This window comes from Spirosoma spitsbergense DSM 19989 (assembly GCF_000374085.1).
Classification (GTDB): Bacteria; Bacteroidota; Bacteroidia; order Cytophagales; family Spirosomataceae; genus Spirosoma; species Spirosoma spitsbergense.
The window spans coordinates 1-41,290 of sequence record NZ_KB893586.1; the positions used below are offsets into that span (position 1 = coordinate 1).

At 53.3% G+C, this 41,290-nt stretch carries 31 protein-coding genes and 1 pseudogene; 20 read left to right on the plus strand and 12 right to left on the minus strand.

The genetic code is table 11. From position 1 onward, the window contains the following. Positions 1-210: pseudogene (locus B157_RS0127650) on the minus strand (hypothetical protein); the annotation flags it as partial. Between the two features lie 163 nt (positions 211-373). Between B157_RS0127650 and B157_RS0127655 the strand changes: the two are divergent. The 10 genes from B157_RS0127655 (at position 374) to B157_RS40635 (ending at position 9,374) form a co-directional block, all read left to right on the plus strand. Further along, the gene (locus B157_RS0127655) at positions 374-889 is read left to right on the plus strand and encodes a hypothetical protein (protein WP_020606560.1); all 516 of its coding nucleotides are present in this window, start codon (positions 374-376) and stop codon (positions 887-889) included. Positions 890-1,466: 577 nt separating this feature from the next. After that, a complete protein-coding gene (locus B157_RS0127660; RefSeq protein WP_020606561.1) occupies positions 1,467-2,315 on the plus strand; it encodes an SMP-30/gluconolactonase/LRE family protein in 849 nt (282 codons plus the stop codon). Between the two features lie 144 nt (positions 2,316-2,459). Next, positions 2,460-3,710: a PQQ-dependent sugar dehydrogenase gene (locus B157_RS0127665; protein ID WP_020606562.1), complete on the plus strand. Its 1,251-nt coding sequence runs from the start codon at positions 2,460-2,462 to the stop codon at positions 3,708-3,710. Positions 3,711-4,172: 462 nt separating this feature from the next. Beyond that, positions 4,173-5,180 (plus strand): sensor histidine kinase, encoded by a 1,008-nt coding sequence (locus B157_RS0127670; RefSeq protein WP_020606563.1) that lies wholly within the window; start codon positions 4,173-4,175, stop codon positions 5,178-5,180. Continuing rightward, positions 5,177-5,944 carry a LytR/AlgR family response regulator transcription factor gene (locus B157_RS0127675; RefSeq protein ID WP_020606564.1) on the plus strand — a complete coding sequence of 256 codons (768 nt, stop codon included), beginning with the start codon at positions 5,177-5,179 and terminating at the stop codon, positions 5,942-5,944. Before B157_RS0127670 ends, B157_RS0127675 begins: the two co-directional genes overlap by 4 nt. Before the next feature lie 125 nt (positions 5,945-6,069). Then, on the plus strand, positions 6,070-6,783 hold the full coding sequence (locus B157_RS0127680; protein ID WP_020606565.1) for a hypothetical protein: 714 nt from the start codon (positions 6,070-6,072) through the stop codon (positions 6,781-6,783). Positions 6,784-6,787: 4 nt separating this feature from the next. Next, positions 6,788-7,384 (plus strand): hypothetical protein, encoded by a 597-nt coding sequence (locus tag B157_RS0127685; RefSeq protein ID WP_020606566.1) that lies wholly within the window; start codon positions 6,788-6,790, stop codon positions 7,382-7,384. 5 nt (positions 7,385-7,389) lie between these two features. Then, positions 7,390-8,673: a hypothetical protein gene (locus tag B157_RS0127690; RefSeq protein WP_020606567.1), complete on the plus strand. Its 1,284-nt coding sequence runs from the start codon at positions 7,390-7,392 to the stop codon at positions 8,671-8,673. A gap of 85 nt (positions 8,674-8,758) precedes the next feature. After that, positions 8,759-9,109, plus strand: a complete 351-nt coding sequence (locus tag B157_RS40630) for a DUF2147 domain-containing protein (protein WP_084761876.1) — start codon at positions 8,759-8,761, stop codon at positions 9,107-9,109. Positions 9,110-9,242: 133 nt separating this feature from the next. Continuing rightward, a complete protein-coding gene (locus tag B157_RS40635; RefSeq protein WP_084761877.1) occupies positions 9,243-9,374 on the plus strand; it encodes a helix-turn-helix domain-containing protein in 132 nt (43 codons plus the stop codon). A 460-nt stretch (positions 9,375-9,834) separates the two neighbouring features. Here the strand turns inward: B157_RS40635 and ppk1 are convergent, their stop codons facing one another. Continuing rightward, positions 9,835-11,928 (minus strand): polyphosphate kinase 1, encoded by a 2,094-nt coding sequence (gene ppk1, locus B157_RS0127700; protein WP_020606569.1) that lies wholly within the window; start codon positions 11,926-11,928, stop codon positions 9,835-9,837. A gap of 113 nt (positions 11,929-12,041) precedes the next feature. After that, positions 12,042-12,275: a recombinase family protein gene (locus tag B157_RS36115; RefSeq protein ID WP_020606570.1), complete on the minus strand. Its 234-nt coding sequence runs from the start codon at positions 12,273-12,275 to the stop codon at positions 12,042-12,044. Between the two features lie 189 nt (positions 12,276-12,464). Between B157_RS36115 and B157_RS39915 the strand changes: the two genes are divergently transcribed. Both B157_RS39915 and B157_RS0127715 read left to right on the plus strand, forming a co-directional pair. Next, positions 12,465-12,929, plus strand: coding sequence for a helix-turn-helix domain-containing protein (locus B157_RS39915; RefSeq protein ID WP_020606571.1), 465 nt, complete (start codon positions 12,465-12,467; stop codon positions 12,927-12,929). After that, a complete protein-coding gene (locus B157_RS0127715; protein WP_020606572.1) occupies positions 12,926-13,495 on the plus strand; it encodes a PIN domain-containing protein in 570 nt (189 codons plus the stop codon). The genes B157_RS39915 and B157_RS0127715 overlap by 4 nt, the downstream gene beginning before the upstream one ends. Positions 13,496-13,551: 56 nt before the next feature. On the opposite strand, the gene B157_RS0127720 is transcribed toward B157_RS0127715, so the two are convergent. From B157_RS0127720 to B157_RS0127730, 3 genes are all read right to left on the minus strand, one after another. Next, the gene (locus B157_RS0127720) at positions 13,552-14,388 is read right to left on the minus strand and encodes an RNA polymerase sigma factor (protein ID WP_041952302.1); all 837 of its coding nucleotides are present in this window, start codon (positions 14,386-14,388) and stop codon (positions 13,552-13,554) included. Between the two features lie 73 nt (positions 14,389-14,461). Then, a complete protein-coding gene (locus B157_RS0127725; protein ID WP_020606574.1) occupies positions 14,462-15,433 on the minus strand; it encodes a quinone oxidoreductase family protein in 972 nt (323 codons plus the stop codon). Between the two features lie 305 nt (positions 15,434-15,738). After that, positions 15,739-16,719: an IS110 family RNA-guided transposase gene (locus B157_RS0127730; RefSeq protein ID WP_020606575.1), complete on the minus strand. Its 981-nt coding sequence runs from the start codon at positions 16,717-16,719 to the stop codon at positions 15,739-15,741. Between the two features lie 745 nt (positions 16,720-17,464). Between B157_RS0127730 and B157_RS36995 the strand changes: the two genes are divergently transcribed. Further along, entirely contained in the window at positions 17,465-23,368 is a 5,904-nt protein-coding gene (locus B157_RS36995; RefSeq protein WP_020606577.1) for a beta strand repeat-containing protein, read from the plus strand. A 469-nt stretch (positions 23,369-23,837) separates the two neighbouring features. On the opposite strand, the gene B157_RS0127745 is transcribed toward B157_RS36995, so the two are convergent. Then, a complete protein-coding gene (locus B157_RS0127745) occupies positions 23,838-24,932 on the minus strand; it encodes an IS110 family RNA-guided transposase (protein WP_020606578.1) in 1,095 nt (364 codons plus the stop codon). A 306-nt stretch (positions 24,933-25,238) separates the two neighbouring features. Between B157_RS0127745 and B157_RS40640 the strand changes: the two genes are divergently transcribed. The 4 genes from B157_RS40640 to B157_RS0127760 all read left to right on the plus strand — a co-directional run bounded on the left by B157_RS40640 (position 25,239) and on the right by B157_RS0127760 (position 26,342). Continuing rightward, positions 25,239-25,436 carry a transposase gene (locus B157_RS40640; protein ID WP_425423216.1) on the plus strand — a complete coding sequence of 66 codons (198 nt, stop codon included), beginning with the start codon at positions 25,239-25,241 and terminating at the stop codon, positions 25,434-25,436. Beyond that, positions 25,420-25,614: a hypothetical protein gene (locus B157_RS38600; protein ID WP_020606579.1), complete on the plus strand. Its 195-nt coding sequence runs from the start codon at positions 25,420-25,422 to the stop codon at positions 25,612-25,614. Before B157_RS40640 ends, B157_RS38600 begins: the two co-directional genes overlap by 17 nt. Before the next feature lies 1 nt (position 25,615). Further along, positions 25,616-25,981, plus strand: coding sequence for a transposase (locus B157_RS36125; protein WP_052647026.1), 366 nt, complete (start codon positions 25,616-25,618; stop codon positions 25,979-25,981). Positions 25,982-26,147: 166 nt separating this feature from the next. Continuing rightward, the gene (locus tag B157_RS0127760; RefSeq protein WP_020606581.1) at positions 26,148-26,342 is read left to right on the plus strand and encodes a hypothetical protein; all 195 of its coding nucleotides are present in this window, start codon (positions 26,148-26,150) and stop codon (positions 26,340-26,342) included. A gap of 881 nt (positions 26,343-27,223) precedes the next feature. On the opposite strand, the gene B157_RS40645 is transcribed toward B157_RS0127760, so the two are convergent. The 3 genes from B157_RS40645 to B157_RS0127775 form a co-directional block, all read right to left on the minus strand. Beyond that, positions 27,224-27,583 carry an HNH endonuclease gene (locus B157_RS40645; RefSeq protein WP_211225024.1) on the minus strand — a complete coding sequence of 120 codons (360 nt, stop codon included), beginning with the start codon at positions 27,581-27,583 and terminating at the stop codon, positions 27,224-27,226. A gap of 32 nt (positions 27,584-27,615) precedes the next feature. Continuing rightward, a complete protein-coding gene (locus B157_RS0127770) occupies positions 27,616-28,542 on the minus strand; it encodes a YsnF/AvaK domain-containing protein (protein ID WP_020606583.1) in 927 nt (308 codons plus the stop codon). Positions 28,543-28,606: 64 nt separating this feature from the next. After that, positions 28,607-29,101, minus strand: a complete 495-nt coding sequence (locus tag B157_RS0127775; RefSeq protein ID WP_245565306.1) for a YsnF/AvaK domain-containing protein — start codon at positions 29,099-29,101, stop codon at positions 28,607-28,609. 409 nt (positions 29,102-29,510) lie between these two features. On the opposite strand from B157_RS0127775, the gene B157_RS38605 reads away from it, so the two are divergent. Together B157_RS38605 and B157_RS37780 are read left to right on the plus strand one after the other, a co-directional pair. Continuing rightward, positions 29,511-29,660: a hypothetical protein gene (locus tag B157_RS38605; protein ID WP_020606586.1), complete on the plus strand. Its 150-nt coding sequence runs from the start codon at positions 29,511-29,513 to the stop codon at positions 29,658-29,660. Positions 29,661-30,051: 391 nt separating this feature from the next. Further along, positions 30,052-30,294 carry a hypothetical protein gene (locus B157_RS37780; protein WP_084761882.1) on the plus strand — a complete coding sequence of 81 codons (243 nt, stop codon included), beginning with the start codon at positions 30,052-30,054 and terminating at the stop codon, positions 30,292-30,294. 562 nt (positions 30,295-30,856) lie between these two features. Here the strand turns inward: B157_RS37780 and B157_RS39920 are convergent. Together B157_RS39920 and B157_RS0127805 are read right to left on the minus strand one after the other, a co-directional pair. After that, positions 30,857-36,034 carry a putative Ig domain-containing protein gene (locus tag B157_RS39920; protein WP_020606588.1) on the minus strand — a complete coding sequence of 1,726 codons (5,178 nt, stop codon included), beginning with the start codon at positions 36,032-36,034 and terminating at the stop codon, positions 30,857-30,859. Between the two features lie 128 nt (positions 36,035-36,162). Further along, positions 36,163-40,287 (minus strand): hybrid sensor histidine kinase/response regulator transcription factor, encoded by a 4,125-nt coding sequence (locus B157_RS0127805; protein WP_041952301.1) that lies wholly within the window; start codon positions 40,285-40,287, stop codon positions 36,163-36,165. Between the two features lie 723 nt (positions 40,288-41,010). Here B157_RS0127805 and B157_RS36145 point away from each other — a divergent pair. After that, positions 41,011-41,290, plus strand: a 280-nt coding sequence (locus tag B157_RS36145; RefSeq protein ID WP_020606591.1) for a fasciclin domain-containing protein, incomplete at its 3' end; no start/stop codon positions are given.

The window sequence follows — 41,290 nt, forward strand, 5'->3', positions numbered from 1 at the left end:
CCCATCGGCTTGAGCAACCTGGTGAACGAAGGGCTTGACCACTTGCCACAAGTGACGTGAGTCGTAGTCTTGCTGGTGCAAACTGCGGGTAATGGCATCATGGGAGAGTTTCCCATCCACCAGTGCCGATAGTCGGGTGGCTGTTGGCTGGTTCTGATTGACCAGCAAATAGTCCGAGTAGAGGTCAAAAATAGGGGATATAAACTCCATGAGCGCTTTTTGTGGTGTTTTTGAGTAAATTTAGAAAGAGGTTGCTACAGATAGATCAACCATGCGTAACATCAGGCAATAAGTAAGGTAGCTGGTTCTCCACAACCAGCGTTGGTGAAAGGCTTATAATCCATTCAAACCACTATCAACACATTATCTTGTCATGAACTTACGCAAACTATTCCTGGCGGCAGCCTGCCTGACTATGCTCACGGTTGCCAAAGCTACTCCTCCTGCCCGGCCCATGGATGGTTCGGTCATTAAAGTCGTCATCACGGGTGGGCCCAATGCCGGAACCTATAACCTAACCTCCGATAAAACGACCTGCACCCGAAATGCTACGGGTATAAACTCATTTGGTAACCAGTATTCGACCCGTGAGGCAACCGGTTTGACAAGTGTACAACTCATTATCAGTGACGCCCAAAAAGCAGGTTCAGGCGGCACCTCCGACTGTTATGCATCTGTCCGGTTTGGCAAGATAATCGGTGGAACAAAGTACGAGTTCGGGAAACTACCCGCTTCACTGGGGGGTGAAGATGCCGGAGGAAAAGGTATGGCCAGCTTGGCTGGTTCGGGGAACAGTACCACTTCAACTATTGAGGGGACAACAAAAGCGGGCATAAAATTGCAGATAACTATTCAGTGCAAATCGGTCCTCGATCTGGAAAAGAAATAACACTGACCCGTCCTAAAATCACCCGATTGTGCAGGCACCATTGAATACCAAGGACAAGTCAGTTTTCAAGTCAAAGGTTAGATTATTTCTCTAAGTTGTGACAAACGTTCATTTTGCCAACCCCTTTCAATACCCGAAGGTGCGATTGATACATCGTAGTAAAGTGTTTTAGGCCAACATCAATCCCAACTTTCAATACCCGAAGGTGCGATTGATACGATCGTTGCCCTGCCGAGTCGTTCCGGGTTGCAATACGCCTTTCAATACCCGAAGGTGCGATTGATACCCTGATTTCTTCGACACACAAACGCAATGAGGGTAGTTTTAAAAAAAGGTAAATAAATCGTCACGACTCAAAAATTTGTGTCTCACCAGACGGACGTTTACGTGAACTAAAGTACATTAAAATGCAAATATTAAGACGTTGATTGTATTAAAAAACTGTCAACAACTATCAGTAGCATACGACTACGATGAAAATAAACGAATTTGCCACTCCCTAAGGGGCGCGGGCTATGCAGCACGACGCACAACAGGGTCCCTCATTCCCCAACGCATCCTAAACCCGTTTCAGCTCATGAAAAAAACAGTTTTCATTACTCTCCTCGGCCTGTTCGTTGGTGCCATTACGGCCATGCAGGCGCAATCCGTCATGCTAAAGCCCCTTTGGGAAACCGATACGACGCTGCGCACCCCCGAATCCGTCTTGTTCGATCCGGGTCAAAAACTCCTCTACGTCGCCTGTATCAACGGAAACCCCACGACGGCAAACAAAGGCAGTTACATCACCAAACTGGGACTGGATGGTCAAGTGATCCAGTTAAAATTTACCGATAACCTCAATTCGACCAAAGGCATGGGTATCCTGGGCAACAAACTGTACGTTACCGAGATGGCGCAGGTGGCCGAGATTGACCTGGCTACGGGTAAAATTCTCCATCGCTATCCGGTCGACGGGGCGAAGTTCCTCAATGATATTGCCATCGACATCAAAAAAGGTATCGTGTACGTTTCCGATTCGGACGACAATAAGATCTGGGCGCTAACCAACGGAAAAGCCAGTCTGGTGCTGGGCGATGCACCACTGAAAGGCACCAACGGGCTGCTGTTTGACAATGACCAGCTATTGATCGGCAACGGTGACGGCTCGCTACTTCGTATGGACCCTGCAACCAGGAAGCTGACAACGGTCGCCAGCGGCATGGGGGGTATCGACGGGATTGTGGCCCTGGGAAACAAGCAATATCTGGTAACCGAGTGGGGCGGGAAAATATGGCACGTGCGCGCCGATGGGACAACTGAACTGAAAATGGATACCTCGAAAGAGAAAATCAACTCGGCCGACATTGGCTACAATCCAGCCACCAAAACGCTTTTTGTCCCTACTTTTTTCCACAACACCGTAAAAGCTTACTCACTCAATTAAGCGCTGTTCTGGTACATACCATCCCCCGATTGGGGAACACCGCCGTCATCCCGTTCTGAGTAGCATGGGTTATAAACCATACCCTCCCACAGCGAGTTGTCCTTTTTCAATCCTTGTTGGTTGACTCCATTGCTTTCCGATACAATGATGAACGTCCTGTTTTACCCGGCGCTGCTGTGCATCCTGTTATGGGCCAGCCAAAGCCTGGCCCAGACTTCGGCGCTGAATGGTACCGCGTCCGATACTGCCACCCACTTACCACCGGTTGAGACTCAGCCACCGGTCGCGGTTGGTCAGCGGCCGGCGTTTGCCGAACAAACCCGTGCACCGGGGGTTAAGACCCGCACGCCCATTCAGGTTCGCATCATTGCCCGCCGGTTGCGGGCGCCCTGGGGATTGGCTTTCCTGCCCGATGGGCGTATGCTGGTCACCGAGAAACCGGGTACTATGCGTATTGTTACGAAGCAGGGCACCGTCGGCAATCCCCTGTTGGGGGTGCCGGCCGTTCGCTTCGAGGGCGACGGGGGCCTGTATGACCTCAAACTCGACCCCAACTTTGCCCAGAGTCGCCTGGTATTCTGGACCTTCGTTGAACCTGTGGCGGGAGGTAGTCTAACTTCGGTAGCCCGGGGTAAGTTGTCGGCCGATGAAACCCGACTGGACGAGGTTCGGGTGATCTACCAGGCCACCCCGGCCTATAAGGGGCCGAATCACAACGGCTCCCGACTGCTGTTTGATCCGCAGGGCTACCTGTTCGCCAGTTTTGGCGACCGGTTCGATGATAGCATCCGGATACAGGCACAGGCCTTAAATTCGTCGCTTGGCAAGATCGTCCGCATCACCCGCGAGGGCAAGGCCGCTCCCGGCAATCCCTTCGCCAAGACCCCCAATGCCCGCCCGGAGATCTGGTCGCTGGGGCACCGCAATCCCCAGGGCCTGGCCTTCAACCCCCAGACCGGCGATCTGTGGCAGAGCGACATCGGTCCTCAGGCGGGTGATGAAATCAATCTGATCCGTCCGGGTGCCAACTACGGCTGGCCGCTGGCCTCCTATGGGCTGGAATACAGCAACGCACCGGTCAATGGCGGCAAAACAACGATGGATGGTACCGAACAGCCTATCTACTACTGGGACCCGACCATTGCGCCCAGTGGCATGCTATTCTACACGGGGAAGCTTATTCCGGAGTGGACGAATAATCTGTTTGTTCCGGCACTGCGGGGTATGCACATCGCCCGGCTAATTACAAAAGATAACCGGGTTGTGGGCGAGGAACGGTTATTGACCGATCAGCAACGCCGGATGCGTCAGGTCATCCAGGGTCCAGACGGTGCACTCTACGCCATCACCGACGACCGGGAGGACGGTGTAATTCTGCGCATCGCTCCGCAGTAAAGGGACTGTCACTGAGCCATAAGAGCTGTCTTTCTGAAGATGATGAGGGAAGGCGTATGCGACTGGATATAATTGACAGGTATTAAAATTTACAAGTTGCTTCCCAAAGCAATCTGAGGTTTGAATGAACGATTTGACTGACGGCTAATCTTGACGCAAGACTCTCATTATTAAAATTTTCTCCAGTTCGCAAAACAGTAATAGCCCCTTTTATTGAACGAAAACGATCGATTGGGATAAGGCTGGCGAGTGTGCCGAAATAAATAGGTTTTTCCCGTTAGTAAAATTCCACAAAGCATTCACTGATATCCATACGAGGGTATTTTAAGCAATTTTTCAGGTACATAGTGCCTGCCCTCAATGTCCTTGGAAAATCACTTGATTTGTTTGAGCAGATATTGTCGCAGACCCTCACAGATGAAACAACTAAATTTGACAAATACTAAGGGTAGTCGGCATCTCATGCAAAATCGGGTAAATTGGCTGGGTATCGTATGCGCCCTGCTACTGCCCGCGCTGAGTATTCTCAACCGCGACAACGCCACCTTCACGACGTTAGTGGGTAAACTGGCCCAGGTGTGGGGCATATCTTCAGTGTTTTTACTATTAGTCTGGTTTCTCAATCTACGGTTGAGTGCCGCCTTACGCCCCCAAACTCAACTGACGACTTCCATGCGAACTGGCATCATTATCGGCTGCGATATGGGGCTGATTGGGTTGTTTATAGTGTTAAAAACTTCCAGTTGGCTACCTGCTGCGTTCAATGATGATACGATGGCTAATTCACAGCTTTTTATCCGGCTTAGTATTGCAAGTCTGCTTATTATCATGATTCAGTACTCATTTCTAAGCACCATACAACAGGAAGTATTGAACCGACAGAATGAACAACTGCGCAGTGAAAACTTAGTGGCCGAACTCGAAGGCCTGAAACAGCAGATCAACCCACATTTTCTCTTCAATTCGCTGGGAACGCTCCGGGCCATGATCCACGAGAAAGACGAAAACGCCGAGCAGTTCGTGCTTAGTTTATCGGCGGTGTACCGGCAGTTTCTGAGCAAACGCCACGAAACAACGACCACGCTGCCCGAAGAACTGGAGTTTCTGGAAAGCTACCTGTTCATGCTGCGCTTCCGGTACGAAGATCGGCTACGGCTAACCATTGACGTACAGAGTCAGACCACACCCGATCGCCTGCCGATATTTTGTCTCCAACTGTTGGTCGAGAATTGCATCAAGCACAATATTCTTTCCGCAGCCAAACCGCTCTCCGTACGTATTTATCTGGATGGTCCGGCGTCGATCACCGTCGAGAACAACAAGCAACTGAAGCGGTCCGGCATCGACTCAACAGGTATCGGGTTGGATAATCTCTGTAAACGCTACAAATTGCTGGGCGTTCCCGATGCTGTCACCATCCGCGAAACAGACACCACGTTTGCCATATCCGTAGCCCTGCTCGAACCATGACTATTCTGATCGTTGAAGATGAACCCAAGTCGGCCCGGATGCTCCAGGAACTCATCGAGTCGGTGCGCGATGGTGCGCGGGTGCTGGGTATTTGCAGCAGTATCGAGGAAACCGTGCAGTTTCTGACGCGGGCCCAGTCGCCCGACCTGATTTTTATGGACATCGAACTGGCCGACGGCAACAGCTTCGACATCTTCAATCAGGTGACCATTACGGCTCCCGTCATTTTTTGCACCGCCTACGACAACTACGTGCTTGATGCGTTTAAAGCCAACGGCATCGACTACCTCCTGAAACCCGTTGAGAAGCAGCACGTTCAGACCGCCTTTGCCAAATTGGACACTATTCGAAAAGCACTGGCTCCCAACGTGTTGGCAGTTGAGCAGTTCCTGATGAACCTGCAGGATACGATCAGAAATGCCTACAACACGTCGTTTCTGGTGCGTATCCGCGAAAAAATGCTGCCGATTGCCGTAGCCGACATTGCCGCCGTGGAGTTCGAGCATGAGGTGTCCTGTCTCCACACCCTCAAGAATGAGAAGTATCCGCTGTTTAAAACGATGGACGAAATCGAAGCGGTTTTAAACCCGGCGCAGTTTTTTCGGATCAACCGCCAGATGATCGTCCACCGCCGGGCCATCGTGTTCATCGAGCCGCATTTCAACCGGAAAGTAACGCTGACCCTTAGCTGTAAGCTCAGTGCGCGCCCCATCGTCAGCCGCCTGAAAGTAACCTCCTTTCTGAACTGGGTCGAAAAGCAGTAAGCCCGTTCGGCTCACCGCTCATTTTGCTCAGTTCACCGCTCATTTTGTTCAGTTCGGATTGATTTATAGCCCCGCCAGCAGGTGGTCGTTCTTTATTTGCCTGACCAAAATCGAACGCCACTGTTATGCCTGCTCCGCCAATTGGGCTGACTGCCTTAGTTTTACTCTTAACCAACGCGTTAACGCTGGCCCAGTCACCGACTACCCAACCCGCCATTTACGGAGTTGACCGCGTTCGGGGGGCTCGGTACTGCGAGATTCTGGTCGTGACCGGCCCGCTCACCAAACTCACGGCCTCGGTTTATAACACCCTAGGGCTGAACAGTTGCCCGGCTTCCCAATGGAACGCCCTCGATCCCGATAAACTCAAAAAAGATTTCTCGGCCCGCTCTGTTGTGATGAACGGCCCGCGCGTGTTTATGATGGATAAAATCGGGCAGACGACCCGCGAGACCAAGACCGTCAGTTTCGACGGATTACAAATGAAAAAGCGGGCCGAAGTGCCGGTATCGCTGAAAACGGCGCGGGAAGGCAAAGCCAAACCCTACGCCGAGACAACTGTCAACCGGGCCACGCAGTATGTGTTCAACAAGGGCAGCCGGGTGTATGAACTCATTAGCCCGCAGCATAGCTACATCATGCAGTCGTACGCCCAGATAATAGACCCAAAGCTGACGGAAAAAGACCTCATGACGCTGCAAACCCGGCTGAAACTACCCAAAGGCTGGCGCTATCAAATGCGGGTACTGGCGGCTGATCTTGTTCTGCGCACCGTCGAAGGCGGAAAGGCTTACGTAACCCAGGACGATTTTCAGAATACCTACCAGCGAGTCAACTAACACCATGACGAACAAGACGCTCATACTGGTTTGGCTACTACTGACCACCAGTCTGCCAACCTATTCCCAGGCAAATCTTCCCAAAACTTCTGTTTCTCTGCAGACTGACCTGCTGGCGTACACGACTAAAGGTGGCTACAGTGTTTGGGGGGTGGTGCGCCACGGACAGAATCAATTTGCGCTGGCCTTTGTCAACTACCCGAACCGCGACAAATCGTATTATGACGAATCGGGCCTGAAAGAAAACGACCAATTTGTCCGGGTAGGGTTGGCGAGATACTGGAATAAGAAAAAGCTAAAATTCCTCTTTTACGGCGTTCATCTGGAATATCACTGGCGCGAACTACGCGAAGACGGCTCATCTGAACAATTGACGGACACTTATCTGGCCTTCGCTCCGGTCATTGGCTATCACTGGTTTCCATTCAAAAAAAGTGGCCTGAGCCGACTTTCGCTCATGGCCTGGGCCGGCCCTCGGATTCGCCCCAATTTCTACAAGCAGGATCGGGTTTTTGAACAAACGGGAAGCGTCTACCCAACGTCATCGTTTGTGGATGGCTCGTTTGGCTTCAACATAGGATATCAACTTTTCAGCCGGTAAGTCTCATGAACATCCAACGTCCTTTAGCACTTTTGATAGGCCTGTTGCTGCTGATCTCCTGCGAACAACTCATAGAGTACCCGCTCTATAACGGGAATTTGGCCGGCGCCGACTATTGGTCAGACCAACCCCAAATTCTGTCGGCGGGGTTAGGCTTCACCGATATTATTGGTGTTGATGAACTGACGGAGGAAAACGTTCAGCTGGTTGGTGGCTCCTGGTACAGCACCTTAACCTGCCAAAACGGCAAGGCACCCGAGGCTAGTGAGCGGACAGCGGTTCGAGATAAAGGAGTTAACATGGCCTACAAAGGCACCACGTTCTTCGATAAAGCGAATAAAGTAGCTGCTGACGCGCTTCCGATTGTGTTTAGCTGGCCGGTTTTGACCGAAACGGTTGACATCACCGATTTTCAGCTAACCCTCAATACGGGCGAAATTGTGACCCCTACCGCTGCTGGCATGTTACCTAACTACGAATATGGTGAACGTAATTGTGTCGTTCTTTTTGGCGATTTCGGAAATCGGTTCAGGAGTAACGAGGCAGGGGCGCGATTTCCCGTCCGGCTGACAATTATTGCCGATGACAAACCATTACTGCTCAAAGGTAAGAACAACGCGGTTGTGAGTGCCGTCGGGTTAACCTGGACAACTAATCAAAACCCGTACGATGAAGGCCCCAAACTGGTTGGCGCAAAACTCAACTTTGTTGGTAAGAAACCGATCGGCGAAGGAGTGGGCGGGGGAATATGGAATAACACGGATTTTATGCCAAATGATGAATTTACCCTCTACGGTGGGGGTAATTTCCGATTGCGAATGCTGACCAGCGGGGGCTTCTCGCCCGATGGAATCACCGGCATAAAACCCAACCAATACGAAAAGTTTTTCAGAATCCACGTCAGAGGTCCTGGTGGCACGACCGTTATGCTCACAAAAGCCGGGGTTGAGTACACGGTGCTGGGTGGTAAACTAAAAGTGCTGGGTCTGTCGGATCTGGGTAAAAAAGAAAATCTTAAAGATGGTGTTTACTACGACGATTGCTACATCGAAGACCGCGACAATTATATCGACGTCATTTTGACGGGCGACGAAGCGGCGGCCCGAAACATTACCTTCTTAGAACTTCCTGGGTTAGCCAGTAACTATGGCGCGCTCTATAACCCTGGTGGCCCCGGCCCCACTCCCTATCCTGGCGTTCGCTACACCGCCCCCGGTCCCGCTGATTTAGAACCCGTAATTATTGCGCTGGATGACCCCATGCGGGTCAATCGGGACGCTTCCCGATAAGTTCTCTTTTAACAACCATATACAACTACGCAACTGACAAAATTTTTTCTCTTGGGCGGGCTGACGCTGTTCGCCCGCTAGCGACATTGTTTGCAAATGGTCCGGTGAAGACAATAAAGCCCGTTTCGAGACAATCAAAACGGGCGATACCTACTCGGCCAAGATTATCTTCCTGGTCGAACCAAACGACGACACGGACAACTCTAAAACCGACAAAAACAAACCTGACAAGAGTTTGCGGAATCGCCCGGCTTTGGGCTTTATGTTGCTGTCGGGTCTAGCTTATGCAGGCAAAATGTGGGAGAACGGAAAGATTTACAGCTCAGAGCGTGGAGAAACGCTCCCCTGTAGCATTGAGCTGGCCGATAAGAATACCCTGAAGTTGAAAGCATCGAAAGGAATAATATCCCCTACCCAGACCAAGAAACGGTTATAGTGGCCGTATGTTGGGGAGTCGCCCACATTTGTACGAAATGTTCCATCTGTTTGGCGCGCTGGCTAAGTTCAAGCGTAATTTGATCCAAGAGCGGACGATGACAGGTCTGTCGGCTGCTTGAGCACAGGGCAGGTTGGGGGGACGGCCCGAACTCTTGAATGCCGACAAGCAAGAGTTGGCTGTTCAGCTCTACGAGGCTAAAATGACATCGGTCAAGAAGATTTGTGAGATGTTGGCTATTAGCAAGTCAATGCTGTTGTCTTAACCCCTTGAATGTAAAAGGACTAAACTGTTTTGACAAGTTTGTTCAGCCATTCAGGGGGTTAAGACATTCCTAAAAGGGTTGTGCAACAGTCACAGACGATTTTCTGAACGATTTCCAGGGTTGTTGTCAGTAACACAACCCATTCATTGATAGCGAAATAACCAGTTCATTAGCTAACATTCATTACCCTTTTGTTGGACAAATACGGCTAGTTAAGTAAGCGGGGAGTCTGTCCGGATATAAACAAGTTAGATGCGTACAGAAAACGCGATGCAACCTACACCAGAAACTTGACGAAGAGTTATCGAGCTATTTTTGCTTGAAGGAAATCGAGCAGTATTGTAGGCCTACAACCCCTTAGTTTCTCGTGTTGTTTCAGGGAGACACACGGGCAATAGGTCACCACTAAATTTTTTTGGTGGTGACCTATTGCCTCTTTCAGGCCAGAGTCCGCCCGTGATCAGCCGTGCGCCTTGAGCCAGTCGTAGGTAGCCTGCTGAGCACGAATAGGAGAATGATAAACCGGGTCAACAACTTGATTATGTCCCTGCTCATCAACGTGACGGGCTTTAACCGAGTCGTTAAGCTGGAAGTCGAGTAATGTCGCCAACTCATGCTTTAACCCCAAGGCATAAATGGGGAAACCCACCTCTACCCGGTGATACAGATTCCGGTTCATCCAGTCGGCCGACGCCAGGTAAACCTCCGGCTTACCCCCATTATGAAAAATAGCTATCCGGCTATGCTCCAAAAACTGGTCCACTAACCGGATTACTTCGATGCCTTCACTAATCCCTGCTACACCTGGCACCAGACAACAGATGCCCCGGATCAGTAATTTGACTTCTACGCCCGCTTGGTTCGCTTCGTAAAGTTTGTCGATCATCACTGGATCTTCCAACCCATTAAGTTTTAGTAATAACCGGGCCTTCTTCCCCTGCTTAGCCAGGGTAATCTCCCGGTCAATCAAGCTCACATATCGTTGTTGGAGGTTAAACGGAGCTACCAGCAGGTGCTTCAGATGACGGACTACTTTTTGGTTTTTTAAATATCCGAACACCTTCCCCAACTCCTTGACCATACCCGAATGACAGGTAAATAAACCAAAATCGGTATAGACACTGGCCGTTGCTTCATTGAAGTTGCCCGTACTCAGGTACCCAAAATGCAACGGTTTACCCCTTTTTCCGCGCTTATCCTCAGCACTGAGCCGCCTCACCAGCGCAATTTTAGCGTGGACTTTCACGCCCGGCAGACTGTAAATAATTCGCACCCCAGCCCCTTCCATCTCCTCGGCCCAACGCAGGTTGTTGGCCTCGTCAAAGCGGGCCTTAACCTCCACGAACACCGTCACCCGCTTGCCATTACGGGCTGCACTAATCAGCGCATTGGCAATCAGTGAGTCGGCCGCGATCCGGTACAACGCCACCTGAATATCGTAGACCAGCGGATCGATGGCCGCTTCATTAAAAAACCGCAGTACGTAGCTATACGACTGATAGGGAAAGTGTAGCAACCGGTCCTGCTGACGGATGGCATCGAAGAGGGATTCGTAAGGGTCTAACGCTACGGCGGGCAGGGGGACCAGCGTCGGCACGGCTAAGCCGGGCAGTTTGGTCAGGGGTAGTTTCATCAGATCGCTCAGGCTGTGGTAACGCCCGCCCGCCATCAGATCGTGGTTGCTCAATCGAAATACGTGAACCAACTGTTCCACCAAATCAGGCGGCATAGTTGGGTCGTAGAGAAACCGGATCGGTGGAGCCGTCTTCCGCTCGGCAAGCTGCATCCTGATTTTTTTGACTAAGTTGCCACGGTACTCATCCTGAATGGTCGTGTCTTCGGCCCGGTTAAGCTTGAAGCTCAGGCATTGTTCTACCTCGTAGCCGGGGAAGACGATCGACAGGTTGGACCGGATAATATCGTCCAGAAAAGCAAAATGAGTGACGCCCTCGATGGGCGAGAGTTCGACGAACCGATCCAGCTTATCCCGGGGAATATTCAGGTAAGCAATCAAACTGTCATCACTGGAGGCCGGGGCTTTGGGGCGAAGTGTCAGGGCGAAGTACAGGGCCTGACTGTTCAGCAGCGGCAGTTTGTCGCGGCGATTCATCCGGCGGCTGGTACCGACAAAAACGGGTTGTAGATAGGAGAGAATAGTGCTACGGAAGTACTGGGCCGCTTCCTGCCGGTGAGCATCTGAGAACGGCTCGCTCCTGTACAGCACCACCTGACTACGCCGAAGGGCCGGGCAGATGTCGTTCGTGAAGAGCGTATCGAAGCGCTGTTGCTGACGGGCGACAGCGTCGGCAATTTCAGCCAGTACTATCTGGGGGTCAACCGGCAGGTGTTTGGTGCGCTGCTTGGCCTTGAGGGCAGCTAAACGGCGCAATATTCCCACCCGCACCCGGAAGAATTCGTCCAGGTTAGCTGAATAGATAGCCAGAAACTTGACCCGGCTGGCCAGCGGCACCTGCGGGTCGTGTGCTTCGTCTAAGACGCGTTCGTTGAACGAAAGCCAGCTTAGGTCGCGGTCGGCGTAGGGTAGCCCTGCCATAAGTCGTGTCGGTTCATGGGCGAATCAACGAACCGTCCGTTGCGCCTTCATCCTAAAGCGATATAGGTAAGGGGATGTTATGGAATGGCCTTCAACTATAGATTATCAAATTGTTATGACTCCTCTGGCTCACCAAACGGGGTAAGGACAGTTTCACCACGGCGTCGTCCCAGCCGGGAGAACTCGGTCACCAGCACTTTGCGGATAGTCTTACTGCGGCATAGATCCAGCAAATTATCGAGTTTGGGTCGGTCTACATTGCTACGCTTGGTTGCACTGCCCGTTTCATGAATAATACGGATAATTTCATAGCCCTGGCGTTCGGCATAAGCCGTCAGATCAGACACCTGCCGCCGGGGGGCCGGTCCCAGCTAATCCTGTTCCTTAGTGGACACACGGACGAAGAGAGCTACGGGTACCACGGCGATGAAGATTACTTAAGAAAGGTAGGTAAAAGTCCGCTAACCTGAGAAACTAAGAAACTTTGTTTCGTTTATTTCGTTTAACATATACAAAGTCTACTTGTCTTACTCAATATGGAAGCAATTACTGAACGACCTTCTCTGCACGACCAGCAGATAGCCCGTGATTCTCTTGCCCTTGTGGGCGAAGCCTTGAACCGAAAGCGATCAGAAGAGGTCAGCATTCAACTACAGCCGGGCATAGCTGCACAGGGTTTCGCTTCGGTCGTTATTCCCACTAAAGCCCTGCATCTGCTGGCAGTCATTCTCTCCAGTATGGCGCAGGGCAAAGCCGTGTCACTAATTCCGTCCGACTCAGAGATTAGTACGCAACAAGCTGCTGATCTACTTGGCGTGTCCCGCCCACACCTTGTCAAACTACTGGAAAAGGGTACAATTCCGTTCAAGAAAGTTGGTAGCCATCGGAGGGTTTTGCCGGAGGACTTATTGATTTATAAAGAGCGACAAGAACAAATCCGGCACGAGCAACTACAGTTTCTGGCTGAGCAGGCTCAGGACCTCAACCTGGGCTACGAATGATATACTCGACTAGCCCGGTTGCCTTGCTTGATGCCTGTATTCTCTATCCTGCTCCGCTTCGGGACCTGCTTTTTCATATTGCTGTTAGGGGGCTGTACCGGCCCAAGTGGACGGACAAGATTCAGGAGGAATGGACGCGAAACCTCTTGCTTAATCGACCAGACTTACTGGCAGCCCAACTCGAAAAGACAACGGATGCCATGAACCGGGCTTTCCCCGATGCGATGATCCGCAATTTCGAGTCGCTGATTACTTCTCTTACTTTACCTGACGCCGACGACCGGCACGTACTTGCCGCAGCGATTCGTGGCCAGGCTGATGTGCTGGTAACAGCCAACTTAAAGGATTTTCCTCTGGCCATCGTGGGGCTATTTGACATCGAAGTTCAGCATCCTGATCAGTTCATAAGCTCGTTTTTGGCTACTCACCCAGATGAGGTACTGCTTGCCTTCAAAAGTCAGGTGGGCAACCTGAGAAGGCCAGCTAAGACGGCTGCTGAGGTGCTTGAGATTCTCCGCCGAAATGGATTAACCACAACTGTCGATACGCTTCGGGGGCTGCTGTAGGGCATTTCAATGCGCAATTCTTGTCTTGAAACTTTCGGAATGCCGTGCACAAATAATCACTTCATTTGTGATGAAATCTCGCCCATCGCCATTCGGTTGCACTCTAAAAGCAGTTCCTGGAGGCCCGCACCTTCCGAACGAAGCGGGTCAATGGCTTTGACCAGTGTTGTGCGGAGGTGATACAGTTCTTGCCGGTCAAATTTTTTGGACCCCTTCACCAGGTCTAGCTTCATTAGAGCTTCCTGCTGATTTTCTTTGGGATTAAACCAGCCGTTCAGTTCTGAGCATTGATGACATACGCCCCGCTTGCTCACCAGCGCACAGCGATCATCGAAAATGGTGACCATCGTTTTGCGGGCATCCTGCAACAGATACTTGACCACGCCTTCCCTCTTACCCAGTATCTGCCCGATTTCGACTACTGAAAAATCGTACACATCTTTCAGCATCAGCGCAATCTGGTTTTCGATGGACAGGTTTTTGGCAATGCACGTAAAACAGGTGTCTATGTGTTCCCTCATATCATAACGGGTATCGGTCGAGGTTTCCCAAACGTGCATAATTCGGTTAAAAACCGATTCGTTATTGCCTACCAACTCCTTGGCCAGCTCCGAAACATCCGGTGTCCAGCGTTTTTGCCGGTTGAGTTGGTTATATGAAAGATTGGTCGCAATCTGGAATACCCACGTTTTCAACGATGACTCGCCATTGAAGGTCCCGAGTTTATCGTAGGCACGGATAAAGGTGTCGTGGGTCAAATCCTCGGCATCGTTGCGGCTGGCCGTCAACCGATACAGATACGATTTCAACGGCGATTGAAACGCACTGAATAGGCGCTGAAACGCGTTAATATCGCCACTCAGCGCATTTTTCAATTCTTCTTCCTGTTCCATTTTAGGATGGGTCTGGGTGGCTTTCGACACTTCCACTAACTTACTGGTTGCTATTGACTGTCGCGAAAACTACTCAAGGATTCAACACAACTTTGCCGGTCGTTTGCCGGGCTTCAATCTGACGGTGCGCTTCGGCGGCATCCGCCAACGCGAACCGGCTGGTGATGTCAATTTTTAGCTTGCCCTGAGCAATCAGCCCAATTACCGTTCCGAGGGCTTCCTGCCAGCGCTGCGGTTGGGTAGTGATGTGGAAAGCCAGATTAAACCCCAACTGATTGATGTTCTCATCCACGAAATATTCCGGGTTCACCTGACCCACTTCGCCACTGGCGCAGCCGTAAATAAAGAGCGTTCCGCCTTTTGTCAGACACTTGATGCTTTCGGTGTAAACCGAACCGCCTACCGTTTCAAAGACCCAATCCACCCCGTTGCCGTTGTTGACCTGCTCACGCCAGTTGGGCCGAGAATAGTTTACTGTCTCGTCGGCCCCCAGCGATTTGGCTACGGTCAGTTTAACGTCCAAACTACTGGCCGCAATTACCCGCGCTCCGTGCATTTTGGCCAACTGCACCAACAGCGACCCCACACCCCCGGCGGCGGCATTGATTAGAACCGTTTTGTCCTTGAGGTCTTTAGCTACCTGCGAAATTAGCAGTTGAGCCGTAGACCCCTGCACAAAAATAGCCGTAGCGGTATTGGCGTCGATACCCGGCGGCAAGGGTATGCAATACGCAGCCGGGGCCAACGCGTATTCAGCGTAGCCACCCCCACCAGGCAGAATAGCCAGGACGGTAGCACCCGGTAGGTAGGGTTCGTTTACGCCGTCGCCAACGGCCACGACTTGCCCAACGGCTTCGGTACCCGGCACAAACGGCAACGGGGTAAGCTGAAAATACATATTCCGCCGACGCTGGGTATCCGAGTAGTTGACCCCGATGGCCTGTACCTTAATAACAACCTCACCCGGATTGGGCTGCGGTATTGGGGCTTCTACCAACGTCAATACGTCGGGCGATCCGTACTGGTCGAATTGTACCTGTTTCATAGTCGTGCTGTAGGCTTTTGTTTGATGCTACAGCTTTGACAATCAGGCTGGTTGAAACGGATAAAAAGCGGGAAAGTTTTTAGTTGAAGAGCGGCAGACGCATTCGTTTTTTCACTAAGCCTACTGGGGTAGCTAACACAGTTGGACGGTCAGCTGCTGCCGGTAGATGTGCCACCCGACGTCAAACTATAACTGCCGTTTGAGACCGTGATTTTACGCCCCTTGGATAAAGAACCCGTGGTAGGTTGGGGCCAAAAATAGGACGAAATGTATGTATTGCCGCTTGCATAAACCATGAACTGTATTCAAATGCAAGGGGCTGAGCGAAATTTTGGTTGATAATTATCATTAAAGTCCTCGCCAAACCGAACCAAGGCGAACGCCTGGCGGAGCAACTTGTTGGCAACGGCAATCAACGCTAACTTGGACGGTTTACCGGCGGCCTTCAAGCGTTGATAAAACTCTCGACAAGCGGTATTGCATCGAATGGCAGACCAGCTAGCGACATAAAGCATGCTTCTAAGGTGAGAATCACCGGTGCGACAAATACCCCGGTGGGTGTTCATCTTACCCGATTGAAAGGTAGTTGGGGCTAGGCCAATAAATTTGGCCACTGCCTTGGCCGATTGAAAATCCTGGAAGCCGTTTGTGGTTTCAATCAACGCTGTAGCCACCTTGTGAGATATACCTTTGATCGATAGTAAACGCTGGTATTGCTCGTGATATTCGGCTTCGCAAAGTTGACAGATTTCCTGCTGTAAGTGGGTGATTACCCCTTCAAACGAGTTAATCATCGTTTGTAAACTTTGTTCAGTAGAGGAATCTTTGACGGGTAAAACTGCAAATGAATGTTGTAAATTTAGTAACGTTCTTCGTTGTTTATGATACTGGCGAAGCAGAGCTCTTTTTTGACGAAGACGCAACAGACTATCCGTAGCCATCTGATAAAGAGCTGGTTGAATAAGCCGACCGTATTCTGCTAGCAGCACCGCGTCCCGTGGATCGGTCTTGGTTACTGACATCCGCATCTTCGCGAAGTTATGGCTTTGTTTAGGGTTGATGACCGAAACGTCAATGCTTGCCTGACAAAGCATATAGGTTACTAAAACCGAGTAAGAGCCTGTCGCTTCCAAAATACAGTGGGCCTGAGCAGGCAACTGTTTAACCAGGCTGCGGATCCCCTCAGGGGTGTTGGCAAAAGCAGTGTTTGTCCAACCCCCATTGGGTAGTGGAAAGGCTACGGCTAAACTTGTTTTGGCAACATCAATTCCGACATAGTTTTTCATTCAAGTAAGCGTTTAGTGAAACAACAGGGAAAATGGAGCAGTGAATTTTTGGACCCTGGCATAGTATACACGGTTTTGCACCAATTGAACTGTCGAGGCTTAAAAATTCACCCGTGTAGATCAGAACATGGGTTACAGGGTTGGCTATAGAAATCTCGGATTTGCCTACACGGGGTGCTCAACTAGCAGGCTAATTTCTGCCATTTTGAGTTCTTATTACAGTACAGCTCAAACGTACTATAGAAATCCGTGCGGCTGGAAACGCGTCTGGAAGTCCAGGAAGATTTACCCTTATTGTCTTGTTCGGACATCAAACTGATGTTAGCAAAGACGCTTCTCAACAAACTCCACCAAAGCGAGAGCTTATGGCAGGCTATTGAGCAACGCCATCGGATACGAGCCAATAATGCCCACCTCCACACTTATCAAACTTAATCTGACAAAGTAGAATTAGTGACATTATCTTTGCCTAATGCAGAGGGCTATCTTACAGACACGCAATGTACACGTTCGCACCCTGCCAGTTGAACGCGTTAAATGTTTGCCGGGGCATCCAAACGTAAGGGTGGTATTCGGCTTGCAAAAAGTTAACCCCGAAAGTCCTAAGGAAATCCTAAAGGGTGGGGATGAGGTGGGAGTGGGAATCACCAATCTGGTTAGGGAAATACGATTTCTAACCCAAATACCGGAAGCCACCGGCTTCCATTGACCAATCCAAATCACTACCTATCAATCGATTAATGGTATGAAAAACAAGTACCTGCTTCATCTTCTTCTTTTATCGCTGCTGCTAACCGGGCAGGCTGCCCTGGCCCAGACCACCAATACCTGGACCGGCACAACCTCCAACGGCTGGAACACGGCTACAAACTGGAGCCTGAGCCGCGTTCCCCTCACCAGCGACGATGTAGTGATTGTGCCTGAGACCAACCAACCCCTACTGAGCACGACGGCGGTAGCCAACTCGGTGGAGGTGCGAAGCGGGGCCTCGCTGAGCATTAGCAGCGGGGGCAGCCTGACTATCAACGGCAGTAAATCGGTGTCGTTCAATACAACGGGTTTTTACAACGGGGGGGTGGTCGATAACCGGGGGGCGTTGGTGCTGGGTAATGTGTCTTCTGTGGGTACTGATGGACTGTATAATGCGGGTTCGTTTAGCAACACGGCCGGCGGGCGCATCAGCATTGACCGGGCCAGTTCCATTGGCTTGTTCAATCGCCAAAGCAACATCAGAACCACCTTTGTCAACTCGGGCACGATCACCATCGGGGCCCTTGCCAGCGGAGGGGGGAGTACATATGGGCTGGTTAACCTTGCGAGTTCATTTACTAACACGGCGGGCGGGCAGATCAGCATTGACCGGGTCGGGGCCTGGGGCCTGGAGAATAACCAGGGCACCTTTGATAACTCGGGCACGCTCACCATCGGGGCCCTTGCCAGCGTGGGTAGTGATGGGCTGTATAATGAGGGTTTTTTTAGCAACACGGCCGGCGGGCGCATCAGCATTGACCGGGCCCGTGACGCGGGCTTGTACAATGGCAGCTTTGACCGCTTTGATAACTCGGGCACGCTCACCATCGGGGCCGTGGCCAGCGTGGGGCGTTATGGGATAGAAAATGAAGAAGGGGAATTTACTAATACGGCCGGCGGGCGCATCAGCATTGACCGGGCCACTACCGCGGGCTTGTACAATTACTCAGGCGGCACCTTTGCCAACTCGGCCACGCTCACCATCGGGGCCGTTGCCAGTGTGGGTAATAATGGGCTGTCGAATGTGGGTTCGTTTAGCAATACGATGGGGGGCAGCATCAGCATTGACCAGGCCAGTTCCAGGGGCTTGTCCAATGATTTAGGCGGCAGCTTTCTTAACTCGGCCACGCTCACCATCGGGGCCGTTGCCAGTGTGGGTAATAATGGGCTGTCGAATGTGGGTTCGTTTAGCAATACGATGGGGGGCAGCATCAGCATTGACCAGGCCAGTTCCAGGGGCTTGTCCAATGATTTAGGCGGCAGCTTTCTTAACTCGGCCACGCTCACCATCGGGGCCGTTGCCAGCGTGGGTAGTGATGGGCTGTCGAATGTGGGTTCGTTTAGCAACACGATGGGGGGCAGCATCAGTATTGACCGGGCCAGTTCCAAGGGCTTGTCCAATGATTTAGGCGGCAGCTTTCTTAACTCGGCCACGCTCACCATCGGGGCCGTTGCCAGCGTGGGTAGTGATGGGCTGTCGAATGTGGGTTCGTTTAGCAACACGGCGGGCGGCAGCCTCAGCATTGACCGGGCCAACTCCATTAGCTTGTTCAATCAACAAACCAGCACCTTTGTCAACTCGGGCACGCTCACCATCGGGGCCGTTGCCGGTGGGAGTACGTATGGGCTGGTTAGTCTTTTCAGTTCATTTACTAACACGGCCGGCGGGCAGATCAGCATTGACCGGTTCGGTCAATGGGGCCTGGAGAATAACGGAGGCCGCTTTCTTAACTCGGGCACGCTCACCATCGGGGGCGTTGCCAGCGTGGGGAGAAATGGGCTGTTTTTTGATGGGGGTTCATTTACTAACACGGCCAGCGGGCGCATCAGCATTGACCGGGCTACTCGCGCGGGCTTGTACATTAGACCATCAGGCGGCAGTTTTGACAACTCGGGCACGCTCACCATTGGGGCCGTTGCCAGCGTAGGGCTTTATGGGCTGGAGAATGAAGGGGGTTCGTTTAACAACACGGCGGGGAGTAGCCTTAGCATTGACCGGGCCACTACCGCGGGCTTGTACAATTACTCAGGCGGCCGCTTTGTCAACTCGGCCACGCTCACCATCGGGGCCAGCGTGACGGGCACCGCCATTGACAACCGGGCCGGTGCAACAATAAACAATCAGGGGTGCCCGGCCCTGTTGCAGAGCCTGGGCAATGGGGTCATTACCAACGCCGGCTCGTTCTCTAACACGGGTACGCTCATCGAGAACGCTTCGGGCAACAGCGGCATTTCCTACAACGGGGGGCTGGTGCAGAACCTGAACGGGGGCACCTTCAGCATCGGTTCGGGCAACCCGCCCCTGAGTCTGTCGGCTACCAATGCTACCACCTGCAACCCCGCCAACGGCTCGCTTACACTGGGGGGGCTGCAACCCACTACGGCCTATACCCTCAGCTATACCCTGGGCGGAAACACCACCACCCTCACCCCCACCAGCAATGCCAGTGGTCAACTCACGGTGGATGGTCTGGGCGGTGGGGCGTATGCTTTAGCCCTGAGTGGGGCCTGTGTAGCCCAGACGCTGCCCTTCTCGGCCACGCTCACTGCACCCCCGGCTGTCAGCCTGACCACGCAGCCCGCAGCGGCCTCGGTTGTTTGTGCGGGGAGCGCGGTGAGCGTGTCAGTGGGTGCCAGCGGGTCGGGTACGTTAACCTACCAGTGGTATAAAGACGGGTTGCCCATCACCAGTCAGACGGCCGTTACGCTCAACCTGCCCAACACCACAACGGCCAACAGTGGTAGCTACTTGGTGGTGGTAACGGATGGCTGTAACAGCGTTACCAGTACCGCTTTTAGCCTGACGGTCAACGCGTCGAATAGTCAGGGGTGCAATTGTGGTTCATTCGTACTGGTGAGCAACCCGGGGGTCAACACGGCGACAATTAACATGTCCTTCAGCGAGACCTTTACCGCTTCGGGTGGAGTGAGCCCATATAGTTTCAGTGTGGCCAGCGGCAGTCTGCCCACGGGCCTGAATTTATCGTTAGGGGGTGTGCTGAGTGGCACGCCGACCCAGACGGGTAGTTTCCCCCTCACCGTGCAGGCCACGGACGCGAATGGTTGCACGGGCGTGGGGGGCACCTATACCCTGACGGTGAATGCGCCAGTGGTCAACGAACCATCTATCACGGGTTTCAGCACCCTGGATAACACCATCTGCGGGGGGAGCCCCGTCACCTTCACCGCCACCATCGGCAGTGTAACGGGTGAGTACAGCTACACCCTCACCAACGGGGCGGGTACGTCCATTGCCGCTACCAGCAGCAACCCTACGCTGAGTCAGGCCCTGACGGCCAGTGGCACGGGGGGTCAGACCTTTACGTTGACGGTGAGCGATAACGGCCTCAGCAGCACGGCCACCACTATCGTGACCGTGAACGCCCTGCCGGTGGCGGGTCTGACCAACAACGGCCCGCTGACTCCCAACCAGACCAGCGTGACACTGACGGCTACGCCGGTGGGCCAGATCGGGGAGACCTTTTCCTACGTGTTCAGTGCGGGGGCCACCCCAATCGGCACCACCAACCAGGCCACCGTGAATGCGTCGGGCACCTACTCGGTCACGGTGACCACGACCGACGGTTGCCCGGGCGTGGCCAGCACAAGCGTGAGTCAGGACAACACGGCACCCGTCGCTACCACCAACCCTAACCAGACGGCCACGGTCGGCGTCGCCTTCACCTATACAGTCAACGCCTTCACCGATCCCGATGGGAATGCGCTGACGTATTCGGTGACGGGACTGCCCGCCAACGGACTGAGCTTCAATGCCGCTACGCGGGTGATCTCGGGTACGCCTTCGGCATCGGGGGTCGTGGGCGTGAGTGTAACGGCCAATGACGGCAAGGGGGGAACGGCTGCCTCGAGCTTTACCATCACCATCAATTCCGCGGCACCGGTCAACCAGGCGCCGGTAGTGGCCAACGCTATCGCACCCCAGTCAGCTACGGTGGGCGTGGGCTTCAACGTCACCATACCGGCCAACACTTTCTCTGACCCTAATGGCGATGCGTTGATCTTATCGGTGAGCGATTTGCCCCCCGGTTTAGTGTTTGTCGGCAGCACCATTTCGGGTACGCCATCGATGTCAGGGGTAAGCCCCGTGACCGTCATCGCTACCGATCCGGGCAGTCTCTCGGTCGCCACTACGTTCCAACTGACTATCAACCCGGCCAGCGTAGTAGTGCCGCCCAGCGGTCCGTTCAGCATCACGGGCGTCACGACGGTGAGTTGTGCGACGGTAAGCGCGGGCCTGCGCACCTTGACGTTCAATCCCCAATATGCGGGCGTGAATGGTCAACCCATCAGCTTCTCGGTAGTCAACGAGTTGTTGCCCACGACTAATCCGGGTCCTTACTCACTGAATCTGTACACCGATAATCCGGTCATCACCCTGAGTGCCACCCAGAGCGGAGCCAACACCCGGTTTGCCTATAACTGGCTGTCGGCTTGCAGCTCCTCGACGGGCAACACCCCGCCCACGGTGGCCAATCCGGTGCCGCCCCAGTCGGCCACCGTGGGCATTGGTTACACACTGTCACTGGCGGGTGTGTTCACCGATGCCGAGACGCCCAACAGCCTGGTGCTGTCGGTGAGTGGTCTTCCTGCCGGGTTTAACTTTGTGGCCCCCTCGACCATTTCGGGTACGCCCTCGATGAGCGGGGTAAGCACCGTGACGGTGACGGCGACCGATCCGGGCAGCATGAGTGCCAGCACCAGTTTCACTCTCATGGTGAATCCGGAGGCCGGAACGCCCCCCCCACCAACGGGTACCTTCAGCATCACCAGCGTGACGACCATCAGCTGCCAGGTACTGTCGGCCGGTCAGCGCCGGCTGAGCTTCAATCCCCAGTACGCGGGGGTCAATGGCGCTCCGATCAGCTTCCAGGTGGTCAACGAACTGGCTCCCACGACCAATCCGGGCCCTTACAGTCTGGACCTCTACACCGACAATCCGGTGGTGACCCTGCAGGCGGTGCAGAGCGGCATCAGCAGCAGCTTTGCCTACAACTGGCTGTCGGTGTGCAGCAGCACGACGGCTAACACCCCGCCCACGGTGGCTAACCCGGTTGGTCCCCAGTCGGCCACGGTGGGTGTTGGGTACACGCTTTCGCTAGCCAACGTGTTCACCGATGCCGAGACGCCCAATCAGTTGACCCTCTCGGTGAGTAATCTGCCAGCGGGTCTTAGTTTCACGGCTCCTTCGACCCTATCAGGAACGCCTTCCACGAGTGGGGTAAGCAAAGTCACTGTCACGGCGACTGATCCGGGGAGCATGAGTGCCAGCACCAGTTTCACCCTCACGGTCAGTCCGGCTGCCGGAACGCCCCCACCACCAACAGCTACGTTCAGCATCACGGGTGTGACAACAGTGAGTTGTGAGGTCATCTCGGCGGGTGAGCGGAGACTGACGTTCAGTCCCCGGTATGCGGGTCTGGATGGCAGTCCGGTGAGTTTCTCGGTGGTCAATGAGCTGCTGCCGACGACCAATCCGGGTCCCTACAGTCTGGACCTGTACACGGACAATCCGGTCATCAACTTACGGGCGGTTCAGAGCGGGGTAAGCACCAGTTTCAGCTATGGCTGGCTGGCGGCCTGCCAGACGGGTACTCCGCGAGTGGGTGCTAGTCCGGAAGTGCCGCTAACGGTCACCGTATTGGGTAACCCGGTGGTGGGTGAACTGGTGACCGTGGAAGTGCGGGGTGCCAAGGGGCAGGTTCTGTCGCTGTCCATTACGGATGCGCGGGGTCACCCGGTGATTGAGCAGTGGGTGGGTCGGGCCGGGGTCGTGGAGCGTCAGACGCTCCGCCTGGGCCAGACCCCGGCGGGCGTGTTGTTGCTGCGGGTGAGCACATCCACCCAAAGCCAGACTGTTAAGCTGCTCAAAGCGGAGTAACCCTATTCTCCGAAAGACTGGTTCACAGAAGAAGCCGCGTTCCTACAGAGGAGCGCGGCTTCTTCTGTGATTCGGAGGGTTTCGCGAACGATTTTGATTAACGGCCGATACCGCATAATTGATTGATTGGTAGAAGATTACGAGTCTAATAAATAGAAATAGCTGGCTTTTAATTGGACGACAACCGTCGGTTGAAGTGGGAGGGTAGTGTGCGGAAATAAACATAGTTGTCATATAAGAAAAACGCTCCGCAACACACCCAGTAGTTTCATAATGGAATTTCGACCTTTTCTCGTGTTTAAGAAGCTGTTTGAGTTAGTGTTTTTGGAAACGAGAAAGCTGCCAATCGGGGTTTAAGTTGTGTGAAGCAACCTTATTCCTCCGACCTGACGGCCTCTCAATGGCAAGGTATCGCTGGTACTGTCGTGAAAACCAAATTTTGGGTTAGGATTTTTTTTATATCTTTGACTCATCCAAAGGACAACTCCGCCACGGTGGATTGATCCTGTGTAGTCCCGCTAGCCGGGACTATTTTTTTGCACATACTTGATTGATTCATAGAGTATGAAGGATCGTAATCAGCTTGATGACGCCACAAAGCATAGGTTAACAATAGTAGCTTCTTTTGGACAGCCACATAAGCCTTCATCTTCGTGTTGGTCTTCCGGTAAACTCGTTCGTAAAGCGCCTGACAAGTTGGCTCTCCAAAGCGAACCGCATTGAAAGCAGGTAAATGAAGAATACGTCGAATGCGGCTGTTGCCCTTTTTCGAGATACGGGTTTTGCCTGACCGATTGCCCGATTGATTCTCGATCACATCATAACCAGCATAACTCACTAATTGCCGTTGGTTAGCAAACCCCTCAAACCCGTTGGTTTCTGCAATCAGTACAGCCACCGACAGCAGCGCTAACCCTTTGATGGCCGTCAGTCGTTCAACTTGTGCTTTCAGGACGGCATCGCCCGCAATTAAGTCTTGAATCGCCTTTTCTAAGGCTTCGAGTTGTTGATCATAGACAGCCAGTAGCTTTGTGTTCTGTTTAGTGAGAAAATCATCACCTAGGGCGCTGTGATCCAAGGAATGTTGTTGATTGCGACACTGGGTCTTCCACTCTTGAAACCGTTGATGCTGACGGGTTAATAAGCGCAAGCTATAGATGTTCTTCGATAAGGGCTTCCAGAGAGTAAGCTGTTGTTCAAGACCCATACGCGCCAGTCCCTGCGCATCAATCTTATCGTTTTTAGACTTGTAGCCCAAGCTTTTTAGGTAATGTTTGGCCTTATTGGGTAACAGAATACAGACCGATTGGTCCTTCTGATAGAGATGCCAAGCTACAGGCTCATGGTAAACACCTGTTGACTCCATCACGTAGCGCAGTGGTAAGCCGTCAGTCTTCCGGTGTTTACTAACCCATTGCTCTAACTGTGCAAAAGCAGTCGTTTTATTGGCCACTTTGGTCGAGCCTTTGACCACCACCCGTCCTTCACTATCAATCACCGACAGGCAAACCTGTAATGAATCCTTACTGATGTCCAGACCAACACAATAGCGTAGTAGTTGCATACAAAAGGGGATTAAAGGGTAAACGAATTAGTTGATCGACCGCCTTTTCCCGCCTTTGCACATGCATGCCAGATCGTGGCCAGCTGGCTACGTCTATAGGTACTGTTGGAGCTACAGGGAAAAGACAAGCTAGCCAGAGCAACCAGCGGTGCAGTATCGGTTGGACGTACTATCGGCGGAACTCAGGGTGCTGACTAGCCTTGTCAAGTCGCACTCAAAAATTGTACTTTTTCTGATATGATTATCTAAAATCAAAGATATGAGCGGCGAACCGTCGAAAAACTCATTTGCGTCAAACGAAAAAGTATTTGGCCACTTCAACGCATTGTCGAAGCGATCTTTTATCTGACTAAAAACGGCATCCTCTGGCGCGATCTGCCCGATGGGTTTCCGCCTTGGCAAACCGTCTATTGGTACTTCCGAAAATGGAGCAAAGACGACACATGGATACTGATTGCCAACGAGCGGGGCCGCCCGCGCGGTGACGATGCTTCACCGCCTTAGAGTAGACAAAAAGCCAGTCCCAACAGTAGCAGTAATCGACTCGCAGAGCGTTAAGAACTCCTCGACTGCCACCCAGCATATTGGCTTTGATGGCGGTAAACTCATTAAGGGCCGAAAGCGATTTTTGATGGTCGATACGATGGCGGGGCCGCCCGTGTGGGCATTTGTTGTGGACTGACGTGCGTCCAGCTAACGTTCATGATGGGCAGGCAGGCGTTACGTTTTGGGAACAGGCCGAGCATATCAACCCGTTGTTGGATGATTTGGTCTTGATGTATGCTGACAGTACGTTTGGGGGCCATTTTAAGGAACAGTTGGAAACGATTTATGACATGCGCGTGGTCATTTCAAAGACCCCGATTGAGGATCAACCCGCTGTTGGTGCGTTAGTTATTCACAAATGGAGATGGATAGTCGAACGTACTATTAGCTGGTTAGGTAATAATCGCAGATTGGCAAAAGACTATGAACGAACGATTCTGTCAGCTCAAAGTTTCATTTGGATTGCCCACATCAGGCGTACGATTAGACACGCATTTTGCTAACTCAAACAGCTTCTAAATGAATCGGTCAAGTGCTGTCATGCTATAATCACTACAACTATCAACTTCAACCAGTAGCACACGGTATCGTATTTGATGTTGAGTGGGTTACCTTTCGTTAATAAACGTATTAATGCCTGTATACTTTCACTTTACTAAACCATAGGCTATGAAAACACTGATCAAATACTCCTTTTTTGTTCTGTCGCTAACGACACTAGCGACTGCCTGCGATCCTAAGAAAAAGGGCAGTAACACGGCCGATGGAGAAACGTCCACAAAAGATACCTCCATGGTGGTTACCAAGGATACGGCTCAGGTGGTTACCAAGACCACGGTAGAAACTGACACGATAAAGAAATAATCCGCCTTTTTAGGGATTCTTTTGACAACTGACCGCAGCCGCCGGCCTGCCGGCAAAGAATTACGCCGGGCGACGTTCGCCAAGGAATGAAGACCGTCATAGCTGTAGCCCACTGGCCCTAAATTGTTCCGCTGGAAGAACTACTCCATTAGCTAAAACGGAAGGCGGCTCTGCTGAGGAGCAACCGAGTAGGGATAAGCTAATCCACATACAACCGTGCAGTACCCCGATCTTGATAGCTCCAAGCCAGATCGGGGCTTTTTAATGCTACTCTTATGTCATCAGCAGAAACGGTGGTCAGCAGACTTCAGGGCTTAATTGTTGAAAACGACATCCGCCAAGTGGAAGTATACCGGTATAGTGACAGCAAGCTTTACAATCGAAGTGACACCTGGTCTTTTGGTCACGAATACATCCAGGTGGGTAACGACTCATACAACCTGGGTCGAATGGTCACTTTTCTACTGGTCGATCAGTGTTTGTGTCTTTACTTCTAACGGCATTGAAGTGAACATGTTTACCAATCGGTTGAACCCAAGAGGAATGATTCAAGTTTTAGTGCCTTTTGTCAAAATTGTCCAGAAAACTCAATAGGCCCAAACGGAAAAAGTAGGACGTGTATCCATCAGATAAGCACAATGCTTGTCTAAAAATCTGTGGGTGTAGCCCGTCAGGACATCATCGGGTCCCTTTGCCGAATCGTACATAATTCACAGGTTTAACTAATGTACGATCTGACTTTTCCATACGGGTGGCTCAACGCGCAGTCAAAATGACCACTGATTTGAGAATTTACTCATCACAGCTCAAACGTACTATGTAATTAAACTCAGCCGCCGAGTCGCCCCGACGGCTGGTCTTCAAAACCGTGCGTGAGACTTTCACCTCACACGGCTCCTCGATGGTTTGGCAATAGATAATGAACCTCCTAAGTCTACTTCCTGTCGATCCGTCGCAGTATTGGTATNGTGACAATGTCGGTGCAGTAATTGAAGGTTGATGTACCGATCCGTACCCCCTAGGGAGCGGGGAACCTTGTGGTCAACTTCCAGTAGATCACCATACCTGAAAAACAGTTTGCAGTGAGCGCACTGCCCTTTTTGGGTCGCTTTGCCGTTTCGTACGGCACCGGCCGGCCGGTGCCGTACGAAACGGCAAAGCGACCCTACTGCTTGAGTTTCACCCAGGGCGTATCTAAAAAAGGGGGTAACTGAAGACCAGTCACCCCCTCCACTACCCACTCCTGAAGCTAACCGTACCAGGAGCTAATCGGTTACTTAGTCGAGGACGGCACATCCCCAGAATGACCAGTCGTCCGGTCGGTATCAAGAGGTTTATCCGGCGAAACCAGATTCTCTACGTCCACTTCCGTACGACGAACATTCTCACGCACTACCTCTTCCCGCTCCGTTACGTCTTTGCCAACCGATATCTCTTCTACGACCTGGGCGGTCTTGGAAATCACGGGCACCTCCGCCTGCTCTCGCAATTCAATCTGCCCCTCCTGGAAAGCCGTCAGATCAGCTTCCGTTGCCGGACGGTTCACCGGGGTACGCTCGACCCTTACCCGTTCCTGGCGCAGCCGAATACTCTCTTCCACCGGCATTTCCACAATACGGCTCTTCAACCGAACGCCACCCGTTTCGACCGTCCGCTTGCCGACCGCCAGATTCTCCTCAATTACATTAATGGTTTGATCCGTGTCGCTCGTTGGATGGCTTACATCGCTCAGACCCGTCGCGGCAGGGCCGGCGTAACCGTGTTGGGCAGCCCGCTCGTTAACGTCCACCGCCCCATTATCATCCAGCAAATCGGCCGCCCGCTTCGCTTCGTCTTCCGTTTCGGCGTGCACCGTTACAATCGAGCTGCGGCTGCCAACGGCCGAATACTTTTTGCGGTCATCCTCCTCATCGCTACCACCAAACAACGAACTAAAAAAGCTGCCGATGCTATCCCCTACGTCTTTGGTATCGTCCACCACTTCTTCGGTTGTGGTGCCCGATGTATTGGTATGCCGATCCGGAATAAGAGCCCCCCTGGTGGATCCCTCTGTCGTCGCGTCGACACCGGTGTTGGTACCGGTATCGGTGTAGGCCGATATGTCCACCTGTGAGCGGCTGAAGCCGTTGCTAACGAGTTGGTCAACAGCCTGCTGAGCTTCGCTCGTGTTGTCGAAAATGCCGATTACTGTTTGTGCCATGAGTTGTACTGGGTTTTGCGTTGAGTATTAAATGGACTTGATGTATATAACGAGGGTTTGCCAATCAAACCGGACGTTCAGGGGGAGCCGGGATCCGCTCGACGGTTACTTCCTCCCGGCGCAGCAGAACCGTTTGGGTTTCATTGTGTTGGGTATGGTGTTTAGTGACGTAGATCTCTTCGATGAGCATCAGGCGTTTTTGCACCACCAGTACTTCCTTAAGGACCGGGTAAATCATCGTGTCACCCTGCTGGCGGGGGGCCGGTGGCTGGTCCACGTACTGATTGACGGGCACATGCTCAATGGTATACTCCTCCCGGGTGAGGGGGATCGTTACGGTTTCCGGAGCCTGATGAACGATTTTTGTTAGTTTCACCCGGCCCGTTTCCACGACCTGGCTACCTACCTGCAACTGCTCTTCAATGAGGGGAATGCGGAGTTGGTTTTCAACAAAATCATCGGGCTGTGGGGAGGCCGAAGAAAAAGGAGAATTATCAGTTGTCTGCATGGATGCGCCAATGAACGGGTGGCTATACCCAACGGGATGTATAGGTTCCATTCTGCTTGTAGGTTAAATCTAGTAAATCAGAAATCAAGAATTATGTTTATAGATTCAGTAGATTTTTTCAAACCTGCTGGAACCACCAACCAGGGAAAAGTTAACGTTGGTCTCATCAAGTGGCTACCCAGGCTATTGGCCCGGCAGCTCCCAAGCTCGTTAAACAGCCTCTACCGGCATCTGTCAAAAGCTACCCTAGTTGCTCGGTACTAGTCCCCGTGTTTCTGTAGAACCCTCATTTGCTTGTAGCCACGGGTAACCCTGTCCTTCGCCTTGCGGTATAGCCTACTTTATAGCTTACTTTCAGAAAACCCGGTTCGACTACCGGGGCGCTGAAGCGCCTGCCCCTCACTTTTTACAACATAAACGCTCGTTGGATGTTTACCCAACAATCAACCCACGAGCCACTATGCCCGCTATAGAGCAAGCCCCGGAAACGACGCAGGAAACTAAAACAACCGTTACCAAGACCACATCGACGGAGGAGAACACTGATTCACCAGCCAAAAAGGGAACAACTAGCGAGACGCTCAAAACGGGAGACAATACGGACCGGTAGCTCCTGGCTACCCCTGGATAAAGAACCACGCCTGAGCTACTGGCTGGCCGTTTTACTGGCAGGGGTCAGGAACCGCCTAGCTGTTTTCTTAACCCGTTAGGCGTTTGGCTACGGGCCAAAAATGCCCAATGGTAGAATGGTTCACGTTCTTTTCTGCCTGCCACAGCTCAAAATCACAGTGGAGTTTTAACCAGGAGTCATAGCTATTGCCAAAAGCTTGCGAAAGACTGCCCGCTATTTGGGAGTTATTACCTTGCCGTTCATTCACTAGAGTTGTTCGGGTTTTCGGGGGATGTTCCTAAGGCTTTGGCCACCTGGGTGGTTGGCCTTTTTCATTTTATCAACTTAACACCGGCTCAATAGCCTTAAAGTGCCTTAAAACCTGACTACCATGAAAATGAATACCCAGTCCCTGCTCAATTTAGAAGTTAGCTTGGACGAGTTGATACAGGCTTTTAGGAGTTTACCCGACAAGCCCCATGATCAACGTCGTCATGCCGTCAAATTTACCGTTACTGACGATTATGGCCACCCTTGCGAGCGCGAACTTCTTTTCAGTTGGAACCAAGACCATAATGATTGGGAATTAAACGCTAAAGGTCATGATCTATTAATAACCGCTTCAGCGCGCTGATGATACTTTAATCGTCCAGTTGGGAGTAGTTTACGCCTGAAAAAGCCGGTGACGGTAGGTCACAACTTGTGCTTGAAAATGGCATTTAGACACTCTGGAGGTAAGCCTTCTATACGTGCCAACTTAAGTAGCACGATAAGTGCTCCTCTTTCCGTCAGCCTATCTTGATTAAAATTCTTCCAACCCTCAGTTAGAGTATATTGATGAGTAAAGGGTAGTTGCCAACATTCGGGGAAAATGTTTCATCAACTAGATTAAACTAATTGATAATCAGCCGTTTATTTAGAGTTCGTCCTCCCTCTTGCTACGAATGTTGGCCACTTTACTATTTTCATTGGATTTGTTCAGGTTAGCTGACAGATTAGCCGAATATACTGAACCTTGATTGCTGAACAAGTTCGATTAACTAGTTTGAGCGCTTAAGAACGATTTTATTGATCCCAGTCCTGCTTGGGGACTGGTACATTCATACGTTCATTTAAACGTCCGAATCACAAAAGCAGCCGCGCTTATTTAAATGAGCGCGGCTGCTTTTGTAAATCCGTCTGGTCAGGAACCAATGTTACTCCGTTTTGAGCAGCTTGAGCGTCTGGCTTTGCGTGGATGTGCTCACCCGCAGCAGCAGCACACCCGCTGGAACCTGGCCCAGGCGGAGCGTCTGACGCTCCACTACCCCGGCCCGACCAACCCACTGCTCAATCACCGGGTGACCCCGCTCGTTGGTCAGTTGCAGGCGCAGGGCCTGCCCGTCGACACCCCGCACCTCTACTTCGACCGACTCGCCCACCACCGGGTTACCCAATACGGTGACCGTCAGCGGCACTTCTGAACCCGTGCCCAGCCGGGCACCCGGGTTGCAGGCTGCCAGCCAGCCATAGCTGAAACTAGCACTTACCCCGCTCTGAACCGCTCGTAAACCGATGACCGGGTTGTCGGTGTACAAATCCAGCGTGTAGGGTCCTGGATTGGTGGTAGGAACCAGCTCGTTGACCACCGAGAAGCTCACCGGTGTGCCGTTCGGGCCCGCATACTGGGGAGTGAACGTCAGTCGGCGCTGACCCACTGAGAGCACCTGGCAACTGATGGTTTGAACCCCCGTAATGCTGAATGTAGTCGGCGGGGGCGTACTACCCACCGGATTCACCGTGAGACTGAAACTGGTGCTGGCACTCAGACTCCCCGGATCGGTCACCGTTACCGTCACTGTGCTTACCCCACTCATCGAGGGCGTACCCGAGATGGTCGAAGGAGCCACGAAGTTCAGCCCCGCTGGAAGACCATTCACTGTCAGCGTTAACTGATTGGGCGTCTCGGCATCGGTGAACACATTCGCCAAAGAGAGCGTATAAGTCACGCCCACCGTAGCCGACTGAGGTGGTACGGGGTTGGCCACCGTCGGAGCGGTGTTGGCCGTTGAAGCGCTACACGCACTCAGCCAGTTGTAGGCAAAACTACTCGATATCCCGCTCTGCACCGCCCGGAGCGTCACCACCGAATTGTCGGTGTACAGATTCAGCGTGTAGGGACCCGGTGCCGTGGTGGGGGCCAGTTCGTTGACCACCGAGAAGCTCACCGGTGCCCCGTTCAGGCCCGCATACTGCGGATTGAAGGTCAGTCTGCGCTGCCCCGCCGAGAGTACTTCGCAACGGATGGTCTGCACGCTGGTGATGCTGAAGGTACCCGTTGGCGGGGGTGGGGTACCGGCGGCCGGATTCACCGTGATGGTGAAGCTGGTACTGGCCGAGAGACTGCCCGGATCAGTCGCCGTTACCGTTACGCTGCTTACCCCACTCATCGAGGGCGTACCCGAGATGGTCGAAGGAGCCACGAAGTTCAGCCCGGCGGGCAGGCCCGTCACCGACAGCACCAGGCCGTTAGGTGTTTCGGCATCGGTGAACACATTGGCTAAAGACAACGTGTAGCCCACACCCACCGTAGCCGACTGGGGCGAAACCGGATTCGCTACGGTAGGCGGGGTGTTAGCCGTCGTGCTGCTGCACACCGACAGCCAGTTGTAGGCAAAAAGGGTATTGGCCCCGCTCTGGGCAGCACTCAGGGTGATAACCGGGTTATCAGTGTACAGATTCAGCATGTAGGGGCCGGGACTGGTGGTCGCCACCAGTTCACTGACGACCGAGAAACTCACTGGTGCTCCGTTCAGTCCCGCGTACTGCGGATTGAACGTCAGTCGGCGCTGGCCCGCGGAGAGCACTTCGCAACGGATGGTCTGAACCCCCGTGATGCTGAACGTACCACTTGGCGGGGGGGGAGTGCTCCCAGCCGGACTCACCGTGAGTGTAAAGCTGGTGCTAGCCATCATACTCCCCGGATCAGTGGCTGTGATGGTCACATTGCTCACCCCAGACAGAGAAGGCGTACCCGAGATGACGCGGGTGGTGGGGTTGAAACTTAACCCGTTGGTCGGACTGAGACTGGCCGAGTAGGTCAGGGCATCCCCATCAGGGTCGGTGAAGGCGTTGACCGTGTAGGCGAAGGCCGTGCCCACCGTAGCGGTCTGGTTGACGTTGGCCGTAGCTACCGGAGCCTGATTGGTCATCGGAGCCGGACTAACCATAATAGTGAAGCTGGTACTGGCCGACAAACTGCCCGGATCGGTGGCCCTCACCATCACACTCGTCACACCACTCATCGAAGGGGTACCCGAAATGGTCATAGGCGCCGTGAAGTTCAGCCCCGCTGGCAGACTCGACACCTTGAGGATCAGGCTGTTGGGTGTTTCGGCGTCGGTAAACACACTGGCTAGTGAGAGGGTGTAGGCGACACCGACCGTAGCCGACTGAGGTACTACCGGGTTAGCCACCGTAGGCTGGGTATTCGCCTGGATCACCGTCACGCTGACCGTACCCGAGAGGGTCTGGCTGGTGGGTGAGGTAGCGTCAGTGACCAGAACGGTGAAGGTTTTTACGCCCGCCGACAAGCCCGACACGCTCCCCGTGTTACCGCTGGGGGTAATGGTGCCAGGCCCGCTGAAGACATAACGGTAGGGCGTTGTACCGCCCGCCACACTGGCCGACAGCGTGGTCGTACCCGTCGTCAGAAGCATCGTTGGACTGGCCGTGAAAGTAAGTGCCAGTGGCTTTACCACCACCGGAGCCGGACTCACCGTGATGGTAAAGCTGGCAGCGACCGACAGACTACCCGGATCGGTAGCCCTCACCGTTACGCTGCTTACACCTGACATCGAAGGCGTACCGCTGATGGTGCTGCCTGCCAGTGTCAGCCCGGCAGGAAGACCGCTGGCCGAATAAGTCAGCACGTCCCCATCAGGGTCCAAGAAGGAAGAAGCCACGTCGAGGCTGAAGGCTTGCCCTATAGTGGCCGTCTGGTTGTTGATGCCGCTGGTGGTAGGAGCCTGATTGGCCTGGCTCACCGTCACACTTACCGTAGCCGAGATAGTCTGGTTGATGGGCGTGGTCGCATCGGCAGCCGTGACGGTGAAGGTCTGTACACCCGCACTCAGGCCCGACACGCCAGCGGTGTTGCCGCTGGCCGCAATGGTGCCCGGTCCTGTAAAGCGGTATGCATACGGAGACGTACCACCCGACACCGTGGCCGACAGCATGGTCGTTCCCGTCGTCAGAATCGTCGCCGGACTGGCCGTGAAGTTCAGCGTCAGCGGAGTGACCACGACCGGGGCCGGACTCACCGTAATGGTGAAGCTGGTACTGGCCGTCAGGCTCCCTGGATCACTCGCTGTCACTCTTATGCTGCTCACACCGATGCTGGTGGGGGTTCCGGTAATGATGCGCGTGGCCGGATCAAAGGAAAAACCGTTAGCCGGATCAATGTTAGCCGTGTAGATCAGGGGCTGTGCCTCGGGGTCGGTGAAGGCGGCCACTGTATAGGTGAAGGCCGTACCGACAGTGGCGGTTTGGTTGGCGTTAGCCGTGGCCACGGGGGCGGTGTTCAGGGTGCCCACTGTGGCGCTGGCGATGGCCGAGCAGCCATTGTTTGTAGTGACTGTCACCGAGTAGACACCCGCCGGGACCACAATGCTGGGGGTGGTCTCGCCCGTCGACCAAATCTGGGTGGTGCCCCCCCCCGCCGTCAGGGTAGTGCTGCCCCCGCTGGTGACGGTCAGGTTACCGCTGATACTGGCCGTGGGCGGGGTTTTATCCTCAGTTACCGTAGTACTGGCCGAAGCCGTGCAACCGCTGGCACCGGTGACGGTAACCGAGTAGGTACCCGCGCTGCTCACAGTACGCACGGCAGCCGTGGACTTATCCTCCCAGCGGTAGGTGGTCCCCCCGCTGGCTGTCAGGCTGGCACTGGGCGTGGTACAGTTCAGCGTCGCAGTAACGGGACTGATGCTGGCCGTTGGTGCCGTGTTGACCGTCAGGCGAAAGGCTGAACTGGTCACACTACTGCTACCGTCGTTCACCACTACCGAGTAGTTACCCGCAGCACTTAGCGGCACGTTGCTCAGGCTCAGGCTGGCCGTAGTAGCCGAATTATTACCGGTCAGGGGGGTTGCGTCCTTGTACCACTGATAGGTAGGCGTACCTACCCCCCCCAACACATTGGCACTCACCGTGACAGTGCTGCCTACACAGACATCCGCGCTGCCGGCCGAAAGCGTAACAGCAAGAGGAATACACTGGCCGATACCCCGGCGACAAAAGTCATTGAAATCACCCCCTCCGGGCAGGCCCGTGTTGTTAGCGAAGCTAATTGCTCTCCCTCCTCCACAAAACACGGTGTAAGAGGCCGGAAAGCAGCCGCTCAACTGGTTGCTGTACAGATAAAAAAACACCAGGTTGGTCAGTGCACTCCAGCTATTGGGCAAAGGGCCGCTCAACTGATTGATATACAAATTAATCCCCTGCAGATTAGTGAGCGCACTCCAACTGGTGGGNANGNNGCCGCTCAANTGGTTNNTNNNCAGNTCAAGNTCAACCAGGTTGGTAAGCGCACTCCAGCTACTGGGCAGAGAACCGCTCAACTGGTTGTTGTTCAGCCGAAGCTCTTGCAAGTTGGTGAGCGCGCTCCAACTGGTGGGTAGGATGCCGCTCAATTGGTTAATGCGCAGTTCAAGCTTAACCAGCTTGGTGAGCGCACTCCAGCTATCGGGCAGAGAGCCGCTCAACTGGTTTGCGAACAGCGTAATCTCCAACAGGTTGGTGAGCGCACTCCAACTGGTGGGCAAAGGGCCGCTCAACTGGTTTCTTGACAGTTCAAGTTCAACCAGGTTGGTCAGTGCACTCCAGCTACTGGGCAGAGAGCCGCTCAACTTGTTGGTGAACAGCCAGAGAGTTCGCAGGTTGGTAAGCGTGCTTAAACTACTGGGCAGCGTGCCAACCAAGTTGTTGTTCTCTAAACGTATTGCTGTCACTCGTCCACCTTGGCAGGAAACGCCATACCATCCTGCACCGCATGGGTCGGTGGTGGAAAGCCAGTTGGTTTTGTTGGTCCAACCGGAACCATTGGTGGCATTATATAGATCTACCAGTCCGGCATAGTCGGGATGGTCTACCACCGGCAGGCCCAGTACCGATTCCCGACCCGCCGTCCTGCTGTCAGCCGGAGCATTGACCGTTTCGGCCGGGTCGGTTGACGCGGATAGCGTTGGGTTGCGGGCCACAACCGACCCGCTGAGCAGACACCCGATCAAACTGAATACAGCCCATTGGATAGGATAGTGCCCCAGCGTGGGGGCAACGCGCTGGCGTAAGGAGCCAGTAAGCCGGGTGAGAAAAGAAGAGGTAAGGGTTAGCGTCATGGTAGCCGCGCGGGTTAGGGGATTGATTATGGAGAATCGCCCCGCAAGGGTACGGGTATTGACCCCAAACCAGGTGGAGATTTAGCCCAATGAGGTGGAGATTTGTCCCAGGCCGTGAAAAAAAGAAATTATTTATGATCCAGGCCCCGAAACGTGCTGGGGGAGACGCCACACGCTTCTGAAAAAATCCGACTGAAGTACTTTGGGTCGTCAAAACCCACGGCGTAGGCGACCTGAGCAATGCTTAACTCTGGTAACAGGAGTAACTCTTTGGCTTTTTGTAAGCGCAAGGCCCGCAAATAGGGGTTGATCGACATCCCCGTTAGGGCGGTCAGCTTCCGGTGTAGAGAGTTGCGGCTCATGCCTATCAACGTACATATTTTTTCAACACTTAACTCGGCGTTATCCAGATGAGGGGCTAAGACTCCATGCAGCTTCACCACAAACTGGTCTTCCAGCGAATCAACGATGTCTGCCGGGACGGGCGTTGCGGGTAGCTGACCCAGGGCCAGCTGGCCGTAGTAGTGCTGCAACCGGTGCCGGGTTTGCAGCAGGTTTCCCAACACGACCAGCAGCTCTTCCCGCTGGAAGGGCTTCACTAAGTAAGCATCCGCTCCCCGCCGTAAGCCCGCGATGCGGTCGCTCACCGCAGCCCTGGCCGTGAGCAACACGATGGGAATATGGCTGGTCCGTTCGTCGTTCTTCAGCGTGTCGCAGAGGGCAAAACCATCTTTGAGCGGCATCATGACATCGCTCAGGATTAGATCCGGTATGGTCGCCAGCGCAAGGTCAATGCCTGTTTGCCCGTTTTCGGCCCGAGCCACCCGGTACTCCCCCTGCAAACAGGTCTGGATATAGGTAGCTACGTCGTCATTGTCTTCCACCAGTAAGAGCACGGGTCGCTCACTGGCCGCATCGTGCGCGGGTTCGACCCACTCCCTCGGCTCGGCGCTGACCTGCAGCGGTGGGGACAGCACATTCTCTGCCAGGGGTGCCAGCCGGGTCAGGGGCAGACTAACCACAAACTCGGCGCCCCGCCGGGATTGGCCCAGACTAGACCCATCCCGGCCAAATTGATTGCGAACCGCCAAGCCACCCTGCATCAGCCCCACCAACTCCCGCACCAGCGAGAGGCCAATGCCTGTACCACCCCCCAGCGAGTTGTTCGGATGCCCTACCTGGTAAAAGCGGTCGAAGATCCGGGTTAGACTGGCTGGTTCAATGCCAGGTCCGGTATCGCAGACAGTGATCCGAATCCACGACTCATCGAGATGGCGGATCGGGGTAATTGCTTCGTAGTATCCCGCCAGGGTGAGCGGGTGCCAGCTATTCTGAAGGGCGACTGCATACGTCACTTGTCCGCCACTAGGGGTAAATTTTATGGCATTAGCCAGCAGGTTGGCTAAAATGTCCTGGACTTTGTCGGGGTTAAAGTCGGCTTCAATAGAGACTTCCTCTGCGTCAAACTGTAGGTGTATGCCCTTGGCCTTCGCCATCGAATGGAACGATTCACCGACGTAATGGATAAAGCCCAGTAGGTTGCCCCGCACCAGCGGAAGCGGCATTTGGCCGGCTTCCAGCCGGGAGAGCTCCAGTATCTGGTTGATCAGCCGCAACAGGTTGCTGCCCTGGCGCTCGATAAGGCCCGCCGACAGCCGTAGGCTGGGATCAGGCTGCCGGTTGAGGTTGGCCGCTATGCCCAAAATCACAGTGAGGGGCGTGCGAAACTCGTGCGAGATATTGGCAAAAAAGCGGGACTTTGTCTCATCGAGCCGCTGAAGTACCTGAGCCTGCTGCTCAATGATCTGTTTATCCGCTTCAATTTGGGTGGTGGCCTGCCTAATCTGGGTTTGCAGCCGGGTTTGTTCCTGCCGGTGGCGGATCTGTCGCCACCGCCCCCACCCCCAGATGGAGCCGATCAGCAGGCACCCCATCAGCATCAGAAACCAACCGCGCAGGTAAAACGGACGCAGTACAATCACCCGGATAGCCAGGTTCGCCGACGACAATCGACCATCAGCCGCCTGCCCCTTCACCAGTAATTGATAGTCGCCATAGGGTAAATTACCCAACCGCAGCGAGGGCTCGGTTTGATACGTCCATTCGTTGTCTAACCCCTTAAACTGGTACGCATACACATTTTTCTGAGCGTCGGCGTAGTTCAGCAGGGCAAAGTCCAATACACTGGTCCGGTCGCCAGGCTGCAGAATAATCTGGCTGCTTTTCAGGAGTTCGTCGGTTTTGTCAACGAGTTTGTCCAGTGAATTATCAAACTGCCGAAACGAGACGATGCGCAGGGGCAGCGTAACCGGGGGTTTCTCCCGTTCAAAATCCGGGGGATTAAATGCCGTAATGCCATTGAGGCCCCCGAAATAAAGTCGCCCCTGCTGATCCTGGAAGTGGGCAATGCGGTTGAATTCATTGTGAGTAATGCCATCCTGCACCGAATAGGACCGGGTGGTCATCCCGACGGGATCAAACTGCATAATGCCGTAATCGCTGCTTAGCCACAGATGGCCACGGCGGTCGGCGTACACGGCGTAAATATTATCGTTGGATAACCCTTCAGTACGCCTGAACTGCCGGAACGTGTTCCGCTGGCGGTCCCACCGAATGAGCCCGGAATTAGCCGTCGCCAGCCAAAACACCCCCTGGGGGTTCTGATAAAAATGCTGATAGCTATCGGCGGGCAGCCGAAAGCGCCCTTTCCCCCCGCTCCAGTAACGGGCTGTGACGCCCATTGACGGATCAACCGTGTATAAACCGGTCATCGCGCAGATCCAGATGGTGCCCTGGCGATCAGCCCCGACATGAAGCACATGCGCCTGGGCCAGTTCGGGAAACTGGTTGTACCGGCTAAAAGGCAAAACCTGCCCCGTTTTGGCCTCCACCAACCAAAGACCCAAAAGCCCACCGGCGATCAGGTGCTGATTACTGAACGGGTACAGGGTCCAGATCGATTCGGCCGTGGCTAGTGGCGATGTGGTGTTGGTACCCCTTTGAAGGTCATACGTAGTTAACTGATTGATTTGGCCAACCTGCAGTTTCCCTGACTGATTGTGGCTTAGGCCATAGAACGTGCCACCCCCAAACAGACTTTTTACCGACCCACCCGACAGGTTGCAGGTAAATAAGCCTTTCTTTTCCAGGTTGGCGTACACCTCATCCCCAATAACGCTGATTCCCCGAACGGCTACCGTCTTTTCCGCGTTGGCCGGCTCGTAAAACAGGCGGTGGAAGTAGTTTTCAACCACTTTGACCTGAAATACCCCAAAACTGGTTCCCAACCACATCCAGCCGTTTTTGTCGCGAAAAAAACATCGGTTCTCTGCCGACTGGCCTGCCAGTTGGCCCTTTAGATCCAGTAGGTTTCCCCGGGTTAGACTCCGTAGCTGCGTGCCATTCCAAATTAATCCGCTACGGTCAAACGCGTAGCAAACCGGGAAGAGAAGCTCCGCTCTTCGTTGCAGTAGTGAAGCCGGTAACTCGCGTCGGTACCCACGCTCGTCTACGCTGTACAATACATTTTGAGGACGGTTGGGCGTGCCGTAGGCAAGATAGAAAAACTCGATACCAGCATTCCGCTGGCCCAAACAGACCTCAATTCCGGCCCTGTCATGTTGAAACTCGTGAAGCACCCGCCCATCCCCGGTTAGTTCTACCAAAATATTATTACCTGCGATGGCCCAGACGGTATTACGGGGAGTAACATGGAGTACCGTCAGGTTTTTATACCGGGGCAGTGCAACATAGTGCAGACCCGATTTGGGGTGGTATGAAACCAGTATAGCCGGTTGGTAATTGGCGAAGAAAATGGTGCCGTTATCGCTGCCAAATACCCGCTGCTTGCTAACCAGGGAACTCGTCAGGGGGAGTTTTTTAAACTTTTTATCAAATGAAACGGCCGTGCCTGTCAGCGGATTGAACAGGGTAATCTGTGCCTGGCTGTAGGGCCCCATGAGCCATAACAGCCCATCGGCATCCTGAGCAATGGCTTGTATATCGTCGAAGCCAAGTCCGTTGCGCTCTTTGGTGTAGGTGGTAAAATTTAACCCATCGAATCGATTCAGCCCCAATTTGGTCCCGAACCACATAAAACCCTGCCGATCCTGAAAAATGGCGTTTACCTCCCGGTGCGATAAGCCATTTTCAGGACTATGGTGTTTCACCGAAGCGGTAAACTGCTGCGCCTTGGTCAGCGAAAGCGAACAAAGGCCGAGTAGTATCCCCAAAACGAGCCTGATCGCTTTCACTGTAGGTGGTGTTGTAGCCTATAAAGACGATAAATAGCCAAATATACGTAAGGCATCGTCTAAATACCTGTCAACTCCATAAGTGGTGTATGTTTCGGTGATTTTGGCCGCCCACTACTCGACACGAAAAAGCTGCGTTCAGATTCAACCGGCGCGGCTTTTTAGAGGGAAGGCTTTTCAGTACAGTCGGTTGGAATTGGAGTGGTACGCCACCGCGGGGCCGAAGCAAGGGGACAAGCGACTTCCTTTTCATTCCCCATTCATATCTTGGCCAGTCCCAGTTTGAATCGGAGGGTTTTCTTAACGGTTTCAGCGGTAGCTGCTATTAACACAAAGCATTCATTGAGAACAAAATAACGAGTTCATTAAATAGCATCAGTTACCCTTTCATTGACTGAAATGGCCGCATGGGTAACAGGAAGGGCTGTAAGGAATTAAACATATTTGTCACGCGAGAAATATATACGTACCATCCATCTGAAGCCTATCGAATAGGTTTTTNGCTATTTTCAACGTAAAGGGTAGCTTATCTTACTGTACTTATAAAATCACTACNTTTCACTGGCTCACATTCAGGGGATCAGGACACACGGTACTGGCATAATCTCTACAGGCTGCACTTCATGGACTGTGGTCACTGTGAACAAATGATGAAGCCTTACTCGAAATTGAACAAAGGCCTTGAACGCAGTGTCCTTCTTCTGTATAACAAAACCATTTTCCATGAATATTGTCGAAACTGCCGTTTCAAACGGCTCATTTAACACCCTTGTTGCCGCCGTAAAGGCCGCTGGTCTGGCCGAAACGCTNAGTGGCACGGGTCCATTCACGGTGTTTGCCCCCGTCGATGCCGCGTTTGCTGCGTTGCCCGCCGGTACGGTTGATACGCTGGTGAAGCCCGAAAGCAAAGAGACGCTGACGGGTATCCTGACCTACCACGTGGTAGCCGGTAAGGTTATGTCGTCGGATTTGACGGATGGCATGACCGCCACTACGGTCAACG

Bases quoted from the DNA above. Each gene is read 5' to 3' on its own strand.
- B157_RS0127655 (WP_020606560.1), top strand. From the start codon at position 374: ATGAACTTACGCAAACTATTCCTGGCGGCAGCCTGCCTGACTATGCTC.
- B157_RS0127660 (WP_020606561.1), top strand. From the start codon at position 1,467: ATGAAAAAAACAGTTTTCATTACTCTCCTCGGCCTGTTCGTTGGTGCC.
- B157_RS0127665 (WP_020606562.1), top strand. From the start codon at position 2,460: ATGATGAACGTCCTGTTTTACCCGGCGCTGCTGTGCATCCTGTTATGG.
- B157_RS0127670 (WP_020606563.1), top strand. From the start codon at position 4,173: ATGCAAAATCGGGTAAATTGGCTGGGTATCGTATGCGCCCTGCTACTG.
- B157_RS0127675 (WP_020606564.1), top strand. From the start codon at position 5,177: ATGACTATTCTGATCGTTGAAGATGAACCCAAGTCGGCCCGGATGCTC.
- B157_RS0127680 (WP_020606565.1), top strand. From the start codon at position 6,070: ATGCCTGCTCCGCCAATTGGGCTGACTGCCTTAGTTTTACTCTTAACC.
- B157_RS0127685 (WP_020606566.1), top strand. From the start codon at position 6,788: ATGACGAACAAGACGCTCATACTGGTTTGGCTACTACTGACCACCAGT.
- B157_RS0127690 (WP_020606567.1), top strand. From the start codon at position 7,390: ATGAACATCCAACGTCCTTTAGCACTTTTGATAGGCCTGTTGCTGCTG.
- ppk1 (WP_020606569.1), bottom strand. From the start codon at position 11,928: ATGGCAGGGCTACCCTACGCCGACCGCGACCTAAGCTGGCTTTCGTTC.
- B157_RS39915 (WP_020606571.1), top strand. From the start codon at position 12,465: ATGGAAGCAATTACTGAACGACCTTCTCTGCACGACCAGCAGATAGCC.
- B157_RS0127715 (WP_020606572.1), top strand. From the start codon at position 12,926: ATGATATACTCGACTAGCCCGGTTGCCTTGCTTGATGCCTGTATTCTC.
- B157_RS0127720 (WP_041952302.1), bottom strand. From the start codon at position 14,388: ATGGAACAGGAAGAAGAATTGAAAAATGCGCTGAGTGGCGATATTAAC.
- B157_RS0127725 (WP_020606574.1), bottom strand. From the start codon at position 15,433: ATGAAACAGGTACAATTCGACCAGTACGGATCGCCCGACGTATTGACG.
- B157_RS0127730 (WP_020606575.1), bottom strand. From the start codon at position 16,719: ATGAAAAACTATGTCGGAATTGATGTTGCCAAAACAAGTTTAGCCGTA.
- B157_RS36995 (WP_020606577.1), top strand. From the start codon at position 17,465: ATGAAAAACAAGTACCTGCTTCATCTTCTTCTTTTATCGCTGCTGCTA.
- B157_RS0127745 (WP_020606578.1), bottom strand. From the start codon at position 24,932: ATGCAACTACTACGCTATTGTGTTGGTCTGGACATCAGTAAGGATTCA.
- B157_RS38600 (WP_020606579.1), top strand. From the start codon at position 25,420: ATGCTTCACCGCCTTAGAGTAGACAAAAAGCCAGTCCCAACAGTAGCA.
- B157_RS0127760 (WP_020606581.1), top strand. From the start codon at position 26,148: ATGAAAACACTGATCAAATACTCCTTTTTTGTTCTGTCGCTAACGACA.
- B157_RS0127770 (WP_020606583.1), bottom strand. From the start codon at position 28,542: ATGGCACAAACAGTAATCGGCATTTTCGACAACACGAGCGAAGCTCAG.
- B157_RS0127775 (WP_245565306.1), bottom strand. From the start codon at position 29,101: ATGGAACCTATACATCCCGTTGGGTATAGCCACCCGTTCATTGGCGCA.
- B157_RS38605 (WP_020606586.1), top strand. From the start codon at position 29,511: ATGCCCGCTATAGAGCAAGCCCCGGAAACGACGCAGGAAACTAAAACA.
- B157_RS37780 (WP_084761882.1), top strand. From the start codon at position 30,052: ATGAAAATGAATACCCAGTCCCTGCTCAATTTAGAAGTTAGCTTGGAC.